The organism is Enterococcus sp. AZ171, from assembly GCF_051714005.1.
Taxonomy (GTDB): domain Bacteria; phylum Bacillota; class Bacilli; order Lactobacillales; family Enterococcaceae; genus Enterococcus_B; species Enterococcus_B pernyi.
In genome coordinates, this window is sequence record NZ_JBIORA010000001.1 from 1,010,001 (window position 1) to 1,067,671 (window position 57,671).

The 57,671-nt window shown below is 37.9% G+C and carries 48 protein-coding genes, 1 pseudogene and 1 riboswitch (1 of these 50 only partly in view); of the genes and pseudogenes, 34 read left to right on the plus strand and 15 right to left on the minus strand.

Features of this window, described 5'->3' with window-relative positions; translation table 11 throughout:
• Positions 1-98 precede the first annotated feature (98 nt).
• Positions 99-1,316, minus strand: coding sequence for a helix-turn-helix domain-containing protein (locus IGJ49_RS04850; protein WP_438722574.1), 1,218 nt, complete (start codon positions 1,314-1,316; stop codon positions 99-101).
• An 890-nt stretch (positions 1,317-2,206) separates the two neighbouring features.
• Here IGJ49_RS04850 and IGJ49_RS04855 point away from each other — a divergent pair.
• Together IGJ49_RS04855 and IGJ49_RS04860 are read left to right on the plus strand one after the other, a co-directional pair.
• Positions 2,207-3,055, plus strand: a complete 849-nt coding sequence (locus tag IGJ49_RS04855) for a hypothetical protein (protein ID WP_438722576.1) — start codon at positions 2,207-2,209, stop codon at positions 3,053-3,055.
• A 3-nt stretch (positions 3,056-3,058) separates the two neighbouring features.
• A complete protein-coding gene (locus IGJ49_RS04860; protein ID WP_438722578.1) occupies positions 3,059-4,732 on the plus strand; it encodes a hypothetical protein in 1,674 nt (557 codons plus the stop codon).
• Between the two features lie 181 nt (positions 4,733-4,913).
• Here IGJ49_RS04860 and IGJ49_RS04865 read toward each other — a convergent pair whose 3' ends face one another.
• A complete protein-coding gene (locus tag IGJ49_RS04865; protein WP_438722579.1) occupies positions 4,914-5,969 on the minus strand; it encodes a LacI family DNA-binding transcriptional regulator in 1,056 nt (351 codons plus the stop codon).
• 331 nt (positions 5,970-6,300) lie between these two features.
• Here IGJ49_RS04865 and IGJ49_RS04870 point away from each other — a divergent pair, with 331 nt between their 5' ends.
• From IGJ49_RS04870 to IGJ49_RS04900, 7 genes are all read left to right on the plus strand, one after another.
• Positions 6,301-6,606, plus strand: a complete 306-nt coding sequence (locus IGJ49_RS04870; RefSeq protein ID WP_023519435.1) for a hypothetical protein — start codon at positions 6,301-6,303, stop codon at positions 6,604-6,606.
• Positions 6,515-8,302, plus strand: a complete 1,788-nt coding sequence (locus IGJ49_RS04875) for a DUF2264 domain-containing protein (RefSeq protein ID WP_438722581.1) — start codon at positions 6,515-6,517, stop codon at positions 8,300-8,302. Before IGJ49_RS04870 ends, IGJ49_RS04875 begins: the two co-directional genes overlap by 92 nt.
• Positions 8,303-8,313: 11 nt before the next feature.
• A complete protein-coding gene (locus IGJ49_RS04880; RefSeq protein WP_153830366.1) occupies positions 8,314-9,447 on the plus strand; it encodes a glycoside hydrolase family 88 protein in 1,134 nt (377 codons plus the stop codon).
• Positions 9,448-9,482: 35 nt separating this feature from the next.
• Positions 9,483-10,748 carry an ABC transporter substrate-binding protein gene (locus IGJ49_RS04885; RefSeq protein WP_349520180.1) on the plus strand — a complete coding sequence of 422 codons (1,266 nt, stop codon included), beginning with the start codon at positions 9,483-9,485 and terminating at the stop codon, positions 10,746-10,748.
• Between the two features lie 219 nt (positions 10,749-10,967).
• Entirely contained in the window at positions 10,968-11,864 is an 897-nt protein-coding gene (locus IGJ49_RS04890; RefSeq protein WP_224434631.1) for a carbohydrate ABC transporter permease, read from the plus strand.
• Positions 11,865-11,877: 13 nt separating this feature from the next.
• A complete protein-coding gene (locus IGJ49_RS04895) occupies positions 11,878-12,714 on the plus strand; it encodes a carbohydrate ABC transporter permease (RefSeq protein WP_019724157.1) in 837 nt (278 codons plus the stop codon).
• A 12-nt stretch (positions 12,715-12,726) separates the two neighbouring features.
• Positions 12,727-13,395: a DUF624 domain-containing protein gene (locus IGJ49_RS04900; protein WP_062805430.1), complete on the plus strand. Its 669-nt coding sequence runs from the start codon at positions 12,727-12,729 to the stop codon at positions 13,393-13,395.
• 135 nt (positions 13,396-13,530) lie between these two features.
• Here the strand turns inward: IGJ49_RS04900 and IGJ49_RS04905 are convergent, their stop codons facing one another.
• Positions 13,531-14,751: an MFS transporter gene (locus tag IGJ49_RS04905; protein WP_349520185.1), complete on the minus strand. Its 1,221-nt coding sequence runs from the start codon at positions 14,749-14,751 to the stop codon at positions 13,531-13,533.
• 464 nt (positions 14,752-15,215) lie between these two features.
• Between IGJ49_RS04905 and IGJ49_RS04910 the strand changes: the two genes are divergently transcribed.
• The 8 genes from IGJ49_RS04910 (at position 15,216) to IGJ49_RS04945 (ending at position 19,180) form a co-directional block, all read left to right on the plus strand.
• Positions 15,216-15,623, plus strand: coding sequence for a hypothetical protein (locus IGJ49_RS04910; RefSeq protein ID WP_096081457.1), 408 nt, complete (start codon positions 15,216-15,218; stop codon positions 15,621-15,623).
• Positions 15,620-15,916, plus strand: coding sequence for a hypothetical protein (locus tag IGJ49_RS04915; protein ID WP_194928341.1), 297 nt, complete (start codon positions 15,620-15,622; stop codon positions 15,914-15,916). The genes IGJ49_RS04910 and IGJ49_RS04915 overlap by 4 nt, the downstream gene beginning before the upstream one ends.
• Entirely contained in the window at positions 15,897-16,304 is a 408-nt protein-coding gene (locus tag IGJ49_RS04920) for a hypothetical protein (RefSeq protein WP_224434633.1), read from the plus strand. Before IGJ49_RS04915 ends, IGJ49_RS04920 begins: the two co-directional genes overlap by 20 nt.
• Complete coding sequence (locus IGJ49_RS04925; protein WP_349520188.1) at positions 16,301-16,597, plus strand: hypothetical protein; 297 nt, start codon at positions 16,301-16,303, stop codon at positions 16,595-16,597. The genes IGJ49_RS04920 and IGJ49_RS04925 overlap by 4 nt, the downstream gene beginning before the upstream one ends.
• The gene (locus IGJ49_RS04930; RefSeq protein ID WP_438722586.1) at positions 16,578-16,985 is read left to right on the plus strand and encodes a hypothetical protein; all 408 of its coding nucleotides are present in this window, start codon (positions 16,578-16,580) and stop codon (positions 16,983-16,985) included. Before IGJ49_RS04925 ends, IGJ49_RS04930 begins: the two co-directional genes overlap by 20 nt.
• Positions 16,982-18,229 carry a lipase gene (locus IGJ49_RS04935; protein ID WP_438722587.1) on the plus strand — a complete coding sequence of 416 codons (1,248 nt, stop codon included), beginning with the start codon at positions 16,982-16,984 and terminating at the stop codon, positions 18,227-18,229. The genes IGJ49_RS04930 and IGJ49_RS04935 overlap by 4 nt, the downstream gene beginning before the upstream one ends.
• 9 nt (positions 18,230-18,238) lie before the next feature.
• A complete protein-coding gene (locus IGJ49_RS04940) occupies positions 18,239-18,544 on the plus strand; it encodes a hypothetical protein (RefSeq protein ID WP_023519445.1) in 306 nt (101 codons plus the stop codon).
• Positions 18,545-18,916: 372 nt separating this feature from the next.
• Entirely contained in the window at positions 18,917-19,180 is a 264-nt protein-coding gene (locus tag IGJ49_RS04945; protein ID WP_438722588.1) for a hypothetical protein, read from the plus strand.
• 207 nt (positions 19,181-19,387) lie between these two features.
• Here the strand turns inward: IGJ49_RS04945 and IGJ49_RS04950 are convergent, their stop codons facing one another.
• The 4 genes from IGJ49_RS04950 to celB all read right to left on the minus strand — a co-directional run bounded on the left by IGJ49_RS04950 (position 19,388) and on the right by celB (position 23,537).
• Positions 19,388-19,990: an alpha/beta hydrolase gene (locus IGJ49_RS04950; RefSeq protein ID WP_010735818.1), complete on the minus strand. Its 603-nt coding sequence runs from the start codon at positions 19,988-19,990 to the stop codon at positions 19,388-19,390.
• Positions 19,991-20,010: 20 nt separating this feature from the next.
• On the minus strand, positions 20,011-20,988 hold the full coding sequence (locus tag IGJ49_RS04955; RefSeq protein WP_023519446.1) for a ring-cleaving dioxygenase: 978 nt from the start codon (positions 20,986-20,988) through the stop codon (positions 20,011-20,013).
• A 251-nt stretch (positions 20,989-21,239) separates the two neighbouring features.
• Positions 21,240-21,962, minus strand: a complete 723-nt coding sequence (locus IGJ49_RS04960) for a GntR family transcriptional regulator (RefSeq protein WP_224434636.1) — start codon at positions 21,960-21,962, stop codon at positions 21,240-21,242.
• 303 nt (positions 21,963-22,265) lie between these two features.
• Complete coding sequence (gene celB, locus IGJ49_RS04965; protein ID WP_010735815.1) at positions 22,266-23,537, minus strand: PTS cellobiose transporter subunit IIC; 1,272 nt, start codon at positions 23,535-23,537, stop codon at positions 22,266-22,268.
• Between the two features lie 153 nt (positions 23,538-23,690).
• Between celB and IGJ49_RS04970 the strand changes: the two genes are divergently transcribed.
• From IGJ49_RS04970 to thiD, 3 genes are all read left to right on the plus strand, one after another.
• Positions 23,691-25,088, plus strand: a complete 1,398-nt coding sequence (locus IGJ49_RS04970) for a glycoside hydrolase family 1 protein (protein ID WP_062805422.1) — start codon at positions 23,691-23,693, stop codon at positions 25,086-25,088.
• A gap of 195 nt (positions 25,089-25,283) precedes the next feature.
• The gene (locus tag IGJ49_RS04975; protein ID WP_010735813.1) at positions 25,284-25,724 is read left to right on the plus strand and encodes a universal stress protein; all 441 of its coding nucleotides are present in this window, start codon (positions 25,284-25,286) and stop codon (positions 25,722-25,724) included.
• 149 nt (positions 25,725-25,873) lie between these two features.
• On the plus strand, positions 25,874-26,689 hold the full coding sequence (thiD, locus tag IGJ49_RS04980) for a bifunctional hydroxymethylpyrimidine kinase/phosphomethylpyrimidine kinase (protein WP_062805421.1): 816 nt from the start codon (positions 25,874-25,876) through the stop codon (positions 26,687-26,689).
• A 114-nt stretch (positions 26,690-26,803) separates the two neighbouring features.
• Here thiD and cls read toward each other — a convergent pair whose 3' ends face one another.
• Complete coding sequence (gene cls, locus IGJ49_RS04985; protein WP_010735811.1) at positions 26,804-28,255, minus strand: cardiolipin synthase; 1,452 nt, start codon at positions 28,253-28,255, stop codon at positions 26,804-26,806.
• Between the two features lie 336 nt (positions 28,256-28,591).
• Between cls and IGJ49_RS04990 the strand changes: the two genes are divergently transcribed.
• Both IGJ49_RS04990 and IGJ49_RS04995 read left to right on the plus strand, forming a co-directional pair.
• Complete coding sequence (locus tag IGJ49_RS04990; protein ID WP_226076276.1) at positions 28,592-31,258, plus strand: cation-translocating P-type ATPase; 2,667 nt, start codon at positions 28,592-28,594, stop codon at positions 31,256-31,258.
• A 202-nt stretch (positions 31,259-31,460) separates the two neighbouring features.
• On the plus strand, positions 31,461-32,183 hold the full coding sequence (locus IGJ49_RS04995; protein WP_010735809.1) for a class I SAM-dependent methyltransferase: 723 nt from the start codon (positions 31,461-31,463) through the stop codon (positions 32,181-32,183).
• Positions 32,184-32,213: 30 nt separating this feature from the next.
• On the opposite strand, the gene IGJ49_RS05000 is transcribed toward IGJ49_RS04995, so the two are convergent.
• Complete coding sequence (locus IGJ49_RS05000; RefSeq protein WP_438722594.1) at positions 32,214-33,371, minus strand: hydroxymethylglutaryl-CoA synthase; 1,158 nt, start codon at positions 33,369-33,371, stop codon at positions 32,214-32,216.
• A 455-nt stretch (positions 33,372-33,826) separates the two neighbouring features.
• On the opposite strand from IGJ49_RS05000, the gene IGJ49_RS05005 reads away from it, so the two are divergent.
• From IGJ49_RS05005 to IGJ49_RS05020, 4 genes are all read left to right on the plus strand, one after another.
• Positions 33,827-36,265 (plus strand): hydroxymethylglutaryl-CoA reductase, degradative, encoded by a 2,439-nt coding sequence (locus IGJ49_RS05005; protein WP_096081460.1) that lies wholly within the window; start codon positions 33,827-33,829, stop codon positions 36,263-36,265.
• Between the two features lie 394 nt (positions 36,266-36,659).
• Positions 36,660-36,827: riboswitch (M-box (ykoK) riboswitch) on the plus strand.
• 84 nt (positions 36,828-36,911) lie between these two features.
• Positions 36,912-38,057, plus strand: a complete 1,146-nt coding sequence (locus tag IGJ49_RS05010) for an FtsW/RodA/SpoVE family cell cycle protein (RefSeq protein WP_010735805.1) — start codon at positions 36,912-36,914, stop codon at positions 38,055-38,057.
• Complete coding sequence (locus IGJ49_RS05015) at positions 38,047-39,186, plus strand: FtsW/RodA/SpoVE family cell cycle protein (RefSeq protein ID WP_010735804.1); 1,140 nt, start codon at positions 38,047-38,049, stop codon at positions 39,184-39,186. Before IGJ49_RS05010 ends, IGJ49_RS05015 begins: the two co-directional genes overlap by 11 nt.
• Before the next feature lie 20 nt (positions 39,187-39,206).
• On the plus strand, positions 39,207-40,808 hold the full coding sequence (locus IGJ49_RS05020; RefSeq protein WP_438722596.1) for a phosphatase PAP2/LCP family protein: 1,602 nt from the start codon (positions 39,207-39,209) through the stop codon (positions 40,806-40,808).
• A 122-nt stretch (positions 40,809-40,930) separates the two neighbouring features.
• Here the strand turns inward: IGJ49_RS05020 and IGJ49_RS05025 are convergent, their stop codons facing one another.
• From IGJ49_RS05025 to IGJ49_RS05035, 3 genes are all read right to left on the minus strand, one after another.
• A complete protein-coding gene (locus IGJ49_RS05025) occupies positions 40,931-41,671 on the minus strand; it encodes a hypothetical protein (protein WP_349520201.1) in 741 nt (246 codons plus the stop codon).
• Positions 41,672-41,979: 308 nt separating this feature from the next.
• Complete coding sequence (locus tag IGJ49_RS05030; protein WP_010735801.1) at positions 41,980-42,225, minus strand: hypothetical protein; 246 nt, start codon at positions 42,223-42,225, stop codon at positions 41,980-41,982.
• Between the two features lie 22 nt (positions 42,226-42,247).
• Positions 42,248-43,099 carry an aldo/keto reductase gene (locus tag IGJ49_RS05035; RefSeq protein ID WP_438722597.1) on the minus strand — a complete coding sequence of 284 codons (852 nt, stop codon included), beginning with the start codon at positions 43,097-43,099 and terminating at the stop codon, positions 42,248-42,250.
• A 159-nt stretch (positions 43,100-43,258) separates the two neighbouring features.
• Between IGJ49_RS05035 and IGJ49_RS05040 the strand changes: the two genes are divergently transcribed.
• The gene (locus IGJ49_RS05040) at positions 43,259-44,263 is read left to right on the plus strand and encodes a nucleoid-associated protein (RefSeq protein WP_019723512.1); all 1,005 of its coding nucleotides are present in this window, start codon (positions 43,259-43,261) and stop codon (positions 44,261-44,263) included.
• Between the two features lie 129 nt (positions 44,264-44,392).
• Here the strand turns inward: IGJ49_RS05040 and IGJ49_RS05045 are convergent, their stop codons facing one another.
• A complete protein-coding gene (locus tag IGJ49_RS05045; protein WP_029594083.1) occupies positions 44,393-44,749 on the minus strand; it encodes a YxeA family protein in 357 nt (118 codons plus the stop codon).
• A 241-nt stretch (positions 44,750-44,990) separates the two neighbouring features.
• On the opposite strand from IGJ49_RS05045, the gene IGJ49_RS05050 reads away from it, so the two are divergent.
• From IGJ49_RS05050 to fic, 3 genes and pseudogenes are all read left to right on the plus strand, one after another.
• Positions 44,991-46,874: a glycosyltransferase gene (locus IGJ49_RS05050; protein WP_438722599.1), complete on the plus strand. Its 1,884-nt coding sequence runs from the start codon at positions 44,991-44,993 to the stop codon at positions 46,872-46,874.
• 406 nt (positions 46,875-47,280) lie between these two features.
• On the plus strand, positions 47,281-48,468 hold the full coding sequence (gene tuf / locus IGJ49_RS05055) for an elongation factor Tu (protein WP_023519460.1): 1,188 nt from the start codon (positions 47,281-47,283) through the stop codon (positions 48,466-48,468).
• Positions 48,469-48,648: 180 nt separating this feature from the next.
• Positions 48,649-49,161 (plus strand): annotated as a pseudogene (gene fic, locus IGJ49_RS05060) (protein adenylyltransferase Fic); the annotation flags it as partial.
• 74 nt (positions 49,162-49,235) lie between these two features.
• Here the strand turns inward: fic and mprF are convergent.
• Together mprF and IGJ49_RS05070 are read right to left on the minus strand one after the other, a co-directional pair.
• A complete protein-coding gene (gene mprF, locus IGJ49_RS05065) occupies positions 49,236-51,821 on the minus strand; it encodes a bifunctional lysylphosphatidylglycerol flippase/synthetase MprF (protein ID WP_178946743.1) in 2,586 nt (861 codons plus the stop codon).
• 23 nt (positions 51,822-51,844) lie between these two features.
• Entirely contained in the window at positions 51,845-52,561 is a 717-nt protein-coding gene (locus tag IGJ49_RS05070) for an alpha/beta fold hydrolase (protein WP_010735792.1), read from the minus strand.
• A gap of 210 nt (positions 52,562-52,771) precedes the next feature.
• On the opposite strand from IGJ49_RS05070, the gene IGJ49_RS05075 reads away from it, so the two are divergent.
• From IGJ49_RS05075 to dnaG, 4 genes are all read left to right on the plus strand, one after another.
• Entirely contained in the window at positions 52,772-53,401 is a 630-nt protein-coding gene (locus IGJ49_RS05075) for a lysozyme family protein (protein ID WP_010735791.1), read from the plus strand.
• A gap of 102 nt (positions 53,402-53,503) precedes the next feature.
• Complete coding sequence (locus IGJ49_RS05080) at positions 53,504-54,340, plus strand: DUF368 domain-containing protein (protein ID WP_041684401.1); 837 nt, start codon at positions 53,504-53,506, stop codon at positions 54,338-54,340.
• Between the two features lie 248 nt (positions 54,341-54,588).
• A complete protein-coding gene (locus tag IGJ49_RS05085) occupies positions 54,589-56,958 on the plus strand; it encodes a cation-translocating P-type ATPase (RefSeq protein WP_194179700.1) in 2,370 nt (789 codons plus the stop codon).
• Between the two features lie 168 nt (positions 56,959-57,126).
• On the plus strand, positions 57,127-57,671 hold the start of the coding sequence (dnaG, locus tag IGJ49_RS05090) for a DNA primase (RefSeq protein WP_438722602.1). The gene runs 1,297 nt beyond the window's last position; only the first 545 of its 1,842 coding nucleotides appear in the window; it begins with the start codon at positions 57,127-57,129; the stop codon falls past the right edge of the window.

Below are 57,671 nucleotides of genomic sequence, written 5' to 3' on the forward strand. Positions count from 1 at the left end.
GTAGTCTATACGTTGGTGCTTTTTTCTTTGTTTGACGTTATCGGCATTGAGACATATATACGAACGGATAATATACGCCAGGAAAAATATCTAAGTGATTAAAAATAGCCTGTATAGTTTGTTGTGGAAGTGGCTGAATTTAAATGAGTGATTCTATCCATTAGAAGCGTCCAATCCTCTTGTGTAGGAATATTAGGCAAACGGTGAATCGGACACGGGAAATCTTCGTTTACATGTAGATCATAGTTGCAGATGATCAGGTTGGCTTGATGATCATTGATTTCTTTTTTTGTCACTGGTTGTTCAATCAAAAATTTGACTGAGATTTGTCGCAAGAAGAGTAATTCTGCTTCTTGAATAATATAATCGTCCATCGAGGGACAACTTTGTAGTGCTACGATGACCCTCAGAGGTTGTTGTGAGTTGATCCTTAAAATCGTTGCATGGAACGTGGTCAGGCTAGCAGCTAAATGATCAAGATGTGTGAACTCAAACATCGGATGGACTTTTAATCGCTCTAAATGCTGAAGCCAAAGGTGAAAAAGCTCTGGGTATTTTTTTTTCATTAAATCAATCAAAGCAACAGAGGTCATTTCATATGAAGGGCTCATCTTTGAGAGTAATCTCGTATTGATCAAGAAGGCTTCGATTTTATCTAAAGCACCATTATCCAGCATCTGTTTTGGAAAAACCTGTAATAAAAAACGTTGGACTGCATCGACCACCACTGCACCTTCTTGACAACGAAAGGCGTAGGTTCGTTCTTCATCTAATCCTTGCCAATTTGAATAAGAGACACAATGTAAAAAAACAAGATACAGCCATAGCGATTCTGATTCAGGAATCGTTAGCTTGAAGAGTGAAGAATAGTAGGAGGCAATCAGATGTTCAATCAGCTGATTGCCTCGATTTTTTTTGACTAAAGCAACGGTGCTATTGTTAAAGTGACAAAAATTTTTAGACTGCCCTCTAACTTTAGCAATCGATAACCAAAGCGAAAAACGAAAATGGCTAAAATGTAGAAAAGTTATCCCACTTTTTCGACCATGAGCGATAATTGATTGCGCATGGTGATTGCTATCAGAATCGATGATCTGACTATCACCAAAGCTTGAATAAAAAGAAAAGAGTAAAAAACGAATATCTTCTTCTTTGCCAATAAAAGTGAGCGGACCGGTTGCTTTCGATATGCGATACTCTTTCAGTACTTCATTCATATGACGAATGATATTGAAAATTGAACTACGAGAGATCATCAAGTAGTCCGATAATTGTTCTGTACTATACGTTTTGTTATGAAGCAATAGATCCATCATACGATAAATGGTTGTATCTTTAGCTAGTATAGTAATGACTGAATCGACAGAGATTTCTTGAGGGTCTATTTGTAAGAATCCTTGTTCATTGTAAGTAATCTGAAAATCAATCGTAGGTAAGGAATGATTGATAATATCGATATCTTTTCTGTAAAGTTGGTTTTGAAATTCCTAACTTTTGTGATAGATCACTAAGGGTTAAATTCTTACTTTGGTGCGTACGTATAAACTGTAGTAAGTTATACTGTCGTTTGAATTGATTATCTAATTGTAATGTCATAGGTAAATTATTCATGAGAGAAACCTTTCTTTAAGACAAATGTAGAATTTGATAATAAGTACACTTTAGAAGATGAAAATATAGTTATTACTAATAGTGTATTAGTTATTTAAAATTTAATCGATTTTTTATCATTATTTTCACATTTTTATTTAACTATTCCCGATGAGCGATGATTTACCCGACTTTTTTTGGCATTATCTTTGATAAAACTTATTTTTAAGCGGTGAATTTCATTTGTGAATTAGATGAAATATTATTTTAAATAGATAAAACGTTATGCTGAATCTCATTTTTCTTAAATTTAATAATGAATATAATTGATTTTGTGTAATTTTAGTTAGCGATACAAGGTTATTTATTTACTTAATCTAATTTTATTTTAAATAAAAACTTATTTTATGGATATAAATATGTAGTGAGATATTCAGTTGGTAAAAATGATTTTTAGCAGTAGTAACAAGTTTGAATCTGAATTTATTAGAAATGGAAATAGTATTTCTAACTAAATAACGAAAATTAAATTACTAAATATTTAGTAAAATAAATCGTTTTCTTTTCTTGCCAGTCACGTTATAATAGATAAAAATGATCACTAGGGGGTAGTGAAATGACGAAGTTAACATTAGCGATTTATGATAAAGAAAGAGTTCCAAGAAAAAGTTTTCAAGGAGAAGAAGAAATAGAAAAAGATTTGGTTGTGACAGCAGAAAATTTTGTGCATTTGTCTATGAGAAAATTTGAGTACCAAGAAGGAGATCAAATTGCTGTCGAAATGGATGAGTCTGGGAGGTACCTATGGGTCAAACTAGATGAAACTTTAGAAAGTTCACTGATCTATCTACCGGGAAATAAATGGACCTATGAATTATCATTTCATTCCAATCGTATCAAAGCCAGACCGGAGACTCGTTTTTCTGGGGGACGACATTATCTAAGTGTTCGTTGTGCTTCTGAAGAGGAAGTGAAGATGTATCGTAATTTAGCGTTGAATCCGCATGATCAAAAAGAAGAAACTGGTGCGTATCCACATGCGAGTGCAAATGTGGAAACGAGAAATGATGCCACTTTCTTTGCATGTAATGCGATTGATGGCGTATACGCGAATCATTCTCATGGTTCATACCCATTTCAATCTTGGGGCATCAATCAGCAAGCTGATGCAGCTTTGACGATTGGTTTTGGTCGAGAGGTCCAATTGGATAAAGTTGGTTTTACATGGCGAGCAGACTTTCCACATGATAGTTACTGGACGAATGTGACGATTCAGTTTGACGATGGAACTAGTGAAACGTTTGCGACCGAAAAAACAGCTCAACCACAATATTTTTCATTTAGTGCAAGAAAGACCAAAACTATTCGCTTTTGTGATCTTATTCAAGCGAATGACCCATCGCCGTTTCCTGCATTGACGCAAATTGAATTGTGGGGCATGAATGATCAGCCGATGAAAGGATAAGCAATGAAAAAATACTTTTTGAAGCAACTGTCAGAAGCCAAAAAAGAGTATCTTACGAATAAAGTAGTTCCTGAGTTGCCAGTCTCGGGGTATAGAGAGTTTTTGATGACTGGAGAGCGATTGGTTTTTGAGAAGGCGTACTTTGCAAGACGTAAACATGCTACTGTCTTGGCGTTGTCCTTATTGCAAAAAAAAGAAGCCGAAGTAGTTGAAGGGTTAGAACAAGTTTTGTGGGGGATCTGCAATGAGTATAGTTGGAGTTTACCAGCTCATTTACCAATTGAAGCGAATCACTTTCGTGTGGATTCCCCGACATGGATCGATTTATTTGCAGCTGAGACAGGACAAATGTTAGCAGAGATAGTCAAGTTGTTTGAGAAAGAATTATCTGAACTATTGACGTTTCGAATCCGGTCGGAAATCGATCGACGACTCTTCGTTCCTTTTGTAACAAACACATGGCCGTTTGAATCATTTGAGAACAATTGGAGTGCGGTTGTAGGTGGTTCGATTGGTATGGCTGCCTTGGATATACAAGAAAAAGGCGGTAAATCACAAGCGGAGATATTGAGGAAAGTAGATCGTTGTATGGCCTCTTATTTACGAAGTTTTGGGATGGATGGCGCATGTGAGGAAGGCATCAGCTATTGGGCATATGGATTTGGTTATTATATTTATTTTGCAGAAAAATACCAACAAGTTTATGATGATGACCGCTATCTGTTGGGTGATAAAGTGAAAAAGATCGCGGCTTTCCCTAATGATGTGATGCTCGCTGAAACAGAGGCTATACCGTTTTCCGACTACCACCCAGCTGACTTACCAAGTGGATTATTGAGTTTCTGTCAGGAAAGGTTCCATGTCGCAATTCCTGAAGTTGTGAGAATCAATGACTTAGATTTTGATCATTGTTATCGTTTTGCCCCTTTATTACGTAATTTACTCTGGTCAAAAAGACATATTGTGAATAATCAAAAAGAAGTCCTTCATTATTTTGAGGATGTAGCATGGGGCGTTCTTCAATCTTCGAAAGAAAATTTGGTGTTTGCAGCAAAGGGAGGACGAAATGATGAAAGCCATAATCATATAGATATTGGTCATTTCGTATTTGGTACGAGAGAAGACTTATTTCTTACCGATCTTGGAGCGGGAGAATATACAAAAGATTACTTTGATGAAAAAACACGTTATCTTTTCTTAGTGAACAGCGCACTTGGGCATAGTATTCCTATCGTTGCGAACAGTTACCAATTACCTGGAGCTGTTGCGGCAGAACATACGAGTTTTCAATCAACGAGAACTGGTGGAGTCTTCAAGACAGAATTGGCTTCCACGTATCCTTCGCAGATAGGACTACGCCAGATGGATCGGACAATAGAAGTGGATCGTTCGAAACGACAACTTGTTTTGAGTGATGCATTTACATTCGAAAAAGAAAATCAGTTAGTTATTGAAAATTTTATAACGACGAATCCAGTGGAAGTTATAGGGAAAACGGTATGTATCACAGGAGAAAAAGAAAAGTGTGAGATGTATTTTTCAAAACCTGTGCAGTTGATCAAAGAAAGTTATTACGATCACTATGGCCAAAAAAATGAAGCTACGCTGATCCAAGCGACTTATCAGTTGCTGAAAGAAGAAACAATCCAGATCGAGATTGCGATCAAAAGTAAATGAGGGCACGTGATTATCAGCGGTAAGCGTGGGACTTGTTTAATGGAATGAGGTAGTGACACACACATCCTCGCAACTGAATAAATGGTGTTTCAGAAGCAATTCCTTCGTAAATAAGCTAGAAAACCCCAAAGTTTTAAAAATTCGGGTTTTCTAGCTTATTTATCGGAAGTTCATCTATCAATCATGAGTTCTTTTTATTTGGTGGGGTAGTTGAGCCACGGACGATTAATTCTGTATCTAATAGGATTCGTTTCGCAATACCAGGGGAGTGGATACGTTCGTGTAAAAGATTGATGCCTGTTTCGCCCATTTCCTCTGTATAAGCTCTGACCGTTGAAAGGGGTGGCGTGATGTAGCGAGAAATTGATAAATCATTGATACCCATCACGCTGATCTGTTTAGGTACTTGGATCTGATGAGCATTCAATGTATGGATGATACCGATAGCAAAAGCATCATTTGCGGCTAAAATGGCAGTCGGTAGATCGTCTTGCCATTGTACTAAGGCTTTTTCTGTCAGTGATTCACTCGTTTTGACGTCAAGAGAACTATTTTCTTTTACGAAAAAATATTTTTCGTCGAATAGCTGATGATGTTTCATCATATCGATATACGTATTAGTCGTTGGTGTTTTGTAGGTTCGATACCCGTAGAGATTGGCACTTTCTTCTGCACCGATATAGGCAATCTTTTTATGTCCTAAATCTAAGAGATGAGTAAGTGCGACTTCAGTGGCTTGACCAAAATCAGTATTGACACAGTCATAATCGTGAAAAGGAAAATTTGATCCGACGACGCATAGATTTGGCGCAGTAGTATTTAATTCATCAATTTTTTCTTGCGTGAATTTACCGATTGCTAAGATGCCATCGACTGCTTGGATTTGATGTTGTTCGTTTTGGGAAAAGTTAATGGCGTGATAGCCAAGTTCTACTGCACGTTTTTCGGCAGCTAAACGAATGGACATGTAATAAATATCTTCTAGTTCTTCGTCACTCGTGCGCCAAGTAATCAAACCAAGGACACCTTTTTTTTTCAACAGTCCATTTGCTGAGTGGGAATTGCCATTTTTTTTTGCCTTCTTTTTATATTTAGTGTAGTTCAGCTTTTCTGCAATTTCGAAAACTTTACGTTTGGTTTCTTCTGTTGCTGAGAGTGTATCATCATAATTTAAAACGCGTGAAACAGTAGAAATCGATACGCCTGCTTCCTTTGCGATGTCGGTGATCGTCGCCATAAGCTACCTCCGGATAATAGACTTTATTAATTATAGTATAGGTAATTTCAGTAAAAAGGCAAGTAAAAATGTTTATTTTTTTACCAAAAAAACGTTGACTTTTTACTAATTTTAGGTAAAATTTAGTAAAAGAAAACGATTTCATTGGGAGGGGAGCCAAATCAAACGATTTCTCTTCGGATTACAATTCATTTTTATCGTTAGTTTTTGTACAGGATGTCAAACAAATAGCCGACAACAAGAGAAGGCTTTTGAAAATCAAATCAAAGAAGAAATCCAGCAAAAGGCGCATGTTTTTACTGAAAAAGAATATCAGTCAGCAAAGGTTCCATTGCATCAGTGGGTAAAAATCGAAGGAAAAATTATACGATCAGATGGTAAAGAACAAATAGAAAAAGGCGATCGCTTTATTCTGAGAAGTGGTTCCAGTGATTACCAAGTATTCAATGAACAAGCAGCATCAATCAATGTGGGCGATGAAGTGATCGTTTACGGAGAATATTATGGGTTTATCAAAGGATTTTTAATTGAAAGGGAGAATATACATGCAACAATTTCGTACAAAAAAACAATGGCAAGAAAATTTTCGCCAGTTAATGGCACCGTTACGTCCTTATTACAAAAATCAACCGGGTAAATTAAAACTAGGAACACATGGCACCGTCTATTCAGAGGCAACAAGAGAAGTTGAAGCATTTTTACGACCACTCTGGGGATTTGGTCCTTATCTGGTCGACGAAGATGATGCTGAATTAGCATCTGATTATCTGAAAGGAATCATTGCAGGGACTGATCCACAGAGTGATGAGTATTGGGGGACAGTAACAGACTATGACCAGTTGATTGTCGAGATGGCTTCAATAAGTACGACGTTGCTTTTGAATCCTGAAAAAATCTGGGGACGTTTAACTTCGATGGAACAGACGAACTTGGCAGAATGGTTATTCACAGTCAATTCGCATAAAATACCTAAAAATAATTGGTATTTTTTCCGTATCTTGGTGAATATCGCATTGAAAAAATGTGGCAAATCCTATTCACAGCAACAAATCGATCAAGATTTTGAAGTGATCGAGCATTTTTACAATGACAATGGTTGGTATTTTGACGGGGCAGATACGCAATATGATTACTACGTCTCATTTGCGATCCATTATTACAGCTTAGTATATGCCCGTTTTATGGCAGAGGAAGATCCAGTCCGCACAAAACGGATCAAAGAGCGGGCCGTTCTTTTTGCTCAAACATTTAAATATTGGTTTGATGCTAATGGCGAAGCATTACCTTTTGGTCGTAGCTTGACATACCGCTTTGCCCAAGCGAGCTTTTTCAGTGCCTTGGTGTTCACGGATGTGGAAGCACTCCCTTGGGGTGAGATCAAAGGGTTGCTTAGTCGTCATTTAGAAAACTGGATGGATAAAGAGATTTTCTCGACAGATGGGCTTCTAACTGTTGGATATCATTATCAAAATCTAGTGTTTGGAGAAGGGTATAACGGACCGGGTTCTCCTTATTGGGCAATGAAGAGTTTTCTCTTATTGGCTGTACCTGATGATCATCCGTATTGGCAAGCAGAAATATGTCCACTACAAATTGAAGAAAAGACGCTAGCATTGCCGGAAAGTAAAAATTTTTACCAATACAATCAGTCATTGACGCATCTTCAAGCTTTCCCAGCTGGGCAGTTTGTCAATCAGCAAAGCTTCCCACATGCCAAATATAGTAAATTCGTCTATTCGACACGCTTCGGTTTCAGTGTCCCAAAATCTGATTATAGGTATTACGAAGGTGCTTACGACAGTACGTTAGCTTTGGCAAAAGATGGTCATTATTTCCGTCCGAAAGGGTTAGACCTAGATTTTTCTGTTCTACCTGATCGTATCATCCATGAGTGGTCTCCGTGGGAAGACGTCAAAATTCATTCCACGGTCGTTCCACTGGAAAACTGTCATGTCAGAGTTCATGAAATTGAAACAACAGATTCTATACATGCCTATGACGGAGGTTTTAGTGTCCCTCTCGAACAGACTTTGCCAAAAGCAGACACGTTAAGTATCGAAGCAAAAACAAGTATCGGAATCTCAAAGATCGAGGGCATCATCGGGTATGAAAAAGCGGATGTTGTGCGAACGGAACCAAATACGAATCTCTTTTACCCACGTACGATGATACCTTTTGTCTCAGCTGAGATCTCCTCAGGCAAACACTTGCTTGTATCCCTTGTTTCAGGGACTTTACCTGGTGAAACAGTGATCCAGCCAGTTATTGAGCAAAAAGGACAAAAATTACTGATCCAACAAAAGAATCAAACGATCGAACTAACGATTAGATAATGGAGGTAGGAATGACACAATTTGATTGGTTGACACATGAAATTGATTTTGTAACTAATAAAGTCAAAAAAAATCTGACACTTTTTCAAGATACCGTACCACCTGCTACGAGCGTAGACCTTGTCTACGTTCCAGAGGAAAACACGGATTGGACAGCTAGTTTTTGGATAGGGATGCTCTTCCTAGTAAAAGAACTGACGAATGACCAAGCGGTTGATGCAACGATCGAAAAACAATTGGCATCTTTTCGTCAACGCCTTGAAAATGACATTGCGCTTGAAACGCACGATATCGGTTTTTTGTACACACTCTCAGCAGTAGCTGATTATCAAGTGAACCGACGGGAATCTTCAAAAGAATTAGCAATTCAAGCAGCGGATCGGCTGATGAAGCGTTATGACGTTAATACACAGATCATTCAAGCTTGGGGAGATTTAAAGGATGAGCACCAACGTGGGCGTATGATCATCGATTGTCTGATGAACTTACCGCTTCTGTATTTTGCATCTAATATGACGGGAGAGAGCAGTTATAAAGAAGCTGCCTATGCCCATGCCAAACAAACACAACGTTACATCGTTCGTGATAATTTTACGACATATCATACGTATTATTTTGATCCGAAAACTGGCAAAGCAATCGGTGGTAAGACACAACAAGGGTTTTCAGATGATTCTTGTTGGGCGCGTGGGCAAGCATGGGGAATCTATGGCTTTACACTGAGTTATAATCATACAGGTGATTACACGTTTTTAGAAACAGCCAAAAAACTGGCTAACTATTTCATCGACTGCTTACCAGAAGACACTATCTGTTATTGGGATTTAGTATTTCATGATGGCAGTGGTGAAGAAAGAGACACTTCCGCTGCGGCAATCGCGGTGTGTGGTTTATTGGAACTGGCGAAGCAACTGCCATTAAGCGATCCGAAAAAAGAATATTATCAGACTGTTGCTATCACAATTATGAAAACGTTATCAACTAATTATACAAGTGTGGATTCGCCACAATCGAACGGCTTGTTACTTGAAGGAGTCTATGACAAAAAATCAAATAAAGGAGTGAAGGAGTGCATGATCTGGGGGGATTACTACTATGTAGAAGCCATGATAAGACTGAAAAAAGTTTGGTACAGTTACTGGTAAAAAACTAAGATGAAAGAAATGGAGGGAATTGGAATATGAAGTTTTGGAAAAAAAGTTTAGTTACTGGATTACTTGTTAGTGGAGGGCTATGGTTGGGGGCCTGCGGAAATGAAAACCAAGCACAAGATCAAACGGACGGAACGGTGTTGACAGTCAGTACATGGAATTATGATACTACGCCAGAATTTGACAAACTTTTTCGGGCATTTGAAAAGGAAAATCCTGGGGTAACAGTGAAACCAATAGATATTGCTTCAGATGATTATGATACGAAATTGACCACGATGTTAGCTAGCGGAGATTCGACAGACGTGTTGACGATGAAAAATCTCTTGTCTTATTCAAACTATGCATTAAGAGATCAATTAGTCGATCTATCTTCACACATCAAAGATTTAGACACAGACCCTGCAATGGAAAGCTACGAGATGTATGATATTGATGGAAAAACCTATGCGCAACCGTATCGTACAGACTTTTGGGTGCTTTATTATAATAAAAATTTATTTGATGAGGCAGGATTGCCTTATCCAGATAATTTGACTTGGGAAGAATACGAAGAATTAGCGAAAGAACTTTCAAAACCAGAAGAGCAAGTATACGGTGCATACCAACATACGTGGCGTTCGACTGTTCAAGCGATTGCTGCTGCGCAAAATAATAAAAATCTGGTGGAGCCAGATTATGGATTTTTAGGTGAGTACTATGACCGTGTATTGCGGATGCAAGAAGACCAAGCACAGATGGATTTTGGTACGGCCAAGTCGACGAATGTGACCTATCAATCTCAATTTGAAAACTCCAAGGCAGGCATGATGTATATGGGCTCTTGGTACATGGGCGCTTTGTTGACTAATATCGATGCTGGAACAACAGATGTGGAGTGGGGGATTTCTCAAATGCCACAAAATGAAAAAGGAAAGGAAATCCAAACATTTGGGTCACCAACAGCCTTTGCAATCAATAAGAACTCGAAAGAACAAGAACTAGCGCAAAAATTCCTTGATTTTTGTTCGGGTGAAGCGGGAGCTAAAGTATTAGCAGAAGTAGGTGTAGTACCTTCTTATCGAACAGATGCGATCAATGAGTTGTACTTTAGCCACAACGGAATGCCAAATGACGAAGTCTCACAAACAGCTTTCAAGCCGGAGAAAATCGCTATTGAGTTTCCAGTGGATGAAAACGGACCAGCTATCGATAAGATTTTACAAGAAGAACATGAACTGATTTTAGTAGGAGACGAAACACCAAAAGAAGCAATTGGTAATATGGAAAAACGAGTAAAACAAGAAAGTGAATAAAAAGGTGTGTGGCAATTTTGTCTTGAAGGTGTAAGATTTCTTTCATTTTCATATCAAATAAATAAGGGGGATAAATGATTTTCCTCCGCTATCTTGTCAACTATATGCTGAAGGAGCTTTCTCTGCGCCTTCAGTGTATAGCTAACAGGAATACCTGTTATTGCCTTTAATGAAAGGGGGAGCGTTAAAAGAACCAATTGGTTCTTTTAACATCAAGCTATGGAAGTAACGAAGTCAGCTTCACGTAAACTAAAACGTAAAAATACATTGATTGCTTGGTCATTTATTGCGCCAAATTTTATTGGATTTTTGATTTTTACTTTAGTACCTGTTGTTTTTTCATTGATTTTAGCCTTTATGAAATGGGATTCCTTTAGTACACCCGAATTTGTTGGTCTGCAAAATTTCACTCGCATGTTATCGGATGATACATTTTGGCTCTCTCTTAAAAACACCTTTTTGTATACGATCGGTGTGGTTCCGTTGACATTGGTATGTTCATTGGGCTTGGCCATTTTATTGAATCAGAAAATCAAAGGAGTCAAATTTTTTCGGACAGCTTTTTTCTTTCCGTATGTCACATCATTAGTGGCAATCGCAGTGGTGTGGAGTATGTTGTTCCATCCTACTATGGGACCGATTAACCAGTTTTTACGTGTGGTTATCGAAAATCCCCCTGGTTGGTTGTCTAGTTCAGATTGGGCATTGACAGCGATCATTATCGTTAGTGTCTGGCGAGGAATGGGGTACTACATGATTTTATACTTAGCTGGCTTACAAGGGATCTCGAAAGAATTGTACGAAGCAGCTGCAATGGATGGTGCGAATAAATGGAAACAATTCATCCACATCACCGTGCCTGCATTGCGCCCAACAACCTTTTTTGTGACGATCATGTTGGTTATCAACTGCTTCAAGATTTTTGACCTTGTTCAAGTGATGACTGATGGAGGACCGGGGCGTGCGACCAATGTGTTAGTTTATCAAGTTTATAGTGAAGCGCTCGTAAAATTCAATTTCGGCTATGCTTCAGCGATTGCTATGGTCTTGTTTGTCATCGTCCTTGTGATTACAGTCATCCAGTTTAAATGGAATCAGATCCGAGAGAAAGTGTAAAGGAGGAAAACGGATGAATAATCGATCAGAAAAAAAATCATTTCACAAAATTTTAGTATTTACGTTACTTCTAATTTTTTCACTGCTCACTTTGATCCCTTTTATCTGGATGATCTCTGCGTCATTCAAAGCAAACAATGATGTCTTTTCGGTTCCAATCCAATGGATACCTAAAACCTGGCATCCAGAAAACTATTCGGTCATTTGGACACGCATTCCATTATTGACCTTTTTCAAAAATACAGCTATTTTAAGTATCGTGATTACGCTGATCCAGTTATTTACATCAAGCTTTGCTGCTTATGGATTTTCCAAAATGCACTTTAAAGGAAGAAACCTCCTTTTTCTTGCATATATTGGTACGATCGCTGTTCCATGGCAATCCTATATGATCCCACAATTTATCATGATGCGGCAATTAGGATTATCTGATACGTTACTTTCTTTGATTTTGTTACAAGCATTTAGTGCGTTTGGCGTATTTTTATTGAAACAATACTATAGTAGTATTCCCGATTCACTTTGCGAAAGTGCAAGAATCGATGGATTATCCGAATGGGGCATCTATCGCAGGATCATCTTACCATTGACTAAACCAGCTTTGGCTAGTTTGACGATCATCACTTTTGTCAATACATGGAATGACTACATGGGACCTTTTATTTATCTGTCATCTACAGAAAATAAAACGATCCAATTAGGATTAAAAATGTTCGTCGGATTGTATGATACTGAATATGCCTTGATCATGGCAGCGTCTGTGTTGTCTGTTTTACCAGTTGCGATCGTCTTTTTAGCCATGCAAAAATATTTTGTTGAAGGTATTGCTTCTTCTGGGGTCAAAGGATAGAAAGGAAAGGCTATGTTTAAAAAGCAAACATTTGAAACGAATGTTTACATGAAGCTGTTTCGTTTAGCATATAGTTTTCTGGCGGGTAATTTATGCTTATTACTTGTGAATCTCCCATTTTTTTTAGTCGTAGTAACTACTGCAATCGATATCAGGAATAGCCTCTTTTTCTTAGGAAGTCTGTTTTTTTTCTTACCTGCCACCATGACAACTTTTGCCTGGTTTGTCGAGGGAATCCAAGAAAATGAAGTACCAGTCAAAACTTTTTTTCAATTGTATCGCTCGTTATGGAAAAAAAGTATGTACTTAGGTGGTCCAGGATATCTTGTAATCGTGATTTCTTTTGTCGATATCCTGTTTTTCATGGACCAACCAATCGGAAAATGGCTCATTCCTTTCTTTTTTATATTCATTATCTTGGCCATTAATCTGATGATCAATAATTTTTATCTCCAAGTGAAAAATCCAGAAATCTCCATACGAAAAATCTACCATGTCTCTTTCTATTATGTAGTGAGAAAATGGTACATTAGTTTATTGAATACTGTGTTGGTGTTTCTTTTGTTGGTCGTGATGGTCGTTAAGCCCCAATTTGGTTTCTTGGTCACACCCTGCTTATTTTTAGGTTTGATTTATTTGAACTGCAAGCAGACGTATCGCTATCTAAATCAAAATAAGTAGCTGTTAACACATAAAAAATGAAAACGAATAGGCCCCCAAAGGTTAGACCAAAAAATCTAACTTTTGGGGGCTAATCATTTCAAATAGTATTCATTTATCGGTGGCTGGAAGATTTCGAAAAAAGGTCAATAGATCCTAAAATCGAAAGCTTTTTCCGACCAATAGCCATAGGACAAGTGGTATCAGCATAAGCCCACTTGCTATCATGATCCAATCGATTGAAAGCATATCTGCTAATGGACCTAGGATCAACATCGTAGCTGGAGAAGCACTACTGATCGCCATCGTTACTAAGCTCATAACACGCCCCATATGTGCGTTATCCGTTTTTGCTTGAAAGAATGAAACCATAGCAGTTCGTGAGATGGGCACAATAAAACCAATTGCTACCATCATGACGAAATACAACCAAAAACTTGATGTGATACCTAATATAAAAAAAGGAAGGATCAATAATGAATAGCCTAAAGCAATCGTTTTGATTTTATTTTTGAAACCTCCCCAAGTACTCATCACAGATCCTCCAACTAACATCCCAGCAGCAAAACCAATCTCAATGGCTGATAGCTGCCATAGTCCGTCATGAAAATTACGAGTGATTTGTAAAGGCGCTAAATTTGCAGCAGGTGTAGAAAATATACTGCCCATAAAACCAACAAGGATCAGTGCGAGCAGGATTTTATGAGTACGGAGGTATTTGATACCTGAGTTTATTTCGGATAACATGTTTATTTTATTTGTTTCTTGAGATTTCATTGGAGAAACTGTTACTCGAAAAAACAGCATAGTCACACCGATAACCGCTGTCACAAAGTCGATCATCAATATCATCTCTAAAGGTAAAACTGTCAGTAATGTTGCTGCTAATGCAGGACTTGCAAGCATCATCACAGCTTGGATCGTTTGATCAATGCCGTTGATCCGTACTAAGTGCTTTTCTTTGGCAATTTGTGGAATGAGCGAAGAGACAGCAGGCGTTTGAAATCCTTGACCTACAGAGCGAATGAATATCAGTCCCAATAATAAGAAAAGATTATGCTCCATTTCTTTGTTTATCATCAATAAAATCGCCATGAACAAAGAAGCAAGTGCAACGCAGCTATCAGATAAAATAGCGATTTTTTTTCGGTCGTAATGATCAGCAAGTGCTCCTGCAAAAGGCATGACCAGCACCATTGGTAAGATGCCAATAGCGTTCATCAAACCAACCATCGTTCCTGATTGGGTTGATAATGTGACATGCCAAATAATAGCATACTGTACCAACATCGTTCCGATCATTGAGATGGCTTGCGATGTTAGTAAGTATGCTATGTTCGTTTTCCAATTCTTTTCATCATAAATAATTTTTGACATTTGTATTCTCTCCCTTTTGATATAAATCATGTGTTTAACAATTTATATGCCCAAAAGGGTTTTTCGGAGAATGTGTCCTAATTGCTGTCACGAATTTATCATATCTAAAAAAATTTGTAAAGAACAAATAGGAGGGAAGTATTTATGCAAACGATTATGATACTAAAAAGATCTTTTATTAGGAATGTAATAAATAACAATGTAAAAATGATAGGATGAGTTGCGTAATAAATTGATCTAAGAGATAGTAGTGAAATTTAATCCTTAAATATAAAGATGAATCAACCGCATTGATTTTGGATTTTCCAAAAATGAGCAACTATTAAATAACGATTTATTTTGATGGAGAAGTAGCTGATAAATTGTTTAGAGGATGTTTCTCAGTTTTTCGTTTTTTGATTGTCTTTGACGTATCTATTAAATAGAGAAGCGAAACTTTATTTTTGAAAGGAAAAGAGGGATAGATGAGAAACCGAACAAACAAACAACTTGTAATAGGTATGGCAGTGCTGATCAGTTTGGTAATGATTGGTATCGGCGGGAAAGTATACATGGATAACAGGGAAGAAAGAAAAGCGCAAGAATTGTTAGCAGTAGAGAAACAATCGGTACGAGTATTAAAAAATACATTTGCGGATATTGCAGAGATAAAATTTGAAGGTTCTGCTAAAAATGACATGACTGGTTCGTATAGATTATTTGTAACAATGAAAAATCTAAAAGGACAATCAGTTTATTTTTCGTATGGATTTTGGAAAGAATCTAATAAGTTAGGGGAACTTGGTGTCGAGGATAGAGCAATACAAATAAAAGGTATTACTAAAAATAAAATAAGGGTGATTTATACTAGTGAGGAGGAAGAAGAGATTTGACAATTACAGACCAAGATTATCAAACTTATAGTGATGTCGTTTATTGGACAGATCCTAACAATAAAAAGAAATATGATTCTAGCTTAAAAGAAGGAGCTATACGCGACTTTAATGGTACCGAATTCAAAATACTAAAACTCAAAGAAAACTCTAAAACAGATGGCATGCAAGCTGTGGCAGTTGCTCCGTTGGACGAAAAAGGGAACGTTGATACTTCCCAATTAGTGATTTCTTATGCAGGAACAAATACATCAGATATTAAGGATATAGAAAATGAAAAAACGAACGAATAAACAACTGTTAATAAGTATCACAGTAATGCTTAGTTTGGTAATAATTGTAATTGGAGGGAAAGTATATATGGATAAGAGAGAAGAACGAAAAGCGCAAGAATTGTTAGCAGTCGAGAAGCAATCGGTCCAAATATTAAAAAATACATTTGCGGATATTGCAGAGGTTAAATTTGAACGTTCTGCTAAAAATGATATGACGGGTTCTTATGGATTGTTTGTAACAATGAAAAACACCAAAGGACAATCAGTTTATTTTTCATATGGTTTTTGGAAAGAAAATGATGATATAGGGGATTATGGATTAGAAAATGAAGAGGTTCAAAAAGTAGGGATAACTAATGAAAAAATCAAAATAATTTATACAAATGGAGAGGAGGAAATACTTTGAGCAATACAGATGAACAATATAAAATTTTTAGTGATAGAGTTTATTGGATAGATCCGAATGATAAAAAGAAATATGATTTAACATATAAAGAAGGTTCTATAAAAGTTGTTGAAGGTTATAAATTCAAAATACTAAAACTTAAAGAAAACTCTAAAACAGATGGCATGCAAGCTATGGCAGTTGCTCCGCTGGATGAAAAAGGGAACGTTGATACTTCCCAATTAGTGATTTCTTATGCAGGAACAAATACATCAGATATTAAGGATATAGAAAATGAAAAAACGAATGAATAAACAACTGTTAATAGGTATCACAGTAATAATCAGTTTGGTAATAATCGTAATTGGAGGGAAAGTATATACGGATAAGAGAGAAGAAAGAAAAGCACAAGAATTATTAATCGCAGAAAAAGAATCGGTCCAAGCTTTGAAAAATACATTTGCGGATATTGTAGAAGTGAAAATTGAGGATACAGCTTATAACAATATGACAGGTTCATATAGAATGCTTGTTACTATGAAGAATATCAAAGACCAATCTGTTTATTTTTCGTATGGATTTGGAAAGCATAGCCGAAAAATGGGGGATTACGGAATAGAAAATAGCAGTGTACAGATTGAAGGAATTACAAAAAATAAAGTCAAAATAATTCATTCAAACGGTAAGGTGGACTATGTATGAAAATTACAGATAAAAATTATAACAAATTAAATGAAGTAGTGTATAGAATAGACCCTAACCATCTTTACTATGATCCTACTTTAAAAGAAGGAGAAATACGGAAATTTAGCGGGACTACATTCGAAATACTAAAACTTAAAGAAAACTCTAAAACAGATGGCATGCAAGCTATGGCAGTTGCTCCGCTGGATGAAAAAGGGAATGTTGATACTTCCCAAGTAGTGATTTCTTATGCAGGAACAAATACATCAGATTTTAAGGATATAGAAACAGATATACGAACGATTGGTGGTTTTTTTGATAAAACAGTTAGTCCGGGTTTTTCTATGACACCTAGTCAAGCACGTGTTTCAGGGCAATTGACGTCAGCTACTGAGTTTGCGAAAGAGGTAAAGAATGAGTATAAAGATGCCGAAATTTCTACAACTGGACATTCATTAGGACAGTATCTAGCCTTGTATGTCGCAGCTGAAAACCAATGGAAAAATGTTGGGTTCAATGGACCAGATCCTTACGAACTATTATCTCCAGAATCCAAAAAATGGATAAAGGAAAATCCGGGGATGTTGACGAATTATCGTAATCGTGGGGATGAATTGCTTGGCAATCTCATGGGAGATGGAACAGGCGCAGAAATAAAAATAAGCATGGAAATGGGGTTAATGAATCCGTTTGATTATCATGGTTTAGATATTTGGAGGTTTGATAAATACGGAAATCTGATCATTCCAGAGAACGACTATAATACGAAAGCAAGTATACAACAGGAAAAACATAAAGCAATGAGTGATTTCTCAAGTCATTTGGGAACGTTGAAAAAATGGCGTGAGAAGTTTACTGCGAGTGGAGGACATTTATCAGCGAATGAGCGAATTTATTTAAATTATAGTCAAACAAAGGTAGTTGTAGAAACAATGGGACGAAAGACTAAAAGTGCAATGGAAGAAGTCATTCGAATCAATCAGAGTAGTATTGAACGAATCGAAATGAATTGGGCAGAAGAGGTACGAAGAGCGGAACATGCTGCACCTTCTTTGACTGCTTGGGAAGTAAAAGAAACATTGGCATCTGTTGGCGTGACATGGGAAACACACGTAATGACGCCAAAGGAAAAGTGTCAACAAAGAATCCAAAAAGCCAGACGAAAAGGCGAACGCTATGACGAATTGGCGAAAGAAATCAAAAATAAAATCGATGATTTAGTCGCACGAGATCAAGAATTAGCCAATCAACTAAAGGGATGAGGGAAGAAAATGACGATTGAAGAGTTGCAAGCAGACTATCAGAGAAAACGAATCAAACTAGAAGAAGAGGAAGACTTGTTGCGATATTTCAACCGAAAAGGAGAAGAAGTAGTTGAACAATCTGAACAACTGTTAAGGCGAAGTCTAAATGGTTTAGCCCGTGATAACGAACCATTGATGAGAGCAAGGAAACAATATCAAATTGCAGAAGAGCAATATAAGACAGCATTAAATTCAGAACGACGTCAGTTACATCAACGATTTGATGATTTAGAACGAGAGTATCAAGCGGCTTATCGAAAGTTAAATCAGTGATAAAAGAGCAATAATTACATAAAAACATACCCACATGTCATTTTAAATGGATCAATAATGCGTAGCTTGTGGTTGAGGAGAAATTATACTAAAAGTTCATTCTGCTTTACTCAATGAAAGTGGAGTTTTGAAATTCGAATTTTCTATATTTGGCAATTGTCTCATATAGATTAGTCTATAAAAATGTATCAATCAAAAGAGGAATTTAAGAATGATTGAGGAGCGCTCTCGTTGGTTATAGCGTAAAGTCTCTCAAAAATAAGAGGTAGATAAGGAGGAAACTAGTTTGTCAAAATATATAATCTCTATAAATTAGATGTTAGATAACTTTATCTTGAGGAACTAATTATAGATTTTTGGCAACGGGAAGTCATGGATGAATTAGAAAATTTGTTAAATGAATTAAGAAAAACTTTAGAGCGATGGAATGTCCAAACTGTGGGAATTGCCATGCAGGGAAATTTAGCGGCAGAAAAGAAAACGACGGATAAAACCCATAAGGATGCGGTAAAGGAAGCGGAAAATTCATTTTCTAGTAGTCGTGATCAGTTAGAAAATTCTTTAAAAGGAGGATTTGCCAAAAAGGTAATAGAAGTATTCGATGAACAAGAAAAAGAATTGAAAGTGTTTGAATAAATCAGTGTTATCATGAGAATAATAAGTGTTAGTTTGGCGGGCTGTTCACTCTGTGTTTCTTTTTATAATTGATTTATCCGAACTGCAAGCTACCTCGTCCAACAAGTGGAGTTAAAATGTAAAAAAGAACTTGAGAAAACGATTTGTTTTCCCAAGTTCTTTTGCGATGTTGGATGATGGATTTCGTTTCAAAAAACACGCTATGCATTAGTCTAAAGTATCAAGCCATTGCTTGGCATGGGTCAACTCATCCATTGTCAATTGATGTCCTTGATCTGTGATTTGTGTTGTTACTTTGGCGCCTCGTGAATCAAATTCGCGAACTAAATGACTAAATGAAGTATTAGAAACGATTGGATCTCCTTCGCCAAAGGATAACCAGACAGAAGTGTCAGGGAGTTCTGATTTTTCCTGATAGTCATCTAAGGACATCGGGTGAAAGAAGAGCCCTTTTTTTAGTTCTGTCTGTTGAGCCAACATGATATGAGCGGCAATATTTGCCCCGTTTGAAAAACCGACAACGATCCAATCAGTTAATGGGATATCCTGTAAGTGACTGATTTCCTTGATTTTATTATATAGTTTTGTAGATTCTTCAGCTAAACTGTCATAGTCGAATTGGTTCAAGCCGTTTCTTTTGAAAAAACGATTCAAGCCTTGCTCGTTGATATTCCCCCTAAAGGATAAAAGCGTACTTTCAGGTGCAAGAAACTCTGCAATTTCCAAAAGTGAGTGCTCGTCGCCGCCAGTTCCATGAAGTAGAATCAATTTTTTTTGTGTTGCTTTTCCTTGTCTATAAAGATACTTCAAATGACTCACTCCTGTCGTCGTTAATCTACCCGTTTTTGGTTTGCATCACGCGTGTCAAAAGGTCGAACATACGCTTCGATTTCTTTTCTTTTTGCTTCTAATAATGGTGGCAAAGCAAGGATCTCTCCAGCTGTTTCAGCGGGTTCATCTCCAAAGAATCCAGGGCCATCGGTGGCTAATTCAAATAAGACATGAGTAGAAGCTAAGAAATACTCAGATTCAAAGTAAAAGCGATCAACAAATCCAGAGCTAGGTAGGGACGTTTGACTAATTTTATTGATCCAAAACTGTAGTGCTTCATGATCAGCGACACGTAAAGCGAGGTGATGGACATTGCCGTACCCTTCGATGGCCTTGGGTAGATCGGCACGATGTTCGACGATGATACTAGCGCCGTTTCCACCAGCACTAACTTCAAACAAATAAAAATCATCCACTTGTTCGGTTTCTTTAAAACCGAGTAAGGCCAGCAATACTGTTCGGATCGGCTCAAGATCACTCACACGTACGATGACCGGACCAAGTCCAGTGATTGCCACGTCTGTCGGTATACTACTGTTTTTCCAAGGAACACCCGCAGGAACGCCGCTATTTTTTTCATCCGAAATCAATTGATACGCTTGTTCATCGAAATCTTCAAATTCAAGATATTTCTTACCAAAACGTTCTTTGATCTCAGAATGAGTGATTTGGTATTTTTCAAAGCGAGCCAACCAATACTCTAATGCTGTATCGGAAGGGACACGAAAAGACGTACGTGCGATCGTATCCGTTCCTTTCGTTCCTTTTGGCTGGTTGGGAAAATCAAAAAAGGTCATATCTGTACCGGCAGAGCCATGTTCGTCGGTGAAATATAAGTGGTAAGTTTCAATATCATCTTGATTCACTGTCTTTTTGATCAAACGCATGCCTAAAATGTCTGTAAAGAAGCGATAGATTTTTGTTGCGCTAGATGTCATTGCTGTCACATGGTGGACGCCTCTGATTGTTGTATCCATAATTTATCCTCTTTTCTTTTAACTTACAAAAAGTAAGTGAATGTTATTAAAGTTAGTATAGGGCGTCACCAAAAATTTTGCAATAAATATGTCTTACTAGTTGAAAGAGAGGTTGCTTCTGGAATATTGTTCACTCGATTTAATGAGAGGAAGAGGTGTAGTCAGCTAAGACGATATAAAAAAGCAACGCTCACGATAGTAAGATCGTAGACGTTGCTTAGATGAAATGACGATAGGAAAAGTCAGAATGCTTATTGATTTCCACGGACATCCAACAGTGAATAATTGCGGACATCAAAGCGATTGCGGCTTGAGGAATACTCGATGGGTTGACCATCTTTTAGATAGACTACTTGCTGGACTTCAAGAACTGGATCGGTCTCTGCACAACTCAAATATTGTTGATCAAATGCAGAGCTTTTATCTGCTGAGATCGCGCGATAGGCTCCGGCAAAATGGACATTGAGTTCTTTGTGCAAATAATCATAGATCGATGATAGGAGATGCTCTTTCTTTAATCCTGGAACAAGTTGAACTGGCATAAAAGTATGTTCTAGAATATACGGTTCATCATCTAAGATACGTAGGCGATGAATATTATACACAGGCTGTTCCGCATCGATCATCAAGCGTTCTTGAATAAAAGCATTAGGAAACTCAACATCGAATTGAATGATCTGACTTGTCAGCGAGCGTTGTCGGCGTTTCATTTGTAAACTTAATCCTTCGTATTCATTAGCTGGAGAAGTATCTTTGTTTAAATAAGGATGGCTTAAAATCTTAGTTCCAGACCCTCTTTGGGAATAAACGAGTCCTTCCATGGCTAAGATGTTGATGGCTTTTTTGATCGTCATTCGACTAGCGTTGAATTCTTCGACTAGATCCACCTGATTTGGTAAAAAACTATTTGGTGGATATTTTTTTGAACGAATTCGATCTCTTAGGACATTTGCGATTTCTTCATATTTTGGCACGTTTTTCACCTCACTTTGAGTATAACGAAAGATCATAGCGCCGACAACCAATAAAAGCATGAGAAGCGCGGATAGCTTTATCAGAGAATTTACTTTTTAATTTTGGTACAGGAAATAGCTGACTGATGTTTTATAGAGGACAGTTGCTCATTGCGATCAATAAAATACCAATTTATGTATGTTTCAAAACTTAAAGAAGCACCCATGAAAATGCAACGAGCAAATTTTCGTGGATGCTTCTTTGATTATTGTTCGTGAATATGTTTATTTCAACTTCAAATACTACATTCCTTTAGTATAGGATCAAACAACATCCAAATCAGGTTGTTTATCTAAGATCATCAAGAATGGATACCAGATAACTGCAACGATCACAAAATCGATCACTTGGAGTAAGCCACCTAACCATGAGTTTGTGGCTAAGACACCACTCGCGATGATTGGCACTGTCCATGGAACGGAGACACCAGTTGGCGCTGGTACGATACCTGCTGCCATTACAAGGTAGTTGAACGTTGTTACAACTAATGGTGCGACAACCCAAGGAATCAAAATAGTTGCGTTCAATACGATCGGTAAACCAAAAATTGCTGGTTCATTCACGTTGAAGATTCCTGGTGCAAGAGCTAAACGACCGACATCACGATATTGTTTTTTCTTCAAAACAAAGGCCATCAATAGTACAACTGCTAAAGTCATACCTGAGCCACCGATTCCGACAGTGAATGTTTCCATAAATGGTTTTGTGATGATGTGTGGCAATTCTTGACCATTTTGATATGCCTCTAAGTTATCAAGCATTAGTGTGTTCCAAATCGGGTCCATCACAGAGTTGACAATGATTTGACCATGAAGACCAAAGAACCATAAGAATTGTACAAAGAACAAAGCAATTAAAGTTGCAGGTAAACTACTTCCTAAACCAGTCAATGGTTTTTGGATAACTTCGTAAACCACATCATGCAAGTTTGCGTGGAAGACACCAGTCATCACTGCATTGATGATCAAGAAGACAGTTAAAGTAACCACTGCTGGGATCAACGCAGCAAATGATTTCGTCACAGCTGGTGGTACGCTTGCAGGCATTTTGATTTGCCAACCACGTTTAGTGATTCGGCAATAGATTTCACCTGCGATGAAAGCTGCGATCATACCGATGAACATTCCTTTTGCACCTAAGCGATCAAGAGTCAACACACCTGATACTTCTTCGCCACCAACAGTTGTCATGACGAAAGGTGTTAAGATCAAGAAGCTGGCGAATGAGACAGCCCCTCCAAAAATACCTTCTACATCATATGATTTAGATAAATAATAGCCAATACCAAAAGTAACAAAGACAGACATGATACTCATTGTTGCATTTTGTCCATTTCCAAATAAGCTAGACAACGTTCCTTTAGTCGCATCACTAAAGAAAGGTAAGTTATTGAAAACGACAACAATCGATCCGAACATTGTTAAAGGAAACGACAACATAAATGCATCCCGTAACACTGTCAAGTAACGATTTTGCCCTAGTAGGTTCGCTAAAGGCATGATTTTCTGAGCAAGTTTATCCATAAAACCGTTCATTCTATTCACCTCTATTTAAATTTGCAATCGATTACAAAATGAGTATAACTTCATTTTAGTTAAATGTCTAGTCATTTATTTAAAAAGTATTGATTTATTTTTAAGGTTTGGTATGATTACGTTATCAAAAGAAAAATAAGTGAGGGACTAAACATGACAAACTATGTATTTCCAGAAAATTTTTGGTGGGGTTCAGCTGCTAGTGGACCACAAACAGAAGGACGTGTAGCAGGAGATGGAAAAGGAGAAAATATTTGGGATCATTGGTACGACTTGGAGCCTGAGAAGTTTTTCAATCAAGTAGGACCAAGCAAGACTTCTCAAGTCTACACGAAGTATAAAGAGGATGTCGCATTGATGAAAGCTACTGGTCATAATACGTTCCGAACATCGATCCAGTGGAGTCGTTTGCTTCCTAATGGTACAGGGAAAGTAAATGAGCAAGCAGTCACTTTCTATCGTACGTATTTTGAAGAATTGATTGAAAATGGTATTGAACCCTTCGTCAATCTCTTCCATTTTGATATGCCGATGCCTTTACAAGAAAAAGGTGGCTGGTTAGCAAGAGAGACTGTTGATGCTTATGCTGAGTATGCCAAAACATGTTTTGAGCTATTCGGAGATCTTGTGAAGAAATGGTTTACGCACAATGAGCCGATCGTTCCTGTAGAAGGTGGCTATCTTTATCAGTTCCACTATCCAAATCATGTGGACTTCAAAGAAGCAGTTCAAGTGGGTTTCCACGAAAACTTGGCAAGTGCGAAGGCGATTCAGATCTACCATGAAACAGGACAAGATGGGGAGATCGGTATTATCCTGAATTTGACTCCAAGTTATCCACGTGACGAAAATAATGCGGCCGATGTGAAAGCTGCGGCGATTGCGGACGCCTTTTTCAATCGCTCATTCCTTGATCCAGCAGTAAAAGGTGAATTTCCACAAGAGTTGATCGATATCGTCAAAGAATTGGATATCATGCCTGTTATGGAAGAAGGCGATTTGACGATCATCCAAGAAAATAAAGTGGATCTATTAGGAATCAATTACTATCAACCACGACGGATCAAAGCGAAAGAAACACCGATCGACAAAGATCGTGCGCCGTTACCAGATGATTATTTCGATAACTACGATATGCCGAATAAAAAAATGAATCCTTATCGTGGTTGGGAAATTTATGAGAAAGGTATCTATGATATCTTGACGAATACGAGAGAAAATTATGGCAATATCAAATGCTTTATCTCTGAAAATGGCATGGGTGTCGAAGGGGAAGAGCGCTACGTAAATGAACAAGGCATGATCGAAGATGATTATCGTATCGAGTTTGTGACAGATCATTTGAAATATGTGCATCAAGCCATTCAAGAAGGAACAAATTGTTTAGGGTATCATATGTGGACATGTATGGATAACTGGTCATGGACAAATGCGTATAAAAACCGTTATGGCTTTATCGCAGTCGATCTAGATCAAGATGGGAAACGGACGATCAAAAAATCAGGACACTGGTTTAAAGAAGTAGCAACAAATAATGGTTTTGACGCTTAATTAATGGCTTAAAAAACAAGTATTTTATAACTAAATGAATGGGATAAATTATTTTGAAATAAGGCGGTGAATCTAAAAATTAGATTTTCTGCCTTATTTTTTCTGTTGGAGCCATGGGCTTTTGAACCATATCCATAAGAATTGTTCTTCGTTTCTAATCGTGCTACACTAAAAGAAAAGAAGGAGGCGGTTTCAATGGTAGACACGTATAAAAATATTTTAGTAGCAATCGACGGTTCAGAAAAATCAGAAAAAGCATTTATTGAAGCAATCGCAACAGCAAAACGAAATCAAGCAAAATTACACATCTTGTATGTAAATGAGGTGTCAGGGAATTATTTTGGTGACTTTGCTTTTGTGACAACAAGTTTACAAGAAGAGTTAGATGAAGTGGCAGACAAACAAATGAAGGAACATCAAAATCTAGCGATCGAAAAAGGTTTGACGGATATTAAAACATATGTGTTATACGGTTATCCTAAAACATTGATCGCAAACTTCAACGAGTCAGAAGAGCCAATTGACTTGATCGTCATGGGGGCGACTGGGTTAAACGCCGTTGAACGTGCATTGGTTGGTTCAACGACTTCTTATGTGGTAAATCACGCGAAATGCAATGTATTAGTAGTAAAATAGAAGATGTTGTTCGAACTATTTACTTTTAACATATAATTTATCCGTTTTTGAGGATGCTGCATGATTCATTGCGCATCCTTTTTTGTTTTTCAGCAGAAAATGCGGTAGGATAAACAAGACAAACGTATTTCAAATAGGAGATGGATGAAATGGAACAACAATATGTCCAAGTAATGACGATCGCTGGATCAGATAGCGATGGAAGTGCAGGGATGCAAGCAGACTTGCATACGTTTTTTACAAGAAAGGTCTATGGGGTATCTGTTTTGACTGCTTGTGTCGCTGGAAATTCTTATGGAATCGGTGCAAGTGTTCCGTTACCTACGGATTTTATCGATAAAGAATTTGAACTGCTTGCAGATGATTACCAAGTCAAAGCAGCAAAGACTGGGATGCTAGCAGATGCGACATTGATCAATACCGTGGTCAAAAATATTCAAAGGTATGATTTCGGTCCCTTGGTAGTTGATCCAGTCATCATGACGAAACATGGCAATCAATTATTGGAAGAAGAAGCATTGACTACATTAAAAACAGCATTACTGCCATTGGCAGAAGTAGTGACTCCTAATTTTTATGAAGCAGAAAAACTGACTGGTCTCAAATTGAGAACAGAAGAAGATTATGAAAAAGCGGCTAAGATCCTCCAAGAGCTGGGACCCAAAAATGTTTTGATCAAAGGACATCATACTAGTGATTCCAATCAACAAACAGTGAGGGATTATGTTCGTTTAGCTTCAGGAAAAACATTTTGGTTAGAAGCACCATTTTATGCAACAGATCGCATCAATGGAACAGGTGATTCTTTATCTGCGTGTATTGCTGCTGAATTAGCAAAAGGAGAAACGGTGGAAGCAGCCATCCGTATTGCGAAACAATATGTCAATCAAGCAATCAAAGAAGAACTTTTTATTGGACATAAATATGGCCCAATCAATCATTGGGCGGCAAGTACGATCGACTAAGAACGCCATACCTGTTTGAACGATTCATACTATGGACTAAAAAAATAAGCTGGCTTGCTCAAAATAGTTTGAGTAAGCCAGCTTATCATTTATTGTTCTTCTAACAATTTTGGGTTACAAAATCGGTGAGAATAGTCTGGAGATTTGTTGTTTGAACAACAACCAATTTGACATTTCTTTGACTGTTTCAGTAGTCATCGGATTGCTTGCTTGTTCATCAAGTACAAATTGGTCGGCTAGTTGTTGCAAGAAAGCTGGATCATAAATGATTGCACTACTTTCAAAATTCAAACGATAGCTACGAATATCTTGGTTAGCTGATCCGACTATGCAGATTTCGTCGTCCATGATCAATGTTTTCGCATGTAAAAAGCCATTTTCATAAACTAAGATCTGTACATTTTCTTTGATCAATTGGCGAGCGTAGTACTGAGTTGCTCGGTAGATGAAAGGATGATCTGGTTTGTTAGGGATCATGATTTTCACCTCTACGCCAGAAGCGGCAGCGATTTTTAACGCAGCAATCACACTCTCATCAGGTACTAAATAAGGTGTTTGGATCCATACACGTTTTTTTGCTGAACTGATCAGCTTGATAAAGGATAACTTTATCTGTTCCCGTTCATTGTTCGGTCCGCTAGATACAAGTTGGATCGATGTTTGGTATAGTTGATCCTGATCTTCTTTCTCTGCTTTAAAGAAATAATCTAAATGATAGCCGACTTTTTTTTGATCTGGAACAGAGACATTCCAATCCATCAAAAAGCGAAGCTGTAATAAAGAGGCAGCGGCCCCATAAATACGAATATGCGTATCTCGCCAATAGCCAAATTTTTTGGTGTGGTTGACATATTGATCGGCGATGTTGAAACCACCTGTGTATCCAATCTTGCCATCAACAACAATGATTTTTCGATGATCATGATAATTCAGACGAAAGCGTAGAAGTGCCCGCTGGGAAGTGATGAACGTGTGGACATGACCACCATTTTCGACTAACTTTTTAAAATCTTTTGTTTTTGTGCCATGGGAGCCAAAGGCATCATAGAGTAAACGGACTTCGACACCTTCCGCTGCTTTTTTTTCCAATACTTTCAAGATTTGTTGGCCGATGTTGTCAGTAACGAAGGCATAATATTCGATATGGATCGAATGCTCAGCTGCTTCGATATCTTTCAGGACGGCTGTTAATTTTTCTTGACCGTCTGTCAGTAAAGTGACGGCATTTTTTCGTGTGAGTGGCATTTGATTCAAGGATGAAAAGAAATCAACGAAATGCTGATGATCTTCATTTTGGATGATGGGATCATAATGTTCCAAGGTATCCCCCTTGAAATCCTGGAAATTTTCCAGTTCTGTTAAATCACTCTGACGCAGATAGAATTTTTTCTTGTCGGTCAAACCACGGCCAAAGAAAAGGTAGAGAATAAAACCAAAACCAGGTAAAGCAAATAAAACAAGTAACCATGCCCAGATTGCTGCGACGTCACGAGGTTTGATCAAGATAGTTACAAGAGCAATAAGTGCGTTCAATACATATAAAAAAGTAATAATGCTTCCTACCACGAGTGAATCCTCCTTTATATAATAACACTAGTATAGCATGAGAAAGGGGAGAAGCATATTCACAAGAAAACAAAGGTGGAAATATTTTGAAAATATCAAGAGGATAAGCGAAAGTTGTTGCAATTTAAAAACAAATCATGTAGGATAAATGTACAGTTGAATATCTCCTTAGGGGAGTAACCGACAACATTTGTTGTGATAATATCAACAGTAAGTTAACCAAATGGTTTTCTGGTATTGTATGAAATGGTGAGACCTAAGACAAATCCGTATTTGTCTTAGGTCTCTTTTTTTTCAGGCGATAGCGGAAACAATAACTAAAATGGGGGATGAAATTTGGAAAACAAGGAACACGCACAATCAACGGTCTACAAAGAATCGATCGACACGTTGATGCAACAAACGCAAAGCTCACCAGATGGGTTGAGTAGTACGCAAGCAAAAGAAAAATTAGAAAGAGACGGCTTGAACCAACTGAAGGAAGCACCGAAGAAGCCAACTTGGAAACTGTTTCTCGAAACTTTTAAAGACGCTATGGTAATTGTGTTATTAGTTGTTGCATTGATTCAAATGGTGATGGGTGACTATATCGAATTTTTCGTTATCTTTGCCGTGTTGATGTTGAACTCAGTGATTAGTGTGATCCAAACGAAAAAAGCAGAAGGTTCACTTGAAGCATTGAAAAACCTTTCTGCACCAGATGCAAAAGTGATTCGTGACGGAAAAGAAATGACGATTCCGGCGAATGAATTAGTGGTTGGGGATATCGTTTTACTTGATGCAGGTGATTATGTACCGGCAGATGGACGTTTGTTAGAAGCTGGTTCATTAAAAGTTGACGAAGGAATGTTGACAGGTGAGTCGACATCAGCAGAAAAAGAAGTAGTAGAAATCACTCAGACTGTGCCGATCGGTGATCGCTTGAACATGGTCTTTAGTGGTACAATCATTACTTACGGTCGTGGGAAATTCTTAGTAACTGCTACAGGAAACAATACAGAAATCGGTGAAGTTGCTGGTTTATTAGAATCAACAACGGAACAAGTGACACCATTACAACGTGGATTAGATAAATTCAGTAAGAAGTTAAGTTTAGCCATTTTAGGCTTATCATTGGTGATTTTAGGTATCCAGTTATTCCGTATCTATATGGGTGGCGGAACAGGAGATATGACAGCAGATATCGTTAGTGCCATCATGTTTGCAGTCGCGGTTGCCGTAGCAGCGATCCCTGAAGCATTGCAGTCGATCGTAACGATCGTCTTGTCACTGGGAACCAATAAAATGGCCAAACGACATGCTATCATCCGTAAACTACCAGCTGTAGAAACATTAGGCTCAACGAGTATCATTTGTACGGATAAAACTGGTACATTGACACAAAACAAAATGACGGTTGTTGATTATTATTTAGCGAATGGGGCAACTGGTGATTTTTCAAATGATCCAAAAAACTGGTCTGTAGACGAACGTCGTTTAATTGAGATCAGTGTCTTGGCAAATGATGCGTCGATCAGTGAAGATGGTTCAAAACTAGGCGATCCAACAGAAGTCGCTTTTGTTGACTTCAGTGAAAAAATGAACCAACCTTATCGCGAGATCCGCCAAACGTATCCAAGACAAGCAGAATTACCATTTGACTCGGATCGAAAATTGATGTCAACAGCACATGAAATCGAAAATCAACAATTCTTATTTGTCAAAGGTGGACCAGATATCGTGTTTGGCCGCAGTACAAAAGCATTAGTAAATGGTGAAGTCGTGCCAATGACAGATGAGTTAAGAAAAAAATTCCAAGAACAAAACGAAGCATTCTCAAAACGCGCATTGCGTGTATTAGCCTTTGCTTATCGTCCAATCAATAGCCTAGAATTGTCATTTGATGATGAAGATGATTTGATCTTAGTTGGGATCATGGCAATGATCGATCCGCCAAGAGATGAAGTAACTCAAGCGGTCAAAGAAGCAAAAAGTGCTGGGATCAAAACGATCATGATCACTGGTGACCATAAAACAACTGCAGTTGCTATTGCAAAAGAAATCGGTATTTTTGCTGAAGGTGATCAAGCCTTGACTGGTACAGAATTAGATGAGCTATCAGAAGATCAATTGAATGAAGTATTGGAAAAAGTAACGGTTTATGCGCGTGTATCTCCGGAAAATAAAATCCGTATCGTGCGTGCTTGGCAAACAAAAGGTCATATCTCTGCGATGACTGGTGACGGAGTAAATGATGCTCCTGCCTTGAAACAAGCAGATATTGGTATTGCAATGGGTACAGGTACTGACGTAGCCAAAGATGCGGCAGCAATGGTTCTGACAGATGATAATTTCGCATCGATCGTCAGTGCAGTGGAAGTAGGACGTAATGTCTTTGATAATATCAAAAAGGCCATCTCTTACTTGTTTTCAGGAAACCTAGGTGCGATCATCGCGATTATCTTTGCCTTAGTTGCAGATTGGTCAAATCCATTTACAGCCTTACAATTATTGTTCATCAACTTAGTCAACGACTCATTACCAGCAATCGCGTTAGGAACTGAAAAAGCAGAGCCAGCGACAATGAAACGTCCACCAAGAGATCCAAATTCAGGTATCTTTACGGACAAAACATTGATCTCTGTGACGTATCGTGGCGTATTGATCGGTATTGCAGTTATTTTTGCTCAATGGTTAGGGATGCAACATTCACCTGAATTTGGCGTAGCGATGTCCTTCACAACGTTGATCTGGTGTCGTACATTGCAAACATTCCCAGCCCGTTCAAATACCCAAACAGCGATTCAAGCTGGTTTCTTCTCAAACCGCAGTGTTCTATTAGCAGTTGCTGTATGTAGTGCGCTTTACTGTATTGCAATGATCCCAGGACTAAAAGAAGTCTTCTCGATCCCAGCGGCATTTGGGTTGACTGAAGTCTTCACTTGTATCGGAATCGCGCTTGTAACGGTTGTGTTGATGGAAATCACTAAAATGATTTTGGTACGTGTACAAGGAAACAAATAATTATCAAAGAAAAAATAGTTCATCTATCACTTACGAATAACGATGAAATGTGATAGTTTTTAGCCTTTCGAATCAAAAAGAAATCCACGAGAATCGTTTCTTCGATTTTCGTGGATTTTGATTTATACTAAGAAACAAAGCTCATCGTTTTTCTGATAATATATTTATTCCGAAAAGTGAAGATAAAAGGAGAAATATCCAAATGGACAAAGAAGAATGGAATACCTTTGCGAAAGACTATTACGAATCACAAAAAGAATCTAGTACGACGATTGTAGAGGATGTCGTTGCTTATCTAAAAAGCGAGGATTTATTACCAGCTGGCTCATTCGCAGATGTTGCCGGTGGTGCAGGGCGTTATCTGCCGTTAGCAAAAGAAATAGAACAATATGAGTTGATTGATTTTTCAGAAGAAATGCTTGTATATGCTGAACATGAAGCACAAATACTGGGACTAAATAACTGTCAATTCATTTTGAAAGATTTTACTAATTTTTTACAAGAAGAGAAGACCTATGAACTTGTTTTTTCGGCAGCAAATCCCGCCTTGGTTTCTTGTGAACAATTGGAAAAACTGCGTGGGAAAGCGATGAGAGCTTGTTTGATCCTAAGAGTAGTCTCCTCAGAAGATAGTGTCTTCGTACCCCTTGAAAGGTATTTAGGGATCGAGGAATCTGACCCTAACACCTCGTCAACTATTATGGATCGGTTTGAGACGTATTTATCAAAGAAACACCTTTCTTATAAGAGAACTGAATTCACTTATGATTCACAGGAAGAAGTCACGCCTTCATTTTTGCGGGCTTATTATGAAGAAATGCAAGATGATCCACGTTTCCAGTCAGCTCTCCAAGAATTATTTAAAAACAGTGAGACAATTCAGAGTACAAATAAACTGACCTATCGATTATTGACTATCTATTAGTCAACGATCGAGGTCAGTTTTTTGCATTCATTATTTTTCTTTGTAAAAACGAATATCATTTTCAACTTTATAGATCGAGTAAGGTAGATCTGAATGATATTCAGCTGTTTCACCATTTCCCGGTAATGTTTCATTGAAGATCTTTTCATATTGATCAACCGTCAATGCTTCACGGTTATCTAACATCGCTTGATTGTCTTCTTTGGATAAGAAGTTTTGATAGCCTTCTTCTAAATATCCAGTGAAAAATTCACTCATAGCACCAGAACCATAGCTGAATAATCCGATACGGGCACCCGATTTCAACGCTTGAGAGTTTTCTAATAAAGAAATCAATCCCAAATAAAGGGACCCAGTGTATAGATTTCCTATTCGTCGACTATAGGTGATGCCTTCTTCATAACGAGCCATCAAACGTTTTTGCGTTGCCTCATCTGTTTCTTCGATCACACTTTGTAACGCTTTTTTCCCCATTTTTGTGTAAGGAATATGGAAGGTAAGCGCATCATAATCAGCAAGTGTTCGACCTGTTGTTTCTTTATATCTATTCCAGACTTTTTGGAAAGACTCAATATAAGTAGAGTTGGACAAAGGACCATCTACTACAGGATATTGACTATAATTTGGACGCCAAAAGTCGTAAATATCTTCTGTTAAAAAGACGCTGTGGTCTTCAAGAGAAAGAATCCGAGGGTTTTGTGTGATCATCATAGCGACCGCACCTACACCTTGAGTCACTTCACCACCACTTGCTAAACCGTAGCGAGCAATATCGCTCGCAATCACTAAGACTTTACGATCTGGATGATTTTTGACATATTCTTTTGCCATGTGCAAAGCTGCTGTTCCCCCGTAACAAGCTTCTTTTACTTCGAATGAACGAGCAAAAGGTTGAACTTTTAACAAATGATGGATGATCACAGCACTTGCCTTTGATTGGTCGATGCCTGATTCGGTACCTACAATGACCATATCGATTTTCTCACGATCTTCTTCTGTGACGATTTTACTCGCTGCATTTGCTCCTAGCGTGACGATGTCTTCATAAACTTGATTGACAGCCATCTGATCTTGACCGATCCCGATATGGTATTTGGCAGGATCATCTCCACGTCTGTTTGCTAATTCAGTCATATCTAAAAATAAATTAGGAATAAAAAAGGAAAGACGATCAATCCCTATTTTCATTTCAACACCTCTTTACTCATGATAAAAAACTTACTTTATTAAAGTATCACAAAATCGGTAAAAGAAATACAAAAAAGCTAATTTTTAAGGATTTGTAAAAAAATATAGCGCTTTTTTTAAAAGGTGTATGTTATATTTGTATTTCCGGTAAAGAATGGTATATTTTTGTAGGAGATACTTGACAGTTAGAAAATAATCAACTGTCCATCTTTTATACAATTTAATAAGAAGTGTATTTTAATTTTTACGAAACCATTCACATTGTTCTATCCATTTGATATAGACAAACGTTTTGAAGAATGTCTCGTCGGTTACAGCGTGACGTTGTTCGCAAATATATGAGAAATAAGGAGGGAATCCGTTTGCGCAAAAGATTGTAACACCTATAAATCTGTCGCGTTTTATATAATACGTGGATAAGTAAATTTATAGGCTTTGGCAACGGGTGGCTTAACTTGAAGGAAGTCGTTATTATAGATGCTGCACGAACACCGATTGGAAAGTATCGTGGTAGCTTAAGCAGTTATTCTGCTGTTGAGTTGGGAACATTCATTACAACAGAAATCCTTGAACGAACAGGGATAAACAAAGAAGCAATCAATCAAGTCATTTTTGGAAATGTGCTTCAAGCAGGGAATGGGCAAAATGTTGCACGACAAATTGCGATCAATAGCGGAATCCCCGTTAGTGTTCCGGCAATGACAATCAATGAAGTTTGTGGATCTGGGATGAAATCAGTGATCCTTGCGCGTCAACAAATCCAACTAGGCGAAGCGGACCTGATCATAGCCGGTGGTGTTGAAAGCATGACTAGAGCGCCGATGATCCAAGTGAGCGATCCAGAAAACGAGAAAATCGAAGAAATCTCAAGTATGGTCAATGATGGATTAACCGATGCATTTTCCAATACTCATATGGGACTGACAGCAGAAAATGTGGCAAAACAATTTTCTGTGACGAGAGCAGAGCAAGATCAATATGCACTGGCTTCACAATTAAAAGCAGGACAAGCCAGCGAGTCAGGGGTCTTCAAGGAAGAAATCATTCCAATTTCCCGTAATGAAGAAGTATTTGCAACAGATGAAGCAGTGCGAGGAAATAGTACATTAGAAAAATTAAGCACCTTACGGACGGTTTTTGCGGAGGACGGCACAGTTACTGCTGGAAATGCTTCACCTTTGAACGATGGTGGCTCTGTACTGATCTTAGCGTCTAAAGACTATGCGATTGCTCATGGCTTACCGTATTTAGCTACGATCAAAGGAGTCTCTGAAGTTGGGATCGATCCAAGTATCATGGGGGTAGCTCCAATCAAAGCAATCAATACCTTGATGGAGAAAACAGAGCTTTCCTTGGACGACATCGATCTATTTGAAATTAACGAAGCGTTTGCTGCGTCATCGATCGTTGTGAATCGTGAATTGAATCTCCCATCAGAGAAAGTCAATATTTATGGTGGTGCGATTGCGTTAGGCCATCCGATTGGTGCTAGTGGCGCTCGTATCTTGACTACTTTAGGCTATGCGTTAAGAAGGCAGCACCAACGATACGGAGTAGCTTCATTATGTATTGGTGGCGGTCTTGGATTAGCTGTTCTTTTGGAAGCTAATTTGCAAGAAACTGGTGATAACAAAAAAAAAAAGTTTTATGAACTAACGCCAGAACAACGTAGACAGCGACTAGTTCAAGAAAAAGTGATTTCCCAAGCAGAAGCAACAGGTTTTAAAGAATCTGTTTTAACAGAAGATATCGCCAACCATTTGATTGAAAATCAAATCAGCCAAGTAGAGATCCCATTAGGTGTCGCATTGAATTTTCAAGTGAACGGTCAAAAAAAATGGATTCCTATGGCAACGGAAGAACCTTCTGTAATTGCTGCAGCGAGCAATGGCGCAAAAATATGTGGCGATATCAGCGTTCAGATACCCCAACGATTGATGCGTGGGCAGATCGTCTTGACTGGTCGTTGTGATTATCGAAAAATCAAAGAAGTCATTGAAGCAAGAAAACCAGAATTGGTCACTTGTGCAAACGAAAGTTATCCTTCGATCGTCAAGCGTGGTGGAGGTGTCCGAGAAATTTCTACTCGAGAATTTATGGGGAGCGAGCATGCCTATCTTTCACTTGATTTTTTAGTGGATGTCAAAGATGCGATGGGTGCGAATATCATCAACTCGATTTTGGAGGGAGTTGCGGTTCGTATCAAAGAATGGTTCCCTGAACAAGAAATCTTGTTCAGTATCTTAAGTAATCTGGCGACGGAATCTTTAGCAATCGCGACTTGTATGATTCCTTTTGAGCGATTGGCAAAGGACAAAGAAACGGGTCAACTGATTGCTGAAAAGATTCGTCAAGCGAGTGAATACGCAAAATTGGATCCTTATCGGGCAACGACCCACAACAAAGGAATCATGAATGGTATCGAAGCGGTCATCTTAGCCACAGGAAATGATACACGAGCAGCCGCAGCGGCTATTCATGCCTATGCTGCTCGAAATGGTAGTTACCAAGGGTTGACTGACTGGCAAATCAAGGAAGATCATTTGGTAGGGAAATTGACGGTTCCTTTAGCTGTTGCGACAGTAGGGGGCGCTTCCCGAGTTTTACCGAAAGCGAAAGCTTCTTTAGATATGTTAGCAATTGATTCTGCACAAGAATTGGCACAAGTGATTGCAGCTGTTGGTTTAGCACAAAACCTGGCGGCACTGCGTGCACTTGTTAGTGACGGTATCCAAAAAGGACATATGTCCTTACAAGCGAGAGCATTGGCAATCACAGTTGGTGCCAAAGGGGACGAAATCGAGAGAGTTGCCGCAAAGCTTAGGGAGTCAGGAACGATCAACCAACAAAGCGCACTAGCTGCCTTAGAAGCTATCCAGGCGAGCAAAAACTAGGAATAATTTGCGAAATGGGCGTAGTAGCTGAGGGAAAATGACAAATAATTTTCATTATTATAACGTGCCTCTAAAAACACAAAAAAAAATACCTATGCTAAGTATGAAGAATCTATAATCTGAAATTTATTTTTTTCATAAGAGGCCATCACGTCTTTTTATGCTATTTTCATTTTTTTGTGAGGTTGTATAATATCAAACAAAACGTAACAGACCTTGTCGATTAAAGGTTTTCTGTTACGTTTTTTTACATACTCTGATCTAAAAAATATAGAACATATATTATTAAATTTTAAAAATAATTTATATAACATTAAAAAAAGCTAAAGTTTTTTAAGCTTATTTGAGGTTCTCTTGTGAATAAATACTCTAACAGGTATACTTTTCCTCAAATAGAATAACTTGTTAGGCGAGACTCCTAAACAAACATAGGCTATTGCGCAGAAACGTCGAAAGACGCCAATGTGTAAAACAGGAATTGTCGGATTAAGGCTCTTCATAAGATAGCTAAGAGAAATCTTTACGTTGTTTAGTGTCAAAACTCACACGATGAGACTGAAAAGCCAATCGTTTTTTTCGTTTGGCTTTTTTTATTCAAGATGGGTAAGTGACGTATCTCCGCTGTAACACAAAGGAGAAATATAGGATGGGTGTAAAAGACATAAGAAAAATAGATTTGTATTTGCTCGTACCATATCTGTTGATCAGTGTAATAGGATTATTGATGATCTATAGTGCGAGTACGTTCCGTTTGATGTCATTCGATCAAAGTACAAATCAACTTTTAGTTCGACAAATGGTATTTGTAGCACTTAGTTGGGCAATGATTTTTTTCATTTACCGAGTGAAACCTGCATTTATACTCAATCATCGAATCGTAAAAATAATGATGGGGATCGGTATCGTGGGGCTGATCTTGACAAAGGTACCTGGGATTGGTGTCAATATCAGTGGTGCGCAACGATGGATCTCAATTGCAGGTTTTCAATTTCAACCTGCTGAAATTGTCAATGTCGGTATGATTTTTTATTTAGCTTATTATTTTAGAAAACCCAAGCAATCATTGAATGAATTAAAAAAACCCTTTTTTATCATCGCTTTATGTTCTCTGCTGATTTTATTCCAACCAAAAGTAGCTGGTGCGATCTTGTTGATCATCTTAGCTGCAATCATGATCACGACGGTTCAATTACCAGTTCGCTATATTTTATTGTTTTTTGCAGGACTGTTCAGTCTCTTTTTGCTCCTTGGCGGCATTATTTATTTACTAGGGCAAAATGACCTATTACCAAGTATTTTTGCTCATACTTATGATCGCTTGAGCATTGCTTTTAATCCTTTTTTAGATCCTTATGGAAAAGGATTTCAGATGAGTCAATCTTATTATGCCATGTACAACGGTGGGCTTTTTGGATTAGGACTGGGAAATAGTATTACCAAAAAGGGCTATTTACCAGTAGCCGAGACTGATTTTATTTTTTCGATTATTTTAGAAGAGTTAGGCCTGATCGTAGGCTTACTGATTCTAGCAATGTTATTTTCGATTATTTTGCGCTTATTTGTCTTGAGTGCGAATGAACCAAATCAGCAGATCGGGTTGATTTATTTGGGAACAGGGATGTTGTTATTGCTACAGACAAGTATCAATATTGCAAGTATCAGTGGCATGATCCCAATGACAGGTATTCCGCTTCCTTTTATTAGTTATGGAGGATCAAGCTATTTGATTTTATCCATGCTTTTGGGTGTTTGCCTGAAACTGTCCTCACGAGGTAAGCAAAATGAAATTTAAAATAAATGAATTCAACTATGCATTATTTTTACCAATCTTTCTTTTATATTTATTAAGTGTCGGTGTGCAATATGGGGCAGCTGTTTATGACCAAGTTCCAGTCCGAGGAGTCGTGCTTCGACAAATCGTGTTTTGTTTGATGTCGGTCGGGCTGTTGTTTCTAACACAACGAGTGAAAACAGTCGTATTGTTAAGATATTCTCCTTATCTTTATGGCTTTTCACTTTTTGTGATGGGCCTGTTGTATCAGTTTTATGATCCGGTGATGTTTCAACTCACAGGCACCAAACGTTGGCTTAGGATCGGCAGCTTTTCATTTCAACCTTCTGAATTAGTGAAACTCACCTTTATCTTAGTGGTTGTTTATTTGACCTTGATCTATGAGCAAAAGGTGAAGCAACGAACCGTTAAAACTGATTTATTTTATGTAGGAAAGATATTACTGGTTAGTTTACCGACCTTTTTATTGATGTACATGCAAAAAGATTTTGGAACAAGTTTGGTTTTTGTCATATGCTTGGGGGCATTATTCATGATCGCTGGGGTACATTGGAAGATCATGACGGCAATAACCTCGATTCTAGTTATTCTCGGGGCCATTTTGATTGCTTTAGTTTTTACTGAATACGGACACCAGATTTTATATCGTCTGAATTTTAAGACTTATCAGTTAGATCGAGTACGCGCATGGGTTGATCCATTTGCATATAGCCAATCGATTGGTTATCAACAATCACAAAGTTTACTTTCTATCGGGGCAGGTGGGTTTAGTGGCAGGGCCGAAGCAATCAATCCTATCTATGTGCCCGTTCGTGAATCAGATATGGTCTTTACAGTGATTGCTGAAACATTTGGCTTTTTAGGAAGCGTTTCTGTGCTCTTTTTATATTTTTATCTTTTTTACCAAATCATTTATAGCGCAATCGAAACAAATAATAAAGGAAATGTGTATTTTGCGATTGTCTTCGTATTTGGTTTGTTATTCCAAGTGTTTGAAAATATTGGAGCTGCGATCGGTCTACTCCCATTAACAGGGATTCCTTTACCATTTTTAAGTCAAGGAGGAACTTCCCTCTTGGTTATTGGCTGTGGTTTAGGCATTATTTTAGGATTTAAAAAGTATGAATGAGAAGTAGAAGGGAAGTTATTATGAAACAGATGCCAAAAGGAACATTGGTGGTAGCATTCGTATCACTCGTCATATTGACGACTTTGACCACACTAGTTATGACAGAAAACACCTTATTCAACCAACTTGATTTAGCCATTTATCAACAGGAGCGATTAATCGAATTCCCAGTATTAACAACATTTTTTAGTTATTTTGCAAAACTAGCAACGATTATTCCTACTTTATTTTTCACAGGTTTGCTTGCAATTTTTAGTTGGCGGAAACAGTACCACAAATTAGCCATTTGGCAAGTCTTAATGGTTTTGACAGTTAGTTTGATTGGCTACGTGATGAAACAAGCTATCCAGCGGACACGACCTGATGTGGAGCAATTGATTCCTAGATCTTCTTACTCTTTTCCAAGTGGTCATTCGATTTTGTCTATGACGCTATTCTTAGTATTTTTGATCACCATGTACATTATTTATCGCGAGAAAAGGGTAAATAAACTAGTATGGGTGGGGGCTCTATATCCATTATTGATTGCTAGTTCTAGAATTTATTTGAGAGTACATTATCCTAGCGATATCTTGGCAGGTTTTTTACTGAGTTTTTCAGTTGTTTTCTTATGCTATAGTCTGTTTTTCTCTTTTATCACTGAAAAAACAGTAAGAAAAAAGCACCAACAAAAACGAATATTCACTAGAAAACAAAAAGTTTTATTGTCTATTATGGCATTTCTTTTCCTATTAGTAGGTTCTGCAGTTGCGTATGGTGTTCGCTTTTACTACGATGCCAGACAGACCGTGACTTCGATGCAACAACCGTTACAAAGAGAAACCGTTCAGCGGGAAAAGGATACGCCAGTCAGCATTTTAGTTTTAGGTATCGCCAATAATTCAATTAGAAAAACGGACTATCGTGCAAATACGATCATGTTGGTGACATTGAATAATCAAAAGAAAACAACGACGATCACGAGTATTCCTCGAGATTCTTTCGTAGAAATTGCCAATATGGATGGACTGGTTGATAAAATCAACCATGCTCATTCTTACGGTGGTATCGACATGATGGTGGATACGGTTGAACAATATCTTGATATACCGATTCATCACTATGTATCGTTGAATATGGATGGATTAGAAGCGTTGATCGATGCTGTGGGAGGAATCACTGTAAATAATGCGTTTGAGTTTACAGCAGAAGACATCCATTATCCAGAAGGAACGCTAGAATTAAATGGTTGGGAAGGATTACAGTATGCGCGCATGCGAGCAGAAGATCCTGAGGATGACTATGGGCGACAGAAAAGGCAAAGGGAAGTCGTCAATATTTTAGTCAATGAGTTCTTATCTGTGAAAAGTTTATTCAATTATCGCCAGCTTTTAGAGGTAGTCGGTGAAAATGGGACAACGGATATGTCCTTAGATGAAATGCTCGGAATGATGAATGAATACCATTCGGCATTATCCAATATCACGAACCATCAGTTGAAAGGTGAACAATATATTGGTGATGGCATCTTGGGAGAAGCAGGGATCTACTATGAGAAGATACCCGATGAGGAACGGATGAGAGTGATGCAGTTGGTGCAAGAGCAATTAGAAACAACAGGGAAGAACGCAGCGCAACAATAGGAACAATCGATATTCTCTTTTTTACATTTATAAATGATAAAAAAAGCAGTTGAAATGAACGATGATCGTCATTTCAGCTGCTTTTTTAGGTAAAAATCATCACGCAATCTATTTGCTTGCGTTTATCTTTCGTTGATCGGTGTAGTGGCAAATTGTTCGATCAATGGCACTAATGTTAATTTCACTTTGTATTTACGTTCTAAAGCTTTTTCGATCGTAAATTCATTGACAGCAGACATAGAGATCTCTGCTAATTTTCGTGTGTCGTCTTTGACTGTTTCATTGATCACTACAGCATCTGCTGTTTTTTCAGCAGTGAACTTCGGATATTCTGCTACTTGTTTTGCAAAATCATCGAAAGTCAAAGAATCTGTCGCTACTTTTTCATCACTTGTTTTCTTGTCAGTTGTTGCTTCTTTACTGACTGATTGAGAAGTTGTCTCAACTTTTTCAACTTCTTTTGTTGGTGTTTCTTTTACGGACGCGTCATTAGTGACTGGTGTCGCTACAGGTTGAGCCGTTGGTTGATCTTTTTTCATGCGTTGATCATTCCAGTAAGAAACAATCTCAATCAATAGGTTGTCACGGAAACGTTCAAAAATCGTTGCTTCACCAGAACGAATACGTTTCAAGACAGCAGTAAAGTTATCGTCGATTGGTACATTGATGCGTGTATCTTCATTTGCTTGTCCTGCTAAGCCAATGATTAAGACTTGACGGTTTTTAGGATCAAGCATGACTTGCAATGGCAGACCATAACGGCGTAAACTTTCTTCTTCCAATGAACGGAATAATTGTGTGCGAACTCCATCTAAAGAAGGACGGAATTGTTTTAATAATTTTTGTTTTTGTTTTTTCTTCATAGATACTCTCCTTCATTCATACCCTTTCGATTATAAGAAAAAAACGAGCAAATGAAAAGGTTTATCAAGAAAAAACTTTTATTACTTCGATGGAAAAACAAAATTGAGTGGGATAATCGACCTCTCACATATGCTAAAACTGAATAAACGGTGGAAACAGCAGTAAACTTCTCGGAAATAAGGCGACATCCACAGAAATTTGATGAACAATTTCGTAGATATCGCCTTATTTCTCGAGGTTAAATACTTCTGTTCCAATCTCTCAAAAAGGGGAGCAAAAGTCCACAGACTAATGCTCCCTCATCTAGTTATTTTTTTGGCAATAAGGCAAAGGTGACTAGTTCAGGTGAATAGATGACCTCATGTCCTTGCCATTGCATCGTCATCAATGAATGATCCAAGCGTTTTTTTATTTCCGCAAGTTTTTCATCCCTTGACCAGTTTCGAGCAGGAAAATGCTGGATTTTTTCTGGACGGATCAAAAAGATAAAATCTGGATCAAATGTCTGAGTCACTTTTTCAGATAAACGATCTAAGCGGTCCACGGGGTTCATAGAATATCACTATCCTTTACCTTTAAAATTGTGTAGTATCTGGATCTTTTGCTTTGCCAACGACACCATCTAATTGGTCGATCGTCTTCATTTCTTCTTCTGATAGCTCAAAATCAAATAATTCAGTGTTCTCCTTGATTCTGCTTGGTGTAACAGATTTTGGTAATGGTAAGAAATCGTGTTGTAATGACCAACGTAGCGCTACTTGGGCAACGCTCTTATTGTGTGTGTTGGCAATCTCTTGCATTTCTGTGACGTCGAAGATTTTACCAGTGCCAAGAGGGCTATATGCTTCAAGGACCATATCATGTTTTTTCGCGTACTCAACAACAGGTGGTTGCAATTCGCCTGGAGCAAGAAATACTTGATTGACCATTGGCATGATTTTTGCTGTTTTTGCAAGTTCATCTAAGTGATGCGGTAAGAAGTTGCTGACACCGATCGCTTTGATTTTGCCAGCTTCGTATAACTCTTCAAAAGCACGCCATGTTTCGGCATTCGCTTCTTGCCAATTTTCGCGGAAAGAAACTGGATTAGGCCAATGGATCAAGAAAACATCCACATAGTCTGTTTGTAATTTTTTTAAGGACTCTTCGAAAGAGGACATTGCTAGATCGTAGCTATGGTTTTCGTTCCAAAGTTTAGTCGTTAAGAAAATCTCTTCTCTTGGAACACCACTTTCTTTGATTGCTTGTCCGACACTTTCTTCGTTTTTGTACCCTTGAGCGGTATCAATATGACGATAACCGGCAGCTAATGCTTCTTTAACTGAGGAAACAGCAACGTCTCCGTCAGGGGTTTGCCAAGTACCGAAACCGACAACAGGGATTTCATAGCCATTTGATAAACGGTAAGTAGATGTTAGTGAATTCATACTTTCAGCTCCTTTGATTTTAGTACACTTTAAGTGTAGCTTATTTTCTAAAAAAAGAAATGTATTTTGTTTGTTATAAAATATTTTTTTGTTCGTTCCATTTTGTCTCTGGTATTTTTGTTTGATTTTCCGTAAACTAGAGCTGAAAGGAATGAAACGATGGATATCTATTTAAAAAAAGCAATCTTGCATATTATTGATCGAGAAACAGGATCTCCTGTATTTTCACAACAAGAACTGGATCTTACGAAAGATTTTGTCAGGGACTTTCTACAAAAGAAGATCCAAAAAATCTCTTCTGCACAAACTAAAACAGGGCAACTCACTGAAGAAAGCCTATTTTCTCAAAACTTGAAACAGTGTCAAGAAAATTTTGTCGAAGAAAGTGAGCGTTTAGTCCAACGGTGGTTTGACATCTATGCAGAAAGTGAGGAAGCACCTAGTGCAGATGTTTTCGTTGTCTTGTATGAAGTAGACACTGTGATGTATTTAGCCTTATTGAAAGTGAATTATCGTGATGCTTATACTCACTATGTGGAAGCAGATGAAGCCGGTATTGACAACCGTTTGATTTTGAACCGAGCGATCCTTGGCTCAAAATCTCAAAAAGCAGATGAAGCCTTAGCAGTCAATCTGACAGATCTGACGTATGAGTTGATTGAAAAACGCTATGAGTTCTCTGGTAAAAAAGAATGGTACTTTTCGGGAAAAGTGATTGAGAGCGTCCCGGCACCTTCTTTGGAAGACAACGTCAAAGTGATAAAAAAAGTGGCGAAGCAGCTAGGCAAGAAGTTTGAAGCAGAAGAATTCGATATCATGGCGGACTTAAAAGAAGCTGTGTATGATACGATCGAAGAAAAAGGTAGATTGGATCATGAAATGATCGCGGAGAAAGTATTCAAAGAAAATATCACTGCCAAGTTAGCATTCCAAGAAGAAGTCAAAGAACAAGGCTTTATTCCAGAAGCACCACCAGTGAAAGAAGTACAAGAAATCTCAGAGAAAAAATTCGGAAAGCAAAAATTCCGTTTATCAAATGGCATTGAATTGATTGTACCAGTAGACGTTTATCGTAACCCGGATCTGATTGAATTTGTCAATAATCCTGATGGTACGATCTCTGTCATGATTAAAAATGTGGATGAAGTATTGAATCGTCTATAGTTTCTTTTAGATGAATCAAAGAAACCAAATAAAAGTGAATAGTAAAAAAGCAGTCAATATCCACGAAGATCGTTTTTCAAGTCTTGTGGGTGTTGACTGCCTTTTTTGTGTTGTTTATTGTAAACTGGTTCATTGATCTAATTGATCTAACGCTTTGTCCGGCACTTGAGAAGCTGTTACTTCTTCCCAACTGATGACGCCTTTACGTGAATTGACTTTTAGTTTTAAATAAGCATCCATTTTTAAAGGACGTTCTCTCGCTTCACGTAAAGTGACTGCTTTTTCTTCTCCTTGTGCGTTGTAAGCATTTTGGTCGTATACATAAATAGAAACGTCCATGTCATTGTCTGCTGAGTCAACTTCTTTTTCTCCGTTAGTGGTGATTTTTGTATAATAAGTTTCACCGCCATAGAAATAATCATAAGCGATAAAGCTTCCTCCTAGGAAAATTCCCAATACAATCAATAATGCTATCAATTTTTTTATCATTTTTTTCACCTCGGATACTATTATTCAACAAAATCTATTATTCGTCTATCGAAAGTCCAAAATTTATCGTATTTATATATAATAATGGCATATTCGCCGTTTTATGTATAAAATACTTAAGTTTTCTGTGAGAACATTTTTCAAAGTTGAGCTTACGATAATCGAATTTTAGGAGAGCTAGTTGCTTTGCTTAAAAAAACACAAATTATATAATAATGTTATGAAAGGTGGTATTAAAATGGAACTGTATTATTTAGTTGGTTTGTTTGGTATAATTTTTGGACTTTATGTGTTAGCAAAAAGAAACAATAAGATAAAACCATTCTTTTCCAAATTAACTTTAGCATTTTTGGTTGTATACTTGATCTGGCGTCTTTTCTACACGATCCCAAATGATGGCGTGATATCATTAACTTTCGGTCTTATTTTATATGTGGCAGAATTTATTGGTTTATTTGTGTATGGTTTTTTTATTTACTTGTTTTCTAATAAGTTGTCGAAAGAGTCCATGAGAGTTCATTACGATGAGGAGCCATTTCAACCAAGTGTAGCAGCGTTTATATGTACGTATAATGAGGATAATAAATTAGTGATTGCGACTGCTTTGGCTGTCAAAGCGTTACGTTATCCAAATAAGGAAATATATATTTGTGATGATGGTCATCGTGAGGAATTGAAAGAACTTGCAGAAAAATACCATATTGGTTATCTGACAAGAGAAGGTAACGAGAACGCAAAGGCAGGAAATATCAACTATGCACTTTCACAAACAAGTAGCGACTTGATTTTGCTTTTAGATGCTGATTTCATCGTTAAGAAAAATATTATTTACGAGGCTATCGATTATTTTAGAAATCCAAAGGTTGCGTTAATTCAATATCCTCAAACTTTTTATAATAAAGATCCCTTCCAATTATTGAGAAAATCATTTTACAATGAACAGGAATTATTTATGCGTTTTTTAGAACCAGCTCTTTCACGTGAAAATGCGTTGATCCATATCGGGACCAACGCTATCATTCGACGCAGTGCTTTAGAGGAGATAGGTGGCGTCCCAACAAAAAGCATTACTGAAGATATGGCAACAGGGATGTTATTGCAAAATGCTGGTTATGAAACGATTTTCATAAATAAAGCTTATGCTTTGGGAATCACGCCTTATACAGCTCGAGAGCTGTCCTCTCAACGGACACGTTGGGCCCAAGGTACAAAGCAAATATTTGACCATTTTAAACCACGTAAATTTAAAGGGTTATCTCGTATGCAAAAATTGTGTTACTATAATTCTTATTTGTACTGGTTTACTTCATTTCAAAAAATCATTTTTTTATTAGCACCAACTCTTTTTATGGTCTTTGATATATTTATTGTTCGAAGTAACAACAATCAGTTATTATTGTTCTTTTTACCACCGTTTGTCATGATTTCTCTTTCGTTTCGGTTGTATGTTCCTAAGATCAGGAATCTTACTACTTCGCATATCTATGATTGTTTTGTCGCGCCGATCCATACTAGAGCATTGATCAAAGAGTTCTTTCATTCGGAAAAAAAATTCAAAGTGACAAAAAAGGAACTTGTTGACAGTCAATCATTTGATTGGCGAACAGTTTTTCCTCACATGTTACTATTTGGTTGGATCGCTTTCGCCTCTATCGTTGCATTGTACCGACTTTATCGAGGAGAAGGATATGAAACAGGCTATATTGTGACACTTCTATGGTCAGTGTATAACCTCTATGGATTATTCTATGCGATTTTGATTGGTAAAAATCGAACAATTGAAAGCGACAGTGAAGCATTGAGCATTGTAACAAAGAAACAACTAAGTTATCTATCCCAATCATTTGAGATGTATCAAATGAGTTATAACGGATTTAGACTTCGTTCCAAAAAATTAGTTACTCCCACTTTTACACCTGGGAAAGCTTATTTATTTATGGATGAGAAAACTGGACTTAGAATCAATTCGATATGTAAAGAAAATCATGGGAGATATGCGACTTTCTCATTTAACAATTTGACACAAGCTTCTGCAGAAGAACTTGCAAGTTACTACAGTGATCAGTTGAATGCAGCAAAACAATTAGAATTCGATATGGAAACCGATACTTTACAAAGTTGAGAGTATGACTATTACTAATAGAAAACGAACGCTGTCAATAATAACAATAGCGTTATGACAGAGGTCGGCACAGAAGTATTTAGGCTCGAGAAATAAGACGACAGCTACGTAAATTGTTCTTCAAATTTTTGTGGCTGCCGTCTTATTTCCGAAGAGTTTACTTCTGTCCCCGCTGTATATTCCCTTTTAGAATATGCGTGAAGACTAATGTCCCACTCACTTTTATTGAAATAGTGTATCGAAACACTTTAATTGACTTTGACCAATTTTGACGTATAATAGGGTTTGTTCATAACTTACAAAAAGTAAGTGTAGATGGTTTTTTTGAGTTTATACTGAAAAAACTGTTATGGACGATGAGCTGAAATCATTCAGTGCATAAGACTATTTAGGAGGTTTGTTAATTATGGCAAAAGAACATTTTGATAGAAGTAAACCACACGTAAACATCGGAACCATTGGGCACGTTGACCATGGGAAGACCACATTGACTGCTGCAATCACGACAGTATTAGGGAAAAAAGGCTTAGCAAATCCTCAAGATTATGCAAGCATTGATGCAGCTCCAGAAGAACGTGAACGTGGGATCACCATCAACACAGCACACGTAGAATATGAAACTGATAAACGTCACTATGCACATATCGATGCACCAGGACATGCGGATTATGTGAAGAACATGATCACAGGTGCCGCTCAAATGGATGGTGCGATCTTAGTTGTTTCTGCGACAGACGGACCAATGCCTCAAACTCGCGAGCATATCCTTTTGTCACGTCAAGTTGGTGTAAAATATTTGATTGTATTTTTGAATAAAGTTGATTTGGTCGATGATGAAGAATTGATCGATCTTGTAGAAATGGAAGTTCGTGAATTATTGAATGAATATGGTTTCCCAGGTGATGACACACCTGTCATCAAAGGCTCTGCATTGAAAGCATTGCAAGGTGACCCAGAAGCAGAAGCTGCGATCAATGAATTGATGGAAACAGTGGATGACTATATCCCAACACCAGAACGTGATACCGACAAACCATTGCTTTTACCAGTTGAAGATGTTTTCTCAATCACTGGTCGCGGAACGGTAGCATCTGGTCGGATCGACCGTGGAGCTGTTCGTGTCGGTGATGAAATCGAGATCATCGGAATCAAACCTGAAACGAAAAAAGCGGTTGTGACAGGGGTAGAGATGTTCCGTAAAACGTTAGATTATGGCGAAGCTGGAGATAACGTCGGAATCTTGTTACGTGGTATTCAAAGAGAAGATATTGAACGTGGTCAAGTAATTGCGAAACCTGGTTCAATCACACCACATACAAAATTCAAAGCGGAAGTTTATGTATTGACGAAAGAAGAAGGCGGACGTCATACACCGTTCTTCAATAACTACCGCCCACAATTTTATTTCCGCACAACAGACGTAACAGGTACGATCGTGTTGCCAGAAGGAACAGAAATGGTTATGCCTGGTGACAACGTAACCATCGACGTAGAATTGATCCATCCAGTGGCAATCGAACAAGGAACGACTTTCTCTATTCGTGAAGGTGGTCGAACTGTCGGTTCAGGAATGGTAACAGAAATCGAAGCGTAAGTATTTATATAAAAAAAATATAAAACCTGTGGACAAGGTATTTACTTGAATATCTTGTCCAATGGTTGTAATAGAAGTGTTAATCACCGATAAAAAAGCGAGCAAACTCGAAAATTTCTTTGAATTTTTGGGTTTCTCGCTTTTTTTTTGTGGGGGGAATCTTCGAACAACATTTTATGAGATTCTGGAAGAATAGATGAATTAGAAATTTGAACGTTCAAAGGGTTGAGCGAAATCGATGACTATTTGTTTTCTGAAATCGATGATTTTATTGGGGAAATTCGCTCAGTAAATAGTGCAAAGGGAAATTTTCGGTTTGCGCCGGTCATGTATTTAGAGTATTCTCTAAAACATATTGACCAAATGCCACAGTCTACTTTTGAAGAAATCATCAAAAAAAATGTAGAGATGAACATCGCTCATCCTTTTCGTGAAGAGAACGGTAGGAGTACTAGAATTTGGTTAGATCTCATTTTGAAATCGGAGATACAGAAAGTGGTTGACTGGAATCTAATTGACAAGTCGGATTATTTATCTGCAATGGAACGTAGTCCGATCAATGACTTAAAAATCAGCTATTTGATTTCTAACGCGTTGACAGATAAGATTTCCGATCGTGAACTGTATATGAAAGGGATCGATGTGAGTTATTTTTATGAAGGTTACTCTGAATATACGATTGATGATTTATAACAGAAGGAAAAAATGTTTTATGAATAAACAAAGTACGCCTGATTTTGACTAAAACAGCAAAATCAGGCGTTTTTTTATTTACGGAACCATTTTTTTAAGCCATTCAAAGGTTTTGTTTTTTGATCAACGGGCGCATTGTCAATGATCAATAACGTGATCATTACATAAGCGATCCAACTATCTCTTGAATAAAGTGTATAGCGAGATTTCCAGTTGGTGGCATATTTATCTTTGTATTCTCTCAACCCTTGAAAAGAATAGAAATGTGAGCCAAATTCATAGACTAGATAAGCAATCCGTTCTTGAATGAAACTTTTTCTTGAAGTCCCAACATTAGACAAAGGAGCCATACCCAAATTGAACCATCGGATATTTTCCTCCTTCATATATTCAAAAAGATGGATGAATAAATAGTCCATGCTGCCGGAAGGGGCAGTATCTGGATCATAGCGCATCAAATCAATCGTTCCAATCTTATCATTCGTATAAGTCGGCATGATCGAGGCGAAAGCGACCAACTCATCTTGATCGTTTTTGACGACTGCAATCGGTGCTCGCTGTAAATAGTCTTCTGAGAAGAAACCTAATGAGAAGCCTTTTTCTTTGCGACTGCCTAGCCAACGATCAGAAATGGTTTTAAGCTCAGCCATTTGTTGGGATGAATATGGGGGCTGAAGTACCTCAAACGTGAATCCTTCTCGTTCGATGCGATTCAGTATCGCACGTGTGCCTTTCATTTTTTTCCCAGAAGTCGTGAAGTCGGCTAACGAAACATGGCCTTCTTCGCCCATTTTGATAAAATCATAGCCAAATTCATGAAGGATCATAACCAGTTCTTCGCTCGTTTCATAAAAGACTGGCAAGTAGCATAAGCGATCTGTTTCTGCGATAAAGGCTTCGATCGCTTCTGGAAAATCTTCTTTTTTGCCTGAGGGATCGCCCATCACCACACACTTATTGTTATAACTAGCAAATTGTAACAAGACGGTTGCTTCCCCGTCTTTTTCATAGGTAAACATCCGTTTATCTTTCAAAAAAATCAGTTGACTATCTGAATTACCGCCGTAAGTTTCTAAAATCGTGGTGGCGACCGCTTCATCTAACTCTTGTCCAACTTGTGATTTTTTACCTTGGAGATAGTGGACAAATAAAATCATGATAAAGGCTACTGCTAAAATTGCTAGAAAACCAGACAACCAAATTTTTTCTGATGGAAATAGAAAAAATGAAATAAACCGATGATTACGATGTGGGAAAGTGGGCATATTATAAACACCGATCACGATATATAAAACGGTCAATGCACCTATGATCAACCCATCGATCGTCAACCATTCCCACGAGTAGATAAATTGATCTCTGAACAATTCATTACGTGAAGCGATCACGATACCTAATAGCAATAGTAAGAAAATAATGCCAGTAGTGCTTAGATCATTCAGTCCAACATAAATTAATGAAACAAGGATCAAAAAAATGGTTGGCCAGTAGACACGCTTGACTCTGGCTGCGATGCCTCGTCCCATAATAACAAACAAGAAGCCTAACAATATGCTTGGAAATTGCATAATAAAATGCATCTTTATAGGATTGATATGATGCAACCAACGAAACTCAGTAAATGCTTGCGGGATCGTTGCTGAAAGAACCAACATGATGCCAGAAAAATACATTAAGATCACCAGGATCTTCCGGGCAATCTGGGTCGCTAATTGCTTTGGAATACCAGAGTATCGTTGGTCGATCGATACACCGACATTTTTAAAGAAGAAAACTAATCCAATGAAAAATGGAATAAAGTAATAGAAGATCCGATAAAGTAAGATCCAGATCACAACGGTTTCTTTAGGGATACCTAGAGCTGATAAACCAAAGATCATCATCACATCAAAACTACCGATTTCTCCTGGGATCATTGAGATGATCCCGATAACTGAAGCAGCGATAAATAGAGGGATTGTTTGCCATAGATCGATGGGGATCTCCATCAAATAGCCGACTGCAAGAAAGGTTCCTAAGACACCCGTCCATTCCAATAAGGAAACGAGTAACAATTGCCCTTGGGATTTAATTGAAAGACCACCAACATAGCCTTCTTTTTTGATCGTGGTAAAAATAAAAACGATGGGGAAATACAAACCACCGGCAATCAACCAAATCCAATACTGTTTAAGAAACGGAGCGACAGGAGTAAAGAAGACCATAAAAAACGAGACTAAACTATACAGAGATAAACCCGCCATCAAAAATAAAAATACTTTAGATAAAGCTTGCATGACTTGTTTGCTATCTTTTCTTTGACCGTAGAGTTCGGATCGTAAACCGATACTGACAAAGCCACCAAATCCAGCAATGTTATTAATGGTATTGATCATCCAACTTGTTTCAAATAAATATAATGGCTTTTGCTTTTGATTTAGTAACTTGTTGAAAATCAAATCATATCCAATCATGGGTAGAATAGAAATCAACCCAATCAAAAACATGACACCAATTTTCCAGAGTGGGATCGTGGAAAATGTTTGAGCTAGTTGGTCCGCAGATAACAAAGTACTGATTGTCATCAATTCACGAATAATAATCACTAATACAGAAATCAAAAAAATCGTTTTGATAAGTCTCAAGTGGCTTTTGAACCACTGAATGATTGGCTTGAACAAAAAATCACCTACTATTTTCAAATTTATTTTGTCAAGAAGTCTAAAACTTCTTGATTGAAGCGTTCTGGGTTTTGGCGAGCTAATTGGTGTCCTTGTCCTGTGACGAGAACAAATGAAGCATTAGGGATCGTTTTCGCTAAATAAAGCGAATGTTTCAGTTTGATGACATCTTTTTTACCGACGATGATCAGTGTTGGGCAATTGATTTTTTCTAAATGTTCTGTCGTGAGGCCAATATCATGAAGCAATAAATCGATGACCAATAAATGCTGACGTAAATGTGGCTGGAACAGTGCGCGCAACCAAACAAAGAAATAGTGAAAAGCACTGAGTAGTCGTGAGGACCAGAGAACCCCATTCAACCGTGTATTACCCGAATTTAAAATCAAGCGATTGACCCTATCTGGATAATTGCTTGAAAAAACTAAGGCAAGATTGGCTCCATCACTAAATCCCAAGATATTCGCTTGTGAGATTTGTTCCAGCAGCATGACTGTCAATAAATCATCTGCCATCAAACGAAAATTCAATGTTCCTGCTTGATTTGTCGATTGTCCATGCCCGCGACTATCGATGAGATAGATCGTAAAGTATTGTTCTAAAACGGGCACTTGTTCTGAAAAGAAATCACCGCTCCCGTCATTTCCATGAAGTAGCAAGAGGGGAAATCCATGTCCACTTTTTTCATAATAGATGTCAGTACCATCTGCCATTTTTGCAAATTTCTTTTCTCTTTTCACATTTATCACCTACTATTTTGAATTATAACGCTCTTTATCTATTTTAGAAATCGAAACTCTATAAAACGAACGATCATTTTCGTAAGATGAAAGGGAAAATGAAACATTCATTTTTTATTAAATTAAATAAGAAAAAACAGAGAAAAAATAGCCAAGAATGAAAAGAAATAGTAAGATAAAAAAAGATGTCAAATAGCTAGGTGGGTTTGAATGAAGAAAAAAAGAAAATCAATCTTCCGTATGATCGTAGGTCTATTTGTCTTCACGATTCTGGCAACGATTCTTTTTCTATTCGGTAGAACATATCAATCGATCAAGCGTGTAGAAAATTATCAGCCAGAGATTTCGTCAGCATTAGAAAAGTATCAAATGCAAGAACATGAGAATCTAGTGAAGGCAATCATACTTACTGAATCAAGAGGAAATGGTGTCGATTTGATGCAAAGTTCGGAAAGTGCCTATGGACAGATGGAGGCGATCACGACACAAGAAGGAAGTATTGACCAAGGAGTCAAATACCTCTCAGAGATGATAGCTGAGGCGAAAGCATTAGGTTGCGATCTGGCGACAGCGATCCAAGCGTACAATTTTGGCAAAGACTATATTGCTTACGTCAACGAAAGAGGCGGGAAGAACACGGTCCGTTTAGCCGAAGAGTATTCTAGGGATGTGTTGAGTCCGCTTTTAGGCAATGACAACAAAAAAACCTATCGCTATTGGCGAATCCAGTCATTATTGTATAATGGTGGGTATTTATACCATAATGGTGGTAATATGTTTTATGCAGATGTAGTGAAGATGAACCAACAGTTTCTTGAATGGTATGAAAATATTTTTTAAGCCTGTTGGATCGAACCAACTGCAAATCAAAGCAAGACGAATAATGAATACAATGAATGGAAAGAAGGAGTGCTTGGACGAGTGGAAGAAAATCAAAAAGTAATGGAGAAAAGAGAGAATACAACGAAAGATTGGGGATTAAGATTTTTCAAAGGAATGTTTATCGGCTCAGGATTTATCTTGCCGGGAGTGAGCGGAGGAGCTTTAGCAGCAGTATTTGGAATGTATGAGCGGCTGATTTCATTCTTAGCACATATCACTAGAAACTTTAAAGAAAACGTCTTATTCTTTTTACCAGTCGGCTTAGGTGGTGTCACTGGCGTATTCTTGCTGTCTTTTTTAGTCAGTTTTTTACTAGGGGCCTATGAAACAACGATTTTGTGGTTCTTTGTGGGATGTATTGCTGGAACGGTGCCCGCTTTATGGAAAGAGTCAGGGAAAAAAGGCCGAAACAATACAGATCTCATTATTATGGTTGTGACATTTATTTTAGGTTATCTTTTCTTGTTATATGGTGCCCGTTTATTTGATGGGCAAGTAGAACAAAATGTCTATACCTGGATGATGGCAGGCGGTTTGATTGGTCTCGGAATGATCGTTCCTGGATTAAGTCCATCGAATTTTTTAGTTTACATGGGACTGTATAAAGCGATGGCTGATGGATTTAAAGAAGTGCGTTTAGAAGTGATCATTCCTATTGCAATCGGCGGAATCGTGTGTGTACTAGGTCTTTCCAAAGTAATGGATTTTATTTTCTCAAAAGCTTATAGCAAATTATTCCATTTTATTCTAGGCATTGTTTTTGCATCCACGATCATGATCATTCCTACAAATTATAGTGGACTTGGCATTTTAGGTATCTTGGCATGTCTAGTGTTATTCATTGCTGGTGCTGCACTAGGCTGGTGGATGAGCCGTTTAGAAGAGCAGTATAAGTAGAAGAAGCACAAGAAGAAAAGTCACGTGATCGTTGTATTCAATCAGCCAAGTTCTTGATAGATGGTTCGAAGAAACGATTCTCTTCTGTGATTTTTCTAGGTGAAGTATATGGTGAGATAGAAAAATAGAAAACAGATCCGCTGTTTTTTGATTTTTCTATCTTTTTTTAAAATTAAAAAAACGAGTTGTTTTTAATCGTAGAAACAGCTAGACTAATTGAAGTGATTATTTTTGAAAGTTGGCGTGATATGGAAATGAAAGAATTAAAGGGACTTACAGAAAATGAAGTGAGCCAAAGACGTGCCTCTGGTCAACAGAATGATTACCAAGAGGATGCTACAAAAAGTACGAAACAAATTTTCAGCGATAATATTTTAACATTATTCAATTTTTTGAACTTAGGAATAGGACTATGCTTATTACTAGTTGGAGCCTATTCAAACATGGCTTACTTAGCAATTATTTTTGTAAATATCACCATGGGGATCTATCAGGAAATCCATGCGCGTAATCTTGTGCGCCGATTATCAATCGTCTCACAGGCGGAAGTAACCGTCATTCGTGATGGGAAAGAACAGATGATTGCAACGAAAGAACTAGTTTTAGGCGATCTTGTAAAAATCGGTGCGGGTGAACAGATTCCTTCAGACTTGCAAGTGATCAGTGGTCGGGCAGAGGCAAATGAAGCTTTACTGACCGGTGAATCTGATTTGATCGTCAAAGAGTCAGGAGCAGAATTACTTTCTGGTAGTTACCTGACTAGTGGCTCTGTCTTTGCTACAGTTATCCGTGTTGGGGCAGATAATTATGCTGTCCGCTTGACCAACGAAGCAAAAACACACAAGGAAATTCATTCGGAACTTGTGGAATCGATCCGCAAAGTATCTAAGTTTACAAGTTTTGTGATCATTCCTTTAGGGATCATCTTATTCTTGGAAGCTTTGTTCATTCGAAATGCGTCGATCCAACTATCAGTCGTTGCTTCTGCGGCGGCCTTACTGGGAATGTTACCAAAAGGATTAGTGTTATTGATCAGTATCGCATTGACGACTGGTGTAACTAAACTAGCGAAGAAACGAATCTTAGTCCAAGATATGTATTCGATCGAAACATTGGCACATGTAGATACATTATGTCTTGATAAAACAGGGACGATCACCGAAGGGAAAATGAGCATCCAACGAGTCGAACCCTTAAATAAAACCTATGAAAAAATGATTCCAACCATTATGGGGACATATTTAGCTGAAAGTAGCGATAACAATGTCACAATGCGTGCGTTGAGAGAGTATTTCGAGATTTCTAATCGTTACGATGTCGGAGAAAAATTAGCCTTTTCATCTGACCGCAAATGGGGCGCAATGGAATTTCCTGAACTAGGTGTAGTCTATGTCGGGGCTCCGGAACGGTTAGTGGCAGACGATCAGTTGCCGGAAAGTTTAGTGGAAGCCCAGGCCAACGGGTTTCGTGTATTGATGTTAGGTCTTGCTCCCAATCAAACGTTGTCTTCAGGCGATCCTCAAGGGGTTGAACCGATTGCTTTGTTTGAAATCGATGATCCTATCCGTAAAAACGCGCAAGAAACCTTAGCTTATCTACACGAAGAAGGGGTAGACTTGAAAGTGATTTCTGGAGACAATCCTTTTACGGTGTCAAATATTGCGCGACGTGCTGATTTGCCCAACTATCAATCGTATGTTGATCTATCTGATTTGACAGAAGAAGCAGAAGTCAGAAAAGCGGCGCATCAATATACAGTTTTTGGGCGAGTGAGTCCGCAACAAAAGAAACTCTTAGTCAACGAACTGAAAGCAAGTGGACGAACAGTTGCAATGACTGGAGATGGCGTAAACGATGTATTGGCTTTACGTGAAGCCGATTGTAGTATTGCGATGGCAGAAGGAGACGGAGCGACACGACAAATTGCTAATCTTGTCTTGTTAGATTCTGATTTTACGACATTGCCCGAGGTATTGTTTGAGGGACGCCGAGTCGTGAATAACGTAACGAAAGTTTCAGGTATTTTCTTTATTAAGACAATCTATTCATTTATCTTATCGATTTTATGTGCAGTGACGGCTATCGGATTCCCATTTATTCCGATCCAGATCACGTTGATCGATCTTGCTATCGAAGGGTATCCATCTTTCTTCTTATCATTTGAGAATGATAAACGAAAAGTCGATTATCGCTATCTGCCTACTGCGCTAGTCAATGCATTACCTAATGCATTGCTTGTTGCTTTCAATACTGTGGCGATTTACCTGATCGGTCACAACCAAGGTTGGACATCTGGTGAAACAACGACATTGATGTATTATTTATTGATTGGGATCAGCTGTCTGGCAGTGATCAAAGCCTGCTTGCCATTCAATCTATTACGGATTTTCTTAGCAGTCACCACAGTGGTCGGTATTTATGTTGCTGCGATGCTTTTCCATCATATATTAGAAGTCAATCTTGGGTTAGGAAATACTTGGCCATATTTTGTTGGCTTTATGGTTTTGAATGTGTTATTACGTTTAGGATATTGGAAATTAGGCATACAAAACAAATTATTGAATAAAGTAAATGCAAATAAAACTCATCATACTCAAGTGGAAGAAAATGTCATATAATCCAGTATCTATCACTTGAAAAAGTATAGGAATATGGTACAATGAAACATGTATAATTGTGTCCTTTAAAATCGCACTGATTTTCGTTAGTGCGATTTTTTACCGGTTATTCTCCTGAAATGTCTTGTCGATGAGTATGAGATATCAACTAATGCAGGGGGTGAGAATATGGCTCAAAGGATCCCTCAAGAGACCATTGAGACGATTCGTAATCAAACGAATATCGTTGAGGTGATTGGGCAATACGTCCAGTTGAAAAAATCTGGGAAGAATTATTTAGGTCTCTGCCCTTTCCATGAAGAACGTACTCCTTCATTTTCGGTTGCGGAAGATAAGCAGATTTTCCATTGCTTTGGTTGTGGAAAAGGTGGGAATGTCTTTACGTTTCTTCAAGAATTGGAAGGTCTGTCTTTTCCAGAAGCAGTGGTCAAGGTCGCTGATTTAGAACAGATCCAACTCGAAGATCAGTGGCGACAACAAACGCTGACTACTCAAACCGGAGATTCAGCTACTGGTAAATTGATCGCGGCTCATGAAAAAGCAGTAGAAGTTTATCATCACATGTTGTTGCACACAAAAGTAGGTGAGCCAGCGTTAAATTATTTACTCGAACGTGGTCTGACCACCGAGTTGATCGAAGAATTCAAGATCGGTTTTGCGCCAAATGAACGCTCATTTTTACAACAAGTGTTCCAAAATGAAGACTATTCTGA

Bases quoted from the DNA above. Each gene is read 5' to 3' on its own strand.
- IGJ49_RS04850 (WP_438722574.1), bottom strand. From the start codon at position 1,316: ATGATGGATCTATTGCTTCATAACAAAACGTATAGTACAGAACAATTA.
- IGJ49_RS04855 (WP_438722576.1), top strand. From the start codon at position 2,207: ATGACGAAGTTAACATTAGCGATTTATGATAAAGAAAGAGTTCCAAGA.
- IGJ49_RS04860 (WP_438722578.1), top strand. From the start codon at position 3,059: ATGAAAAAATACTTTTTGAAGCAACTGTCAGAAGCCAAAAAAGAGTAT.
- IGJ49_RS04865 (WP_438722579.1), bottom strand. From the start codon at position 5,969: ATGGCGACGATCACCGACATCGCAAAGGAAGCAGGCGTATCGATTTCT.
- IGJ49_RS04875 (WP_438722581.1), top strand. From the start codon at position 6,515: ATGCAACAATTTCGTACAAAAAAACAATGGCAAGAAAATTTTCGCCAG.
- IGJ49_RS04880 (WP_153830366.1), top strand. From the start codon at position 8,314: ATGACACAATTTGATTGGTTGACACATGAAATTGATTTTGTAACTAAT.
- IGJ49_RS04885 (WP_349520180.1), top strand. From the start codon at position 9,483: ATGAAGTTTTGGAAAAAAAGTTTAGTTACTGGATTACTTGTTAGTGGA.
- IGJ49_RS04890 (WP_224434631.1), top strand. From the start codon at position 10,968: ATGGAAGTAACGAAGTCAGCTTCACGTAAACTAAAACGTAAAAATACA.
- IGJ49_RS04895 (WP_019724157.1), top strand. From the start codon at position 11,878: ATGAATAATCGATCAGAAAAAAAATCATTTCACAAAATTTTAGTATTT.
- IGJ49_RS04900 (WP_062805430.1), top strand. From the start codon at position 12,727: ATGTTTAAAAAGCAAACATTTGAAACGAATGTTTACATGAAGCTGTTT.
- IGJ49_RS04905 (WP_349520185.1), bottom strand. From the start codon at position 14,751: ATGTCAAAAATTATTTATGATGAAAAGAATTGGAAAACGAACATAGCA.
- IGJ49_RS04910 (WP_096081457.1), top strand. From the start codon at position 15,216: ATGAGAAACCGAACAAACAAACAACTTGTAATAGGTATGGCAGTGCTG.
- IGJ49_RS04920 (WP_224434633.1), top strand. From the start codon at position 15,897: ATGAAAAAACGAACGAATAAACAACTGTTAATAAGTATCACAGTAATG.
- IGJ49_RS04930 (WP_438722586.1), top strand. From the start codon at position 16,578: ATGAAAAAACGAATGAATAAACAACTGTTAATAGGTATCACAGTAATA.
- IGJ49_RS04935 (WP_438722587.1), top strand. From the start codon at position 16,982: ATGAAAATTACAGATAAAAATTATAACAAATTAAATGAAGTAGTGTAT.
- IGJ49_RS04940 (WP_023519445.1), top strand. From the start codon at position 18,239: ATGACGATTGAAGAGTTGCAAGCAGACTATCAGAGAAAACGAATCAAA.
- IGJ49_RS04945 (WP_438722588.1), top strand. From the start codon at position 18,917: ATGGATGAATTAGAAAATTTGTTAAATGAATTAAGAAAAACTTTAGAG.
- IGJ49_RS04955 (WP_023519446.1), bottom strand. From the start codon at position 20,988: ATGGATACAACAATCAGAGGCGTCCACCATGTGACAGCAATGACATCT.
- celB (WP_010735815.1), bottom strand. From the start codon at position 23,537: ATGAACGGTTTTATGGATAAACTTGCTCAGAAAATCATGCCTTTAGCG.
- IGJ49_RS04970 (WP_062805422.1), top strand. From the start codon at position 23,691: ATGACAAACTATGTATTTCCAGAAAATTTTTGGTGGGGTTCAGCTGCT.
- IGJ49_RS04975 (WP_010735813.1), top strand. From the start codon at position 25,284: ATGGTAGACACGTATAAAAATATTTTAGTAGCAATCGACGGTTCAGAA.
- thiD (WP_062805421.1), top strand. From the start codon at position 25,874: ATGGAACAACAATATGTCCAAGTAATGACGATCGCTGGATCAGATAGC.
- IGJ49_RS04995 (WP_010735809.1), top strand. From the start codon at position 31,461: ATGGACAAAGAAGAATGGAATACCTTTGCGAAAGACTATTACGAATCA.
- IGJ49_RS05000 (WP_438722594.1), bottom strand. From the start codon at position 33,371: ATGAAAATAGGGATTGATCGTCTTTCCTTTTTTATTCCTAATTTATTT.
- IGJ49_RS05010 (WP_010735805.1), top strand. From the start codon at position 36,912: ATGGGTGTAAAAGACATAAGAAAAATAGATTTGTATTTGCTCGTACCA.
- IGJ49_RS05015 (WP_010735804.1), top strand. From the start codon at position 38,047: ATGAAATTTAAAATAAATGAATTCAACTATGCATTATTTTTACCAATC.
- IGJ49_RS05020 (WP_438722596.1), top strand. From the start codon at position 39,207: ATGAAACAGATGCCAAAAGGAACATTGGTGGTAGCATTCGTATCACTC.
- IGJ49_RS05025 (WP_349520201.1), bottom strand. From the start codon at position 41,671: ATGAAGAAAAAACAAAAACAAAAATTATTAAAACAATTCCGTCCTTCT.
- IGJ49_RS05030 (WP_010735801.1), bottom strand. From the start codon at position 42,225: ATGAACCCCGTGGACCGCTTAGATCGTTTATCTGAAAAAGTGACTCAG.
- IGJ49_RS05035 (WP_438722597.1), bottom strand. From the start codon at position 43,099: ATGAATTCACTAACATCTACTTACCGTTTATCAAATGGCTATGAAATC.
- IGJ49_RS05040 (WP_019723512.1), top strand. From the start codon at position 43,259: ATGGATATCTATTTAAAAAAAGCAATCTTGCATATTATTGATCGAGAA.
- IGJ49_RS05050 (WP_438722599.1), top strand. From the start codon at position 44,991: ATGGAACTGTATTATTTAGTTGGTTTGTTTGGTATAATTTTTGGACTT.
- tuf (WP_023519460.1), top strand. From the start codon at position 47,281: ATGGCAAAAGAACATTTTGATAGAAGTAAACCACACGTAAACATCGGA.
- IGJ49_RS05075 (WP_010735791.1), top strand. From the start codon at position 52,772: ATGAAGAAAAAAAGAAAATCAATCTTCCGTATGATCGTAGGTCTATTT.
- IGJ49_RS05080 (WP_041684401.1), top strand. From the start codon at position 53,504: ATGGAGAAAAGAGAGAATACAACGAAAGATTGGGGATTAAGATTTTTC.
- IGJ49_RS05085 (WP_194179700.1), top strand. From the start codon at position 54,589: ATGGAAATGAAAGAATTAAAGGGACTTACAGAAAATGAAGTGAGCCAA.